Here is a 56,123-nt window from a genome sequence, read left to right as displayed (position 1 = left end):
TCGGCGAAAAGCCTGGCGCCGCGCCGCTCAGCCGCCTCGGCAAAGCCGATGGCATAGGCCAGCGGATGCAGCCCGCCGCCGCCCTCGACGTGGAAGCCGCCGAACTGCTCGGTGCCGCCGTGACCGATCTCGGTGAACGCCTCGCGCGAATAGATCTGCGTGCGGATGCCGACGCGGGCGTAGGCTTCGGCGTCCTCGGCGAAGCCGCGCGCCGTGCGCGGATGGTGGGCGGCGTCGAGCGTGCCGTCGCCCTGAAAGCGGATGTCGAAGCCCTCTTCCCGGGCGAGTGCCTGGGGAAAATCCGCGGCCTCGCGCAAGTCGCGGAAGAAACGCCGCGTCTCGTCCAGCCCATAGCGCCCGATCAGGTCGCCGATGCCCATCTTGGTCGGCGGATAGGTGACGAAGCCGCCATTGCGGCTGGAAGCGCCCCAGGCGATCGGGCCGGCTTCCAGGACCACGGCGTCGATGCCGTGGTCGCGGGCGAGGTGATAGGCGGCCGACAGGCCGGTATAGCCGCCGCCGATGATGGCGACGTCGCAGGCGGTGTCGGCCGAAAGCCTGGGAAAATGCCGACGCTCGACACTCGCCTCCCAATAGGAAGGCTGCAGCCTGCCGGCGTCGTAGAGCGATCGGTCGAAGACGGGCGTGAACACCCTAGTCCGCCTTGCCGGTGCCGATGCCCTGGAGCACGGTGTCGAGCACCTTGTCCATGAAAGCCGCGTCGGGCGCATCGGCCCGCATGGCGAAACGGTGGAAGATCGGCGAGAAGACCATGTCGACCACCAGGTCGGGGTCGACGTCGGCACGGATCTGCTTCTTGCGGATGGCGGCGACGACCAGGCCGCGCGCCACCTCGCAGCGTCGCCGCATCACCACCTCGTCGACGCGCCGGCGGAACTCCGGATCGAGCTGGGCTTCGGCGATCAGAGCGCGGTAGGCGCCCTGCAAGCCGCGGCTCGGCAGGAGCGCCACGATCTGATGCAGGTAGCGGCGCAGGTCGTCGATCGCGTCGCTGCTCAGCATGAGCGGCGAGAAGGTCTCGCTCGAACGGGCGAGATAGGCGTCGAGGATCAGATCGGCCTTGCTGTCGTACCAGCGATAGATGGTCTGCTTGCCGACCCCGGCTAACGCCGCGATGCGTTCCACCGCGATGTCACGGTAGGGCACGGTTTCCAGAAGATCGGCGGCAGCCGCGAGAATGGCCTTGTGCGTTTCCATGCAACGGGGCCGCCCGACGGGCCTCGTTGCTTGTGCCGCGACTGCCATGACGCTCTCCTCAACACCGGAATACCGCACTGCGATGGTGGGATTTTTCCACTGATAAGACAAGGAAAATGACTATCACGGACTTGTGGCCAATTCACGCTCCGCCGCCTTTCGGGCGACGGCGGCGAGGCTTGCGGGAGGGTGCCGTGCCCCGGCCCGACCTGATCGACGCCGGTTCCGGGAATCGGCAGGACCGACCCTGAAGCGGGGGCGGAACAACCGCCGCGCGACACCTCCGAGCGGCCGCTCAGCCGTCGGCGCCGGGAGCCCGCGCCTGCTGCGCCACGCGGTCGGGCGCCCGGCCGACGGCGTCGGCCTTGCGCACCGCGCGGTTGTCGGATGTCTGGCAGTCCAGCGTGTCCGCGACCGGGCCTGTCGGGACGGTCGGCGCGAAGTCGATGGAGGCGACCACGTCGCCCTGCTCGTCCTGTCCGACAGGGGTGCCGGCGACCGAGAAGAACTTCACCTCGCCCGGCGCCAGGCGCTCGAGCGGGAAGGAGCCGAGCGGCTTCCCGTTGCGGCTGACGGTGAGGGCGACGCGGCCGGGTGCGGCGAAGAAAGCACGGTTGCCGACATTCTGCACCACCACGAAGATCGCCAGCGCCGGACCGTCGGCCGTGGTCACCCGGCGAATGTTCATGCCGTTGACCGCAGGCGCCGGGCAGTTGGGAAAGTCGGCCAGTCCGGTCGGCAGCACGGGCACCCGCGGCAACGTCCGCGCCTTCGGCACCGCAGGCGCGGACGCGGCGTTCGGCAGGGTGGAGCCGAGGGACGCCAGCAGGGCCACGGCGGCAAGGATCGCGGGAATGAACGGGCGCATCGGCATGTCTCCCGCCGGCGCGGATTAACCGCTTGGTAACCATCGCCGACGAGACAATGTAGCGCCGCGCCGCCCGCGCCCGTGTGCCGCCCAGCACATGGGACGCAGCGGCGCGGACCGATGTTTCCCCGAGGGAGGACTTTCGGCCGGAGTCGCGGGGAGAGTACAGTGCGATGATTCGGGGCTCGCGAGAGGCTGAAGGCGGAGTTGGTCCGCCGCGGTGCCCCAAGAAGGGATCGATGATGCCGGGACGCTGGGGGTTCCGTCGCTGGCCATGCGCAGGTGCCGGCCGCCGTGCGCGGCGGCAGCTCGGGCGCATCCGGCGGTGGGCTCGCGCGAACCGGATCGCCGCGCTGCTCCTGGCCGCATCCGCCGGGGCGTCCCCCGCCGTCGCGGCCGAAGCCGCCGGGCAGGACACGACGCTGCACCGGATGATCTCCGCCTTCGTCGCCTTCAAGCACCAGGATCTGTTCGGTCTCGCCTTCTTCATCGGCCTGATGGTGTTCACCATCACCGTCGCCATCCTGCATATCCGCGCGCGCACCGCCTGGGGCAAAGCGGACGACAAGCGGCGGGCCGAGCTCGAAGCCCTCGGGGGACGCCTGGACCGGGCCGAGGCGCTGCTCCAGTCCGAGCCCCAGGTCATCGCGGTCTGGACCGGCGCCGCCGAAGCCCCGACCATCACCGGCGGCCTGCCCGGCATCGACATTCCCGCCCGGCCCGGCCCCTTCTCGGCCGCGGGCTGGTTCGGTCCGGACGACGGCCGCGCCCTGGAGCAGAACGTCGAGGCCTTGCGTACGCGCGGCGAGACCTTCCGGCAGGTGGCGCGGGCCCGGACCGGCGCCTTCATCGAGGCCGAGGGCCGCGCCATCGGCGGGCGGGCGGTGCTGCGCCTGCGCGACGTGACCGGCGACCGGCTGGAGCTGGCCCGCCTGGCCGAAACCCACCGGCGGACGGTGGAGGAGGCCGGCGTGATGCGCGCCCTGGTCGACGACGCGCCGCTGCCGCTGTGGCTGCGCGACCAGCATGGCCGGCTGAGCTGGGTCAACAAGGCCTATGCCCGGGCGGTCGACGCGGCGGACGAGGCCGAGGCGCTGGCGCGCGAGGTGGAACTGCTCGACCGGCCGGCGCGGGAGGATGCGCAGCGCAGCCGCAACGCCGGCAAGCCCTATCTCAAGCGCGTCCCGGCGGTGGTCGGCGGCGCCCGCCGCATCCTCGACGTCATCGACGTCCCCTCCCCGCGCGGCTCGGCCGGGCTGGCGATCGACGTCTCCGAGCTGGAGGAGGTGCGCGCCCGCCTGGAGCGGCAGATGCAGGCCTATGCCGGCACCTTCGACCAGATCGCCACGGCGGTGGCGATCTTCGACGCCGACCGGCGGCTGACCTTCTACAACACCGCCTATCGCAGTCTCTGGCAGCTCGACGCCGCCTATCTCGACGAGAAGCCGCGCGACGGCGAGATCCTGGACCGGCTGCGTGCCCATCACCGGCTGGAGGAGCATGCCGACTTCCGCACCTGGAAAACCAAGCTGCACGAAGCCTACCGGTCGCTCGAACCGGTCTCGCATCTGTGGCACCTGCCCGGCAGCAAGACCCTGCGCGTCGTCACCACGCCCAACCCGGCCGGCGGGGTGATCTACCTGTTCGAGGACGTGACCGAGCGCTACGACCTGGAGGCGCGGGTCAACGCCATGGCGCGGGTGCAGGGCGAGACGCTCGACAATCTGAAGGAGGGCGTGGCCGCCTTCGGCTCCGACGGCCGGCTGCGCCTGTCCAACCCGGCCTTCGCCGCGATGTGGAAGCTCTCGCCGCAGGACCTGGGCGAGCGGCCGCATATCGACGCCGTCGCCGCCAGCTGCGCGCCCCTGTTCGACGATGCCGAGATCTGGAGCGCGCTCAAGGCCGCCGTCACCAGCTTCGGCGACCGCAACCCGCGGAGCCACCGCATGGCGCGGGTCGACGGCAGCGTCATCGACGTCGTCACCGCGCCGCTGCCCGACGGCGGCACGCTGCTGACCTTCACCAATGTCACCGACACGGTGAACTTCGAGACCGCCCTGGTCGACAAGAACGAGGCGCTGGTCGAGGCCTCCCGCCTCAAGAACGCCTTCGTCCACCACGTCTCCTACGAGCTGCGCTCGCCGCTGACCAACATCATCGGCTTCGTGCAGCTCCTGGCCGACGGCGCGGCCGGCCCACTCAGCGACAAGCAGCGCCAATATGCCGGCTACATCATGACCTCGTCGGATTCGCTGCTGGCGATCATCAACAACATCCTCGACCTCGCCACCATCGACGCCGGCGCCATGACGCTGGAGGTCGGCGAGATCGACATCCGCACCACCATGCAGGCCGCCGCCGAGGCGGTGCAGCCGCGCCTGACCGAGACGGGCGTGACGCTGACCATGGCGGCGGCGGGCTCGATCGGCGCGTTCGAGGCGGACGGCAAGCGCGTGCGCCAGGTCCTGTTCAACCTCCTGTCCAACGCCATCGGCTTCTCCGACCGCGGCGGCACGGTGTCGCTGACCGCCGAGCGGCGTGCCGACGCGGTGGTGTTCCGGGTCGAGGACCGCGGCCGCGGCATCCCGCAGAAGGTGATCGACCGCGTTTTCGACCGCTTCGAATCCTATGCCGGCGGCACCGACCACCGCGGCGTCGGCCTCGGCCTGTCGATCGTGCGCTCCTTCGTCGAACTGCATCACGGCACGGTGGAGCTGACCTCGAGGGAGGGGCATGGCACCATCGTCACCTGCAGCTTTCCCGACGTGACGGCGATCCGCCGCGCCGCGGCCGAATGACCCGGCCCAACCACACGAGCCTCGCCATGACTGGTTCCATCCCCCCGTCGACGCCGCTTCAGGCCCCCGCGGACCGCTGCCCGGTTCCGACCCGCCGGCCCCGGCTCGGCCTCCGATGCGCCCGACCGCGATGACGGCGCCGCTGACCACCTGGACGCTCGACCTGCCGACCGAAACCGACACGGTCGGCTTGGCGCGCGACATCGCCGCCGCGGTCAAGGCCGGCGACCTGGTGACGCTGTCGGGCGACCTCGGCGCGGGCAAGACCGCCTTCGCACGCGCCCTGATCCGCGAGCTGGCCGCAGACCCGGCTCTGGAGGTGCCGAGCCCGACCTTCACGCTGATGCAGGTCTACGACACGCCGGCCTTCCCGATCGTCCATGCCGACCTCTACCGCATCGCCGGCCCCGACGACCTGGCCGAGCTCGGCTGGGACGAGGCGGCCGAGGGCGCGCTGGTGCTGGTGGAATGGCCGGACCGCGTCGGCGACGCCCTGCCGGCCGACCGCCTCGACATCGCCCTCACCGTCGCCCCCGGCGGGGCCGCTCGGCACGCGGTGGTCACCGCCCATGGCGCCCTCGCCCGGACACTCGCCCGGGTGGCCGCCGTCGGCGCCTTCCTGCGCGAGACCGGCTGGCAGGCGGCGCAGCGCGCCCATGTCCAGGGCGATGCCTCGACCCGCAGCTATGAGCGGCTGACGCGCGGCGAGGAGACCGCCATCCTGATGAACGCGCCGGCGCGCACCGACACCGCGCCCGTGCGCTATGGCCGGCCCTACAGCGCCATCGCCCACATCTCGCAGGACGTGAAGCCCTTCCTCGCCATGGCGCGAGGCCTGGCGGACCGCGGCTTCTCGACCCCGGAGATCCTGGCCGAGAACCTCGAGACCGGGCTGGTGCTCCTGGAGGATTTCGGCACCGAGGGCGTGGTCGATGCCGACGGCCCGATGCCCGAGCGCTACGGCGTCACCATCGATCTGCTGGCGACGCTGCACGGCCTCCCGCTGCCCGACACCCTGCCGGTGGCGCCGGGCATCACCCACGAGATCCCGCCCTTCGACCTCGGCGCGCTGGAGATCGAAGCCGAGCTGATGCTCGAATGGTACCTGCCGCTGCTCGGCGCGCGCCAGCTCTCCCAGCGCGACCGCGACAGCTTCACCGGGCTGTGGCGGGCGCTGTTCGCGCCGATCCTGCAGGGGCCGAAGACCTGGCTCTTGCGCGACGTCCACTCGCCCAACCTGCTCTGGCTGCCCGGGCGCAAGGGCATCGAGCGCATCGGGCTCCTGGATTTCCAGGACGCGATGATCGGCTCGCCGGCCTACGACGTGGCGGCGCTGTGCCTGGATGCCCGCGTCACCGTGCCGGAGGAGCTGGAGCTGCAGCTCGTCACCCGCTACGTCCGCGCGCGCCTCAAGGCCGACCCCGCCTTCGACGCGGCGGCCTTCGCGCGCGACTACGCCATCATGGGCGCACAGCGCACCACCAAGATCCTCGGCATCTTCGCCCGCCTCGACAAGCGCGACGGCAAGCCGGGCTATCTCAAGCACATCCCGCGGGTGCGCACCTATCTGGACCGGACGCTGGCCCATCCGGCCCTGGCTGAGCTCAGGGCCTGGTACGAGGCCTTCGTGTTCTCGGCCGAAGCCGGGACCGGGCAACCATGACCGGGCGCCCCTTCGACCATGCCATGCTGCTGGCGGCCGGGCTCGGCAAGCGCATGCGCCCGCTCACCGATGTCAGGCCGAAGCCGCTGGTCGAGGTGGCCGGCCGCACCCTGCTCGACCATGTGCTCGACCGGCTGGAAGCGGCGGGCGTCGGCACGGTGGTGGTCAACGTGCACTATCTCGCCGACCAGATGGAGCAGCACCTGGCGCGGCGGACCTCGCCGCGCCTCCTGATTTCGGACGAGCGCGACGTCCTGCTCGACTCCGGCGGCGGGGTGAGGAAGGCCCTGCCGCTGCTGGGCGACAGGCCCTTCGTCGTCTGCAACTCCGACAGCTTCTGGATCGAGGGTCCGACCTCGAACATCCGGCGGCTCGTCGCCGCATGGGATCCGGCCGCGATGGACGTCCTGATGCTGGTCGCGGCCACGGCCACCAGCGTCGGCTTCGACGGCGCCGGCGACTATTTCCTCGACACGGCCGGGCGGCTGACGCGGCGGCGCGAGCGGGCGGTGGCGCCCTTCGCCTATGCCGGCGTGCTCCTGATCAAGCCGGAGCTGTTCACGGGCATGCCCGAGATCTTCTCGCTCAACCGGCTGTTCGACGCGGCCGAAGCCAAGGGACGGCTGTTCGGCCGCCGGCTCGACGGCGTCTGGCTGCATGTCGGCACGCCGGCCGCCATCGGCGAGGCCGAGGCCAGGATCGCCCACTCGACCACCGCCTGAGCCGGACAGGCGCGCCGGCACGCAATGGTTGACGGATCCTTCATCGGACCCTGCGAAAGTCATGGCACCGCTGCATGGCAGCCCGTGCAATTTCACACAGCTGTCGCGCTCGCAAACGATTAGCACGGTGCCCACATGACGAATCTCTCGTAGGACGTACTTCCATGCTGATCGCAGCTTCCATCTCCGCCCTGGTGACCCGGGTGAAGGCCTATCTGGCCTATCGCCGGACGCACCGGGAGCTCACGCGCCTTGACGACCGTGCGCTTACCGATCTCGGCATCCACGCCGGCGCCATCGGCAATCTGTTTCGCAACGACATGCGCTGAGGCGCCGTCCGGCGCCGGTCCCGGACCGGCCCGCGACAAGACCCTCCGCATCCCGGCGGCGCCGTGACCGTCGCCGCCGGGATGTGCTAGAAGAGCGCTCCCGCCCCGGAGCGCCGCCATGCCCGACATCACCGCCATCCTGGTCTTCGCCGGCGCCCTGTTCGTCGCGGCGGCTTCCCCCGGGCCGGGCATCGCCGCAATCGTCGCCCGCGTGCTCGGGCGCGGCACCGATGGCGCCATCGCCTTCACCGCCGGCGTCGCCCTCGGCGACGTGGTGTGGCTGACCTTCGCGGTGGCCGGCCTGGCGATGCTGGCCCAGACCTTCCAGGCGGTGTTTCTCGTCGTCAAATATGCCGGCGCCGCCTACCTGCTCTATCTCGCCTGGAAATTGTGGACCGCTCCCACGCTGGCCCACGACATCGTCGCGGCCGCGCGCGAGAATCCGGCCAGGCTGTTTCTGGGCGGGCTGGCCGTGACCATGGGCAATCCCAAGGTGATGGTGTTCTACCTGGCGCTGCTGCCCAATCTCCTCGATCTCAACACGATCGGCGCCATCGGCTATGCCGAGCTCGTCGGCGTCGTGCTGGCCGTGCTGGCCGTGGTGTTCTCCAGCTACATCCTGCTCGCGGCCCGGGCCCGGCGCATGTTCACCTCCACCCGCGCCATGCGGGCGATCAACCGCGCCACCGGCACGGTGATGGCCGGCGCCGCCGTCGCGATCGCGACGCGCTGAGGGGCGCCCCGATCCGAGCGGCGGCGGAGAACGCCGACCGCAGATGGAGGCCGATGCCTTCCACGCGATCGACTTCACGCCTGCCGCCCGCCCGCCGTGCAATCGACCGAATGGCTGGCCCGGCCTTTGATCCGCGCCCGTCGCGCCATCGCGCGACGGCCTGTCTGAAAAAGCCCGTAATCGATTGAAAATAAAAGCAAAACGAGGGCCGATTTCACATGAAATCGGGGGCGGGAACGCTTATATTGAGGGTCGAATCATCAACGAGAGTCGAGCGACCGCGCATGGCCGAAGCCGCACGTTCCGAAGAATCCGAAAACACCTATGGCGCGGACAGCATCAAGGTCCTCAAGGGCCTGGATGCCGTGCGCAAGCGCCCGGGCATGTATATCGGCGACACGGATGACGGCTCCGGCCTGCACCACATGGTCTACGAGGTCGTCGACAACGCCATCGACGAGGCGCTGGCCGGCCACGCCACGCTGGTCACGGTCACGCTCAATCCCGACGGCTCCTGCACCGTCACCGACAATGGCCGCGGCATCCCCACCGACATCCATCCGGACGAAGGCGTGTCGGCAGCCGAAGTGATCATGACGCAGCTGCATGCCGGGGGCAAGTTCGACCAGAACTCCTACAAGGTCTCGGGCGGCCTGCACGGCGTCGGCGTGTCGGTGGTCAACGCGCTGTCCTCCAAGCTGACCCTGCGCGTCTGGCGCGGCGGCCACGAGCACGCGATGAGCTTCACCCACGGCGACGCCGATGCGCCGCTCGCCGTGGTCGGGCCGGCCGGCGACATGCGCGGCACCGAGGTCACCTTCCTGCCCTCGCCCGCCACCTTCACCAAGGTCGACTTCGACTATGCCACGCTGGAGCATCGCCTGCGCGAGCTCGCCTTCCTCAATTCCGGCGTACGCATCGTCCTGACCGATCGCCGCCATGGCGGCGAGAAGAGCGAGGAAATGATGTACGAGGGCGGCCTGGAAGCCTTCGTGCGCTATCTCGACCGCTCCAAGACGGCGCAGATGCCCGCGCCGATCTACATGCGGACCGAGCGCGACGGCATCACGGTCGAGGCCTCGCTGTGGTGGAACGACAGCTACCACGAGACGGTGCTGTGCTTCACCAACAACATCCCGCAGCGCGACGGCGGCACCCATCTGGCCGGGCTGCGGGCCGCGCTCACCCGCCAGGTGACGGGCTATGCCACCGGCTCCGGCATCTCCAAGAAGGAGAAGGTCGACATTACCGGCGACGACTGCCGCGAGGGCCTGACCTGCGTGCTGTCGGTCAAGGTGCCCGATCCGAAATTCTCCTCGCAGACCAAGGACAAGCTGGTCTCCTCCGAGGTGCGCCCCGTGGTCGAGGGGGCCCTCAACGAAGCGCTCGGCATCTGGTTCGAGGAGCATCCGGCCGAGGCCAAGGCCATCGTCGGCAAGGTGGCGGAAGCCGCCGCCGCGCGCGAGGCCGCCCGCAAGGCGCGCGAGCTCACCCGGCGCAAAGGCGTGCTCGACGTGGCCTCACTGCCGGGCAAGCTGGCCGACTGCCAGGAGAAGGACCCGGCCAAGTCGGAGCTGTTCATCGTCGAGGGCGACTCGGCCGGCGGCTCGGCCAAGCAGGGGCGCGCGCGCGAATACCAGGCCGTGCTGCCGCTGCGCGGCAAGATCCTGAACGTGGAGCGGGCCCGCTTCGACAAGATGCTGTCGTCCGAGCAGGTCGGCACGCTGATCACGGCGCTCGGCACCGGCATCGGCTCGGAGGAGTTCAATCCCGACAAGCTGCGCTACCACAAGATCATCATCATGACCGACGCGGACGTGGACGGCAGCCACATCCGCACCCTGCTGCTGACCTTCTTCTTCCGCCAGATGAAGGAGATCATCGACCGGGGCCACGTCTACATCGCCCAGCCGCCGCTCTACAAGGTGACGCGCGGCAAGTCCGAGCAGTACCTCAAGGACGAGCGGGCGCTCGAGGACTATCTGATCGACACCGGCGTCGAGGGCGCGACCCTCAGGCTCGGCAGCGGCGAGGTGCGGGCCGGGCAGGATTTGCGGGTCATCCTGGAGGAGGCCCGCAACGTGCGCACCATCCTGGCGGCGCTGCACACGCGCTACGATCGCGGCGTGGTCGAGCAGGCGGCGATCGCCGGCGCCCTCAACATCGGCGTGGTCGCGGACCACGCGCAGGCCGAGGCCGCCGCGGCCGAGGTGGCACGGCGCCTGGATGCGATCTCCGAGGAGTTCGAGCGCGGCTGGGTCGGCATCGTCGACCGCGGCGGCTACGTCTTCGAGCGCACGGTGCGCGGCGTCAAGGAAAGCCACGCCATCGACGCCCAGCTGCTCGCCACCGCCGACGCCCGCAAGCTCGACGAGCGGGCGGCGGGCCTGCGCGAGATCTACGGCGAGCCGGCCATGCTGACCCGGCGCGGCGAGGAGACGGCCGTGCACGGCCCCTCCGCCCTCTCCGACGCGATCGCCACCGTCGCCCGCAAGGGTATCTCGCTGCAGCGCTACAAGGGCCTGGGCGAGATGAACCCGGATCAGCTGTGGGAGACCACCCTCGACCGCAATGTCCGCTCGCTGCTCAAGGTGCAGGTGAAGGAGATCGTCGAGGCCGAGGACATCTTCACCAAGCTGATGGGCGACATCGTCGAGCCGCGCCGCGAGTTCATCCAGGACAACGCCCTCAGCGTGGCGAACCTCGACGTCTGAGGCTCTCAGGCCGGGTCGGCCGCAAGACCGAGCCGGTCGGCCATGCGGATCAGGTCGGCGAGCGAGGCCGCCTGCATCTTGCGCATGACGTGGCCGCGATGGACCTTCACGGTGATCTCGCTGAGGCCGAGATCGGCGGCGATCCGCTTGTTGAGGCGGCCGGTGACGACCAGGGCCATCACCTCGCGCTCGCGCACCGAAAGCGTGCCGAAGCGCGCCTTGAGATCGGCGGCCGCGGCCTCGTCCCGGCGCCGGGCGCGGTCGCGGGCGACGCCGGTCCGGATCGCATCGAGCAGATCCTGCTCCCGGAACGGCTTGAGCAGGAACTCCACCGCCCCGGCCTTGATGGCGCGGACCGACATGGGCACGTCGCCGTGCCCGGTCAGGAAGACGATCGGGATGCGGTCACCGATCGCGGCCAGCTCCTCCTGGAAATCCAGGCCGCTCGCTCCGGGCATGCGCACGTCGAGCACCAGGCAGGCCGGGCCGTCGGGCCGGCGATCCAGCGCGAAGTCCCGCGTCGAAGCGAAGCTGCGGACGGCGTAGCCCACCGAACGCAGCAGGCTATCGAGCCCGTCGCGGACCGAGGGGTCGTCGTCGACGACATAGATGGTCGGAACCTGCTCCACGCCTAGGCCTCCGCTGCGGCGCCGGCCGGAGCAGCATCCGGCCCCAGAGCCAGCCCGCCGGCGCGGCCAGGCGCTTGAGCAGGCGGGTGCGCCGGACCAGCGCATAGACCCAGGAGCGCGGCCGCTCCTGGCCGGCGGTCTGCTCGAAGCGGAACTTGTCGGCCCAGGCCACCACCGGCCGGAACAGCAGCTGATCATAGAGCAGGATGACCACGGCCATGGCCAGCACCGCCCAGCCCACGGCGGTGAAGTCCTGCCGGTCGATGGCGAGCGCCAGCCAGGAGCCGAGGCCCGGCAGCTGCACCGTCGTGTCGCCGACGGTGATCGCCTCGGAGGCGACGACGAAGAACCAGCCGCCCGACATCGACATCATCGTGTTCCAGATCAGCCCGGGCGCGGCGAAAGGCGCCTCCAGCCGCCAGAACCGCGGCCAGGCCGAGAGGCCGAAGCCACGGCTGACCTCGTCGAGATCGCGCGGCACGGTGCGCAGCGACTGATAGAAGGAAAAGGCCATGTTCCAGGCCTGGCTGGTGAAGATCGCGAAGATCGAGGCGCATTCGGCGCCGAGCTGGCTGCCCGGGAACAGGCCCATGAGGAAGGTGAGGGTGAAGGTCAGGAAGCCGAGCACCGGGACCGACTGCAGGATGTCGAGCGCCGGGATGATCACCATCTCGGCCCGGCGGCTCTTGGCGGCCAGGGTCGCGACCGCGAAGGTGAAGATCAGGGATGCGATGATGGCCGCGAACATGCGCAGCGTCGTGCGCAGCGCATGTTCGGGCAGCAGCGCCGGGTCGAGCACGACCGGCGCGCTGGCGAGGCCGGCGAGCGGGGCGCGCATGGCCGCGGCCCCGTGGACCAGCAGCACGGCAAGCGCCACGACGAGCGCCAGGCCGACCAGGTCGTAGGCGTTGGGCAGGATGCGGGCCCGCGACAGCGCGGCGACGGCGCTGTGCCCCCGGCGGTCGTTGGACAGGAACACCATGGCGGAGCTCTCTGGGATCAGGAGGGCGCCGGGCAGCCCGGCAGGCAGGCCGGACGGCATGGTCCTCGTTCGGCGAATGACGGGCGGCGCGATCAGGCGGCGAGGCCGGGGCGGCGACTGGCGCCCTCATCGAGGCTGGTTTCGTCCTCGACGATCCAGTTCGACGGGATGCCCGTCCGGCGGCGGTCCGAAGCCGCGACCGGACAGCGACTTGGGTGGCTGTCCATTGACCTTGATGAAGCCGTTGTTTCGACGTGCTGCCGCCGCGCCGAACGCAGCGACAACATGGCCGTTCTGTCAGGGGGGCCATGCGGGCGTCAATTGCACCTTGGGATGCGGGACCTATACGATCGTATCGTCGCGGACGGACCGCCCGGGCTGCTCCGGCTCCGCCCCGGTGAGCGGCGGGCTCAGAGCCAGTTCTTCCAGCGGAAGAGCACGTAGGGGGCGACGGCGACGAAGACCATCAGCACGAGCGCCATGGGATAGCCGTATGCCCATTTGAGCTCGACCATGTGCTCGAAGTTCATGCCGTAGACCGAGGCGACCAGCGTCGGCGGCATGAAGATCACCGCCATGACCGAGAACAGCTTGATGATGTTGTTCTGTTCCAGGTTGACCAGGCCGAGGGTGGCATCCAGCAGGAACTGGATCTTGCCCGACTGGAAGCTGGCATGCTCCTCCAGCGACTCCAGATCCTGCAGGGTGGTGCGCACCTCCTCGCGCAGATCCGCGGCCGCGGCGCTGGCCTCGAAGCTCGTCGACAGGAACAGCAGCATCCGCTCGATCGACACCAGGCTCTCGCGCGCCTTGGAAACGATGTCGCCGTGATGGCCGAGCGCATGCAGCGTGCGCTGCAGGGCGGCGTTGCGGTCGCCCGCCTTGCCCGGCTGCCGGAACACGTCCCGCGAGGTGGCGTCGATGGCGGTGCCGACTTCCTGGAGCACGTCGGCGGCCCGGTCGATGATCGCATCCGTGAGGCCGGACAGGATCGCCTCCGCACTCCTGCCGCAACCGCCCGGCCGGCTGGCCCGGCTGACGAACATGTTGAAGGACTTCGGCTCGCTGTAGCGCACGGTGACCAGGGTGCTGCCCTTGAGGATGAAGGTCACCGCCGTCATCTCCGGCTCTTCGCCCTCGGCCCGCACCAGGAGCCGGGCCGTCATGTAGCGGGCGCCGTTCTCCGTCCACAACAGCTCGGATGGCTCCAGGTCGTTCATGTCGTCGCGGGTGGGAACGGCGATGCCGAGCAGTCCCTCGACCTGCCGATCCTCCTCGCGCGTCGGCTCGTACAGGTCGATCCACTGCACGTCGGCGGTCAGGGCCTCGCCCGGCCGCAGGGCATGGCGTTCGAGCTTGTCGCCGTTCCGCGGGCAAAGGCGATGGGCGATGATCATGCGGGGCAGGCTCCGTCGCGGACGGCGCCGGCGGCGCCATGCCGGCGATGTGGCCGCCACATATCACAGGGCGGCGGCGTGTCCAGCCGCCGCGGCTGCGTCGCGATCGGGGGGCCGGGATACGGCCCCCCGGGGCGGGCCCTATTTCGACTTGGCGGAGAGCAGAACCATGCCGGTATAGCCGCTCTTCACCTCTTCCTCGACGAGTCCGACCGGGGTCGTGGCGATGTCCGTCGCCACGGCGGAAAAGGTCTGACGCAGCGACTCCTCCGACAGGGTCATCACGTCGTAGCGACGCTCGCCGATGGTGTAGGATTGCGACTTGACGAGGAAGGCGGCGACCAGGGTGCCCCCGGGCTTGACGCAGCGCGCGAAGCAGGCGCAGGCGCGGTCGAATTCCTCCTGGACGTTGGTGACGGCTTCGGCGCAGAAGAACATCGTCGCCGCGTCCCACTGGCGTTCCGGCAGGTCGTAGATCGAGCCCTGGCGCACCGTCATCTTGTGGCGGAGCTCGGCGACCGGGTCGGCCGGCAGCGGCACGCCGGCGCCGTAGGCCTGACGGACCACGTTCCAGAAATGCACCCATTGCGGCCGCATCGTCTCCTTGGCGATCTCGGCCCGCAGCCAGGCGATGTTGCTGGCGGAGAACTCCCAGGCCGTCAGCGAGGCGGCGCGCGGCAGCGCCGCAAACATCGGATAGAGGTTCGGTCCGGTGCCGACGTCGACGGTGTTCAGAGCTCCGCCCGCAGGCGCCGCAGCGGCCAGCGCCTCGCAGGTCAGCTTGACGACGTGGTCGTCGTCGGGATGGGGATCTTCGTAATAGTGGGTGAAATAGGTCTCGGAATCGAATTGCGCCCAAGCCGGATCGTTCGGATCGTTGGCTGTCAAAGTCTTTGCTCCAGGATGGACAGGTCACTCGCGCGGGGGCGCCGGCCAAGGGGCGGGTCTTGCGTCCGCTCGAGCCGAGGCAGGGCGGACGGTAACCAAAAGCCGCGGCTATCGCGAGGACTTTGTGAGGGTGAGATTGGTCAGGGTCGCGACCTGGGTGGGGATGCGGTGCCGGGCCAGCCGCGCCACCGTCTCCTCGATCCGGTCGATCGGAATCGGCTCGGCGAAGTAATAGCCCTGCAGCTCGGTGCAGCCGAGGAAGCGCATGACCGTGGCGTCCGCTTCGGTCTCGACGCCCTCCGCCACCACATGCATGCCGAGGTGCCGGCCGAGCTGGACGGCGGACTGGGCGATGGCGAAGGTGTTGCCGGCCTGGTGGATGCCGGTGACGAAGGTGCGGTCGATCTTCAGCCGATCGAACTTGAAGTCGACGAGATAGCGCAGGCTGGAATAGCCGGTGCCGAAATCGTCCAGCGCGATCTCGAAGCCGAGGCCGCGGATGAAGGCCATGGTCCGGGCAGTCGAGGCCGAGGAGTTCAGGATCACGGTCTCGGTGATCTCGAAGATGACGCGCTTGGGGTCGACGCCATGGCGCTCGATCAGGCCGGTCAGCTCCTCCTCGAGGCCGGCGCTCTTGAGCTGGGCCGGCGACAGGTTGATGGACAGCTCCAAGTTGGGCAGCCTGGCGAGGTCGGAGAAGGCCCGCTCCAGCACCCAGCTTCCCAGGGCCGGCATCAGGCCGGCATCCTCGGCGATCGGAATGAACTCGGACGGGGCGACGACACCTTCCAGCGGATGGCTCCAGCGCAGCAGCGCCTCGACGCCGGTCGCCTCGTTGGCGGCGCAGGAGAAGATCGGCTGGTAGAGCAGCTCCAGGCCGTCGCCGCTCTTGATGGCGGCCTGCAGGTCGAGCTCGACGGCGCGCCGCCTCTGGACGACGCGCTCCATCTCGTCTGAGAAGAACTTCGCCTGGTCGCGCCCGGCCTCCTTGGCGGCATAGAGCGCGATGTCCGCCCGCTGCATCAGCCCGTCGACCGTGCGGCCATGATCCGGCGCAAAGGCAAAGCCGATGGAGGCGGTAACGGCGACGTTCTGGCTGACGATGGCGAAAGGCGTGGCGAAGGCGCCGCTCAGGCGCTCGGCGAGATCCGCGGCAGAATCGGCGTTCTCGCCGGTGCGCATGATGGCGAACTCGTCGCCGCCGAACCGGGCGAGGATGTCGCCCCCGACGAGGCCGTTCCTGAGCCGGGTCGCCGCCGCGCGAATCAAGGCGTCGCCGGCCTGATGTCCGAGCGTATCGTTGATGTCCTTGAACCGGTCGATGTCGAGATAGGCGACGATCACCATGCCGGCCTTGCCCGTCGTCAGGTTCTGCAGCGCCTGCTCCACCTGCTCGGCGAAGCAGTGCCGGTTCGGCAGGCCGGACAGGGTATCGTGGCGAGCGGTGTACTGGGCTTCCGACTCGCGGCGCGCAAGCTCCAGCGAGGCCGCCCAGAGACGGCGCAGCATGATCAGCGTGAGCGCGCCGGCCCCGACGATGCCCAGCAGCACCATGGGCAGGATCATGGTCAGCAGCACGGTGCCCGGGCGTCGCGGCTTCCAACTGAGAAAGCCGGCCGGCACGCCGTCGTCGGCGGTCAGCGGCTCGGACACGGCGCCGCTGGCGGTGCCGGGCTGCGGCGTCAGGGCCAGATCCGGCAGCAGCAGCGATCGACCGACCTTGCGGATGAACGCCTCGTCGATGAAGACGATGCTGAGCAGGACGAAGCTGCGGCTGGTCAGCAGCGAGAGGTCGATGTTGGGCGATACGGTGATGGCCGTGACGATGGCCGGGCGGCCGTCGACAACCAGCACATGGCCGCGCCATTTGGCATAGTCGAGCACGCCGCGCAGCGCCTGGTAATTGTTCTGGCCCTCGCCGAAGGCGTCAGGGCGTTCGTAGAGCGTCGCCGCCTTGCCCGTGCGAAGCTCGCCCAGGAGCGTGGAGATCGCCGGATTGCGCATGATCCGGTCGAGGTTCTCGAGCCGCCCGTTGCGCTGGTAGCCGTAGACGGGCTTGCCCTCGGGCGAGATCACATAGAGCTCGTCCTGGCCGTAGGTCTCGGTGAGGAACAGGCCGATGTTCTGGTCGATCCATTCAGGGTTTAACGCTACCTCGATATTCTTGACGGAATCGTCCCACCACGACACGCTCTTCTGCTCGTTGAGCACGCGGGCGATGCTCTGGTTGATCGCGTTGTCGACCAGCTTGGCTTCGGTTTCGAGGGCGGATTTGTTGGACGACCATCCTGAATAGAGGATGATTCCGATCAGGGTCAGGCCGAAGAAGCCGATGGCGATGCCGATGGCGGCCGTGAGGCGCCGCAAATCGCCCGCCGGTTCCCTGATGTTTATCCACTGCCTCATTCGACCGCCTCGGACTCGGACCATGGCATCGCCGCGCCGGTCGGCAGCCGCATGCCGAGAAGCCCGAAACCGCACCGATCCATGGTTGCGCACTCCACCCTAACTTCGAATGCTGAACAACATGTTGCCCGTCCGGCATCGGGAAACATCTTGTCATGCTTACCATCCATGGCCGGCGGTGGCGAAGCGCCCGTCCGGCTCCGGCCGCGGCCGGTATAGCCGGCCCTGCCTTCCCGCGCCCGATCGCCCGCGCTTACAGATCCCCGTTGCAATAGTATGGTTAATATTATATTACAGTTTCGGTATTATGCAGCCTCTTCGTAGTCACCTGATAAACCGTGATTGGAAACCCGATGACAAATCTAGTCATTCGCTCGAGAGGCGATAGCCCAGACCTGAAACGTGCCGCAATAGCCTTGGAGCACGCGACCTGGGGTCCAATCGGTTTTCTGAATTACACAGAAGCCCATCATAGTTACTATGATGATTTGTTGGACGAGTTCGCCGATTATCAACTCTGTCTCGTCGACACCGAAACCGATTACCCCGTCGCGGCCGCGTGCTGCGTTCCGGTTGCTTGTTCCGGTCCGGACGAGCTGCCGTCGGAGGGGTGGGACTGGCTGGTCAAGCGCGCGGCTTCGCGCGAAGGCGGCAAGCCGAACATGCTCGGAGCGCTCGCGATTTCGGTGCCGCGCGTACATCGCGGCAAGGGTTATGCGCGGACGATGATTCGGGCGCTGCGCGAGCTGACCGTCCGACTCGGCTTCAACGGCCTGATCGCCCCCGTCCGGCCGACGCTCAAGGACGTCCACCCGCTGGTTTCCATCCAGGACTATATGGGCTGGGTCGACGAGAAAGGCCGCATCTACGATCCCTGGCTGCGCGCGCACTTGTCCGAGGGCGGGCGGATGATCCGCCCCTGCGAGCGCTCCATGGTGGTGGAGGAGCCGCTCGGCTTCTGGGAAACCTGGGCCGGACGCAGCCTGGACGGCGAAGAGACCTTCATTCTCGACGGCGCGCTGGTTCCGGTCTCGGTGGACCGGAAGCGCCAGGTCGGCGTCTACGAGGAGCCCAACGTCTGGGTCGCCTACGGCGCCGGCGGCAGGCTGCATTGACGGGGGTCCGGCCTCCTCCCCGTCGATGATGGCCGACCGCCGGCCTTGCGTCGGCGGGCGGCCCGCTTGAAGTCCATGTCCGGTCGCGGCGGCATCGACGGCCAAGACGCGACCGGTGTGCCCGGGCCTCTGCCCGGCCGCGAGCGACCCAGGCTCGTCGGCACAGCGCCTGCGTGATGTTGTCCCGAACGGGCTCGGCAAGACCGGCCATGACAAATCGGCCCGCGGCGCTTAAAGCTGCGGTTCCCGCCGCCCGCGTCCCCTCCTTCCCATGTCCTCCTCCCGTCTCTCCGCCACCAGCGCGGGCATCGCGCTCTATCTCACGGGCGTCTTCTTCTTCGCGGTCAACGATGCCCTGGGAAAATGGCTGATGGCGGATTACAGCGTCGGCCAGCTGCTGCTCCTGCGCACCACCGGCGCCGCCTTCGTGCTGGCGCTGCTGGGCTGGCGGGAGCGCGCCACCCTCTTCCGCACCGATCAGGTCGGCCTGAACCTGCTGCGCGTCGCCTGCATGGCCGGCGACACCTTCGCCTTCTACTACGCCACCAAGGCCCTGCCGCTGGTCGACGTCATGACCTTCTACATGGCGGCGCCGTTGATCGTGACCGCCCTCTCCGGCCCGTTGCTCGGCGAGCGCGTCGATGCCGCACGCTGGGGCGCGGTGCTGGTCGGCTTCGCCGGCGTGCTGATCGCGCTGCAGCCGACCTCCGCCGCCTTCTCCGCCTCCGCCCTGATTGCCCTGTTCGGCGGCACCATGTTCGCCTTGGGCGTCGCCACCACCCGCAAGCTCAGGGGAACGAGCTGGCTGTCGCTGGTGACCTGGCAGTTCACCGGCGCCGGCCTGGTCGGCGCGGCGACCAGCCCCTTCGGCTGGGTGCAGCCGGGTTCGTTCGACCTCGGCCTGATGTTCCTGGTCGGCATCGTCGCCATGCTCTGCTTCATGTGCGTGACGCGGGCGCTCGCCCTGGCTCCCGCCTCGCTGCTGGCGCCGTTCCAGTATTCGGGCCTCGTGTGGGCGGCGATCCTCGGCTGGATCGTCTGGGGCGACGTGCCGACGCCGGCCATCGCGCTCGGCAACGCCATCATCGTCGCCAGCGGCCTGTTCGTGCTCTATCGCGAGCAGAACCGCGAAGAGATCGCCCTGCCCGCCGACGCCAAGTAGGGCCCACCCGGCGGAGGCGACGGCTCAGGCCGCCCGGCGCCGGATCTCCGGCAACCGGGCGACGTCTGCCGGCCTCGAGGCTCGGATCGCAACCATGGGCGCCGCGTCAGGCCGGCACCGGCGCGGCCTTGTCCAGCAGGCCTTCCGACTTCAGGTCGCTCCACAGCGCCGCCGGCGCCGGCTTGGCGAAGGCGTCGCGGTTGCGGGCGATCTCGGTCGGCTGGACCGCGCCGAGCACCAGGGAGGCGACCGCCGGGTGGCCGAGCCCGAACTGCATGGCGGCATGGGCGAGCGGCACGCCGTGGGCGCGGCACACCGCCTCGATCTTCGCCACCTTGTCCATGATGTGCGGCGGCGCCGGCACATAGTTGTAGACCGCGCCGGGCACGGCGCCGGTGGCCAGGATGCCGGAGTTGAACACGCCGCCGAGCATGATGCCGATGCCCTTCTCCAGGGCGAGCGGCATGAAGCTCTCGAGCGCCGGCTGCTCCAACAGCGAGTAGCGGCCCGCCAGCAGCATGGTGTCGAAGTCGCCGGCGCGGGCGAAGCGCTCGCACATGTCGGCTTCGTTGAGGCCGACGCCGATCGCCTTGACCGCGCCCTGCTCGCGCAGGCTGTGCAGGGCCTTGTAGGCGCCGTTCATCGCCTCGGCGAAACGGGCCTCGACGCCGTCCGGCCCATGAGTCCACACATCCGCGTCGTGGATCAGCAGCACGTCGATGCGATCGGTGCCGAGTCGCAGCAGCGACTGCTCGAAGGAGCGCATGGCGCCGTCATAGGAATAGTCGAAGGAGGCCTTGTGCGGCAGGCCGCCGGCAAAGCCCGGCGAGGTCGCCGCCGGGCCGCGGCCGGCCACGGCGGTCTCCGGCCGCGGCGCCATTACGCGGCCGACCTTGGTCGACAGCACGACGCTGTCGCGCGGCACCCGACGCACCGCGGTGCCGATGCGGTGCTCGGCCAGGCCGTTGCCGTAATGCGGCGAGGTGTCGAGCAGGGTCATGCCTTCGGCGATCGCCGCCTCCACCGTGGCGATCGCGGTGGCGTCGTCCAGCTTGACGAACAGGTCGCCGAGGGGCGCCGAGCCGAAGCCGACGACCGAGACGGGAATGCCGGTGCGCCCGAGCGGACGAGTTGCGAAAGCCATGACCGTTTCCTTGCGTTTTTGCCGACGAGATTTGCGCCTGTGGCGGGCCGCGTTGCATCGGCCTAACTGGTAAGCACTTAAGTCTGACAAGACAAGCCGGGTCCCACGACCCGCACGGAGGCACACATGCAGCTGGAAGGCATCCATCATCTGACCGCCATCACGGCGCAGGCCGGGGCGAACCACCGCTTCTACACCGAGACGCTCGGCATGCGGCTGGTGAAGAAGACCGTGAACCAGGACGACACGTCGGCCTATCACCTGTTCTACGCCGATGGCGAGGCGACCCCGGGCTCGGATCTCACCTTCTTCGACTGGCCGGTGCAGCGCGAGCGGCGCGGCACGCATGCGATCATCCGCACGGGCCTGCGCGTCGCAGGCCGGGCCAGCCTCGAATGGTGGGCACGGCGGCTGGCGGACCGGGGCGTCGCCCATGGCGGCGTCATCGACCGGGACGGCCGGGCCACTCTCGACTTCGAGGATCCCGAGGGCCAGCGGCTCAGCCTGATCGACGACGGCGGCGCCGGCCCGGCCCATCCCTGGGCACGCAGCCCGGTACCGGCCGAGCACCAGATCCGCGGCCTCGGCCCGATCACGATCAGCGTGCCGGACCTGACCAACACCGCGCTGGTGCTGACGCGGGTGCTGGACATGCGCGAGGCCCGGCAATACAGCCTCGAGGGTTCGCCGGTGCACGTCTTCGAGATGGGGCCGGGCGGGCCGGGGGCGGAGCTGCATGTCGCGGTCGAGCCGCACCTGCCGCCGGCGCAGCAGGGCGCCGGCGCGGTGCACCATGTCGCGTTCCACATTCCGGACGCGGACTACCAAGCCTGGGCCGAGCGGCTGCGTGAGTTGCGCCTGCCGTCCAGCGGGCCGGTCGACCGCTTCTACTTCCGCAGCCTGTATTTTCGCGAGCCGAACGGCATCCTGTTCGAGATCGCCACGCACGGTCCCGGCTTCACCGCCGACGAACCGCTGGAGACGCTGGGCGAGAAACTGTCGCTGCCGCCCTTCCTCGAGGGCCGACGCGCTTCGATCGAACGCGGCCTGAAGCCGCTCGACTGAACGAGGTTTCCCTGGATCGGCACGGTTCCGATCCAGGGAGCAGCGCCAGGGCAATCGGAAGTCGGCCGGGCCTGCCTCGCGGGGCAGGCTCGGCTTGCCGTGACGGCCGCTGCGACGGACTTGCATTGTCTCGTCGTCCCGATTAATGACTGTCTGGTCAGTCATTAGCTGTGAAGATGGGACTGGCCATGCCGGACAAGCCGACTCCGCGCCGTGTCGCCCCTCGCGCCCGCAGCGACGACGAGCGTCAGGCCAAGATGCAGGCGATCCTCGACGCGGCGCTGGACGTCTTCGTCGAGGACGGCTTCACCCAGGCCCGGCTCGACGAGGTGGCTCGGCGCGCCGGCGTGGCCAAGGGCACGCTCTACCTCTACTTTCCCTCCAAGCAGGCGATGTTCGAAGCCCTGATCCGGTCCGGCATCGCCGCGCCGGTGGAGACCATGCGCGAGCGCATCCTCGCCGCCGACGGCTCGGCGGAGACGCTGCTCAGGATGCTGTTCGCCTTCTTCGCCACGGAAGTGCTGGGGACGCGCCGCAAGGATATCCTGCGGTTGATCGTCACCGAAGCGCATCGCTTCCCGGACATTGCCGAGCTCTATCACCGCGAGGTGATCGGCCGGGGACTGGCGGTGCTGCGCCACATCGCCGGGCGCGCGGTCGAGCGCGGCGAGTTCCACCATGACGAGATCGCCCGTTTCCCGCATCTCGTCGTCGCGCCGGCGCTGGTCGCCGTCATCTGGAAGAGCCTGTTCGAGCGGCTGGAGCCGCTGGACGCACAGGCCCTGCTCGATGCCCATGCCGCGGTGCTGCTGCGGGCGATGAAGGCGCCGGGGCCATGAGGTGGCTGCGCCTTCTCCTGGTCCTGCTGCTCGCCGCAGCCGGCATCGCCTGGTGGTCCTGGCCGGGACCGGACGGGCAGGCCGATGCGTTCCAGGGCTATGTCGAGGGCAATCTCGTCTATGTCGCCGCCGAGGACGGCGGACGCATCGCCACGCTCGTCCCGGCCGAAGGCGACGCCGTCGCCGCGGGCCAGGTGGTCGCGACCCTCGACGACAGCCTCCAGGCCGGCCAGCGCGACGAGGACGCCGCCAAGCTCGAGCAGGCCCGCGCCACCCTCGCCAACCTCGAGGCGGCGCTGCAGCGCCCCGAGCAGATCGCCGTGCTCAGGGCGCAGCGCGACCGGGCCCAGGCCAGCCTCGACTATTCCACGCGCGACTATGAGCGCCAGAAGAGCCTCTCCGCCCGCGGCTTCGCCACCACGGCGGCGCTCGACCAGGCCCGCTCCGCCTTCGACCGCGACACCGCGGCGCTCGCCGAGGCGACACGGCAGATCGACGCGGCTGGCATCGCCGGCCGGACCGGCGAGATCGAGGCGGCCGAGGCGGCGGTACGGGCGGCCGAGGCGGCGCTTGCCCAGGCGCAGACCCGGCTCGACAAGCGCCGGCTGACGGCGCCGGCTGCCGCCACCGTGCAGGAGATCTTCTTTCGTCCGGGCGAGGTGGTGAATGCCGGCCAGCCCGTGCTGTCGCTGCTGCCGCCGGCCAATCTGCGCGTGCGCTTCTACGTGCCCGAGCAGCGGCTGGCGCGGCTCGCCCTCGGCCAGGCTGTCGAGGTCAGCTGCGACGATTGCGGTCCGCCACGGCCGGCGCGGCTCGTCTTCCTGTCCAGCCAGGTCGAGTTCACGCCGCCGGTGATCTTCAGCGAGGAGGAGCGGGCCAAGCTGGTGTTCCGTGCCGAAGCCCGGCTGGAGGGCGATCGTCTGCTGCCGGTCGGCCTGCCCGTCCGTGTCCGGCCGCGGGAGGAAGGATCATGACCGCCGCACCCGCCTCCGACGTGGTCATCGACGTGGAAGGGCTGACCAAGTCCTTCAACGGCCGCGTCGTGGTCAAGGACCTGACCATGCAGGTCCGGCGCGGGCTGATCTACGGCTTCCTCGGACCGAACGGCAGCGGCAAGACCACGACGATCCGCATGCTCTGCGGGCTGCTGACGCCCGATTCCGGCCGCGGTACCTGCCTGGGCTACGACATCCTGACGCAGTCGGCCCGGATCAAGCGGCATGTCGGCTACATGACCCAGCGCTTCTCGCTCTATGCCGACCTGTCGATCCGCGAAAACCTGGAATTCGTCGCCCGGGTCTATGGCCTGCCGCAGCCGCGCCGGGCGGCCGAGGCGGCCATCGAGCGGCTCGGCCTGGCCAATCGCGCCGGTCAGCTCGCCGGCGACCTGTCGGGCGGCTGGAAGCAGCGCCTGGCGCTCGGCGCCTGCATCCTGCCCGGCCCGCGGCTGCTGCTGCTCGACGAGCCGACCGCGGGCGTCGACCCCAAGGCGCGCCGCGACTTCTGGGACGAAATCCACGCGCTCGCCCATGACGGCCTGACCGTGCTGGTCTCGACCCACTACATGGACGAGGCCGAGCGCTGCCACGAGATCGCCTACATCGCCTATGGCGAGCTGATGACCCATGGCACGGTCGAGCAGGTGGTCGCCAACGCCCATCTTGCCACCTGGACCGTGACCGGCAGGGATCTCGGCGAGCTGGCCGAGCGCCTGCGCCGCACCGAGGGCGTCGACATGGTCGCCCCCTTCGGCGCGGTGCTGCATGTCAGCGGCCGCGACGGGGAGCGGCTCGACGCGGCGACCCAAGCCTTGCGCGAGGCCGGGCCGCAGAGCTGGCGGCGCGGCGAACCCAGCCTCGAGGACGTGTTCATCGACCTGATGTCGCGCGCCCGGGACAACTACCAATGAGCGTCGTCGACCAGGACAATGGCTGGTCGCTGCGAGCCTCGCTGGAGCGCTGCTACGCCACCTTCCTGAAGGAGTTCATCCAGCTCCGCCGCGACCGCATCACCTTCGCCACGATGATCTTCATCCCGCTGGTCCAACTTCTGCTGTTCGGCTACGCCATCAATGCCGACCCCCGGCACCTGCCGACGGCGGTGCTGAGCCAGGACGACGGCGCCTTCTCCCGCTCCTTCCTCTCGGCGATGCGGGTGAGCGACTATTTCGACTTCCGCATCCAAGCGCGCAGCGAGGAGGAGCTCGACCGGCTCATCCTCTCGGGCGCCGTGCAGTTCGGCGTCGAGATCCCGGCGAATTTCGGCCGCTCACTCATCCGCGGCGAGAAGCCGGCCATCCTGGTGGTGGCGGATGCGACCGATCCCATCGCGACCGGCGGGGCGGTGGCGGCGCTGCAGGGCCTGTCGGCCCAGGCCTTCCAGATCGACCTCAAGGGACCGACCGGCTCGCTGGCCCAGCCGCCCGCCCCGTTCGAGCTTCGCATCCAGCAGCGCTACAACCCGTCGGGCCAGACCCAGCTCAACATCGTGCCCGGCCTGATGGGCACCATCCTGACCCTGACCATGCTGATCTTCACCGCGCTCTCGGTCACCCGCGAGATCGAGCGCGGCACCATGGAGAGCCTCCTGGCCATGCCGATCCGCCCGGTCGAGATCATGCTGGGCAAGATCGCGCCCTATCTGGTGGTCGGCGGCGTGCAGATGACGCTGATCCTGGTGGCGGCCAGGCTGCTGTTCGGCGTGCCGATCATCGGCAGCCTGCCGCTGCTGCTCGGCCTGACGCTCCTGTTCATCCTCGCCAACCTGTCGGTCGGCTACACCTTCTCCACCGTCGCCAAGAGCCAGCTCCAGGCGATGCAGATGTCGTTCTTCTTCTTCCTGCCGAACATCCTGCTGTCGGGCTTCATGTTCCCGTTCCGCGGCATGCCGCCATGGGCGCAGGCGATCGGCGAGGTGCTGCCGCTCACCCACTACCTGCGCATCGTGCGCGGCATCATGCTGAAGGGGGCGGGCCTCGTCGACCTGCAGGTCGACGTCGCCGCCATGGCGGTCTTCACCCTGGCGGCGATGGGGCTTGCCGTGGCGCGCTTCCGCCAGACGCTCGACTGACGCCGGCGAAGTCAGCTCTTCAGCACGAAGCAGGCCCCGCCCGCCGCCCGGATACGGTCGCACAGCGCCGTGGCTTCCTGGCGCGAAGCCGCCGGCGCCCGCACACGATAGAAGGCGCGGGTGCCGCGGCTGCGCAGGCGGGTACCGATCACCATCGGCCGGACGCCGCCCAGGATGGCGGCGAAGCGCTTCTGGCTGCGGCCGTAGGTGGCGAGGGCCTGGGCCTTGGAGAAGTTGCCGGCGAGCTGCACGCCCCAGGGCGCGAAGGGCGTCAGCGCGATCGTCGCCTCGGGCACTCCGATGCGCAGGCCGGCCGTGAGCTGCAGGCAGGTCTTCGCCGGCCGCCGGTCGGGCGGCGGCGGGCGCACGAGGTCGATCTCCGATTCGCCCAGGAACTCGTCGGCCGGGCGTCCGGTGATGAACAGGACATAGTCCTGCGTCTCCAGCGGCAGGGTGCGCCGGCCCGTCAGCCAGCCGGCCACCCGGTTCGGGCCGGCATTGTAGGCGGCGGCGGCGAGGCCGAGGCTGCCGAAGCGCCGGTTGAGATCGGACAGGAGATGGGCGGAAGCGGGGATCGCCTCCTGCGGGTCGAAAGGATCGCTGAGGCCGCGCTCGGCCGCCGTGCCCGGCATGAACTGGGCGATGCCCTGTGCCCCGGCGCTGGAGACCACGCCGGGCCGGAAGCTCGACTCGCGCCAGATCAGCCGGGTGAGGAACTCGACGGGCAAGCCGCGCCGCACCGCAGACGTCTCGATCAGCCGGCACAGCGCCTGCTCCGGGCTTTCGGTGGCGGACGGCTGCGGCTCGGCGCGGGCGGCGCAGCCGAGGCAGAGCAGAATCAGGCCGACGAGCCATCGCGATCGCATGCGCCGATCGACGATGATTCCCCGTGCAAATCAAGCTCCCAGATCTCGCTGACCAGGTCGCGGCCGATGCCGTGATAGGGTTCGTGGTGCACCATGCGCAGGCCGGCGGCGGCATAGATGTGGCGGGCGGCGTCGAGGTTGCGCTGCGTCCACAGGGTGAGACGGGCATAGCCGGCCTGGCGGGCGAAGGCGATGCACTCGGCGACCAGCCGGCGGCCGAGGCCGAGGCCGCGTGCCGCCGGGTCGACCAGCAGCAGGCGCAGCTTGGCCACCGCGTCGCTCTCGCGCACCAGGAACACCGAGCCGACCCGCCGGCCGCCACGCTCGGCGATCCAGCAGCGCTCGCGCGCCGGGTCGAACGTCCGGATGAAGGCAGCGGCGATCTCGGCCACCAGGGCCTCGAAGCGTTCGTCCCAGCCATATTCCTGCGCATAGATCGCGCCGTGCCGCTCGATCACCCAGCCCATGTCGCCGGGCCGGTGCGGCCGCAGCACGAAGGGCTGCTCGCCCGGGGCCCGGCCGAGCAGGGCCTCGATCTCCGCCATAGCCCCGGCGAGCCGGTCGCGGTCGCCCGGCGCCAGCGGCGCGATCAGGCTCGCGATCTCGGCCTCGGACCGGGCGTCGAGCGCGGCGAAGGCCGTCCGCCCGGCCTCGGCCAGGCCGAGCTCGCTGGCGCGGCGATCGGCCGGAGAGGGCGTGCGGACGAGGAAGCCGCGCCGCTCGAAGTCCTTGAGGATGCGGCTGAGATAGCCGGCATCGAGACCGAGATCCTGGCGCAGGGCCGTGGCGGTGGTGCCCTCGCGCTGCGCCAATTCGTAGAGCACGCGGCCGGCGGCGAGGGAGAAGCCGGGTGTGAGGTAGGTGTCGTCGAGAATGCCGAGGGCGCGGGTGTAGAAGCGGTTGAAGCGGCGCACGGCGCCGATGTGGCTGGCGGGACGGTCGAGCATGGCGAGGTGTCCAGACGCTGATGTTTGACTTTGTCAAATAAATCGGCGTCTGGAAAGAGGCTCCGCCCGGGCCTCGCGGATCGGACCCTCAGGCCGGCTCGGTGCCGTTGAAGGCCAGGACCTCGCCGGCCAGGTAGAGCGAGCCGGTGATGACCACGCGCGGCGCCACCGGGAAGCTCTCGCCGGCGATGGCGGCCAGGGCCTCGGCCAGGCTGTCATGGGCGCGGGCGGCCAGACCGGCATGGCGGGCGGCCTCGGCGACCTCGAGCGCGGTGCGCGAGGTGCTGTTGCTGGCGATCGGCACGGTGTGGACCTCGCGGGCGAGCCCGGCGAAGTTCACCAGGAACCCGTCGGAGTCCTTGGTCGACAGCATGCCGGCGACGAGCACGAGCGGCCGCGGGTTGCGGTCCTCGAACTCGGCCAGTGCCTCGGCCAGCACGCGGCCGCCGTCGACATTGTGGCCGCCGTCGAGCCAGACCTCGCAGCCCGGCGGCAAGATCGCCGGAATGCGGCCGGTCGGCAGGCGCTGCAGGCGGGCCGGCCAGTCGACCGACTGCAGGCCGCGCTCGACATGCCGATCGGAGACCTGGAGCCGGTCCTGGGCGCGCAGGGTGGCGATGGCGACGCCGGCATTGCGATGCTGGTGCCGCCCGGCCAGGCGCGGCAGCGGCAGGTCGAGCAGCCCGCCCTCGTCCTGGTAGACCAGGCGGCCGTTCTCCTCATGGGTGTCGAAGTCCTGGCCGCCGATGATCAGCGGCGCCCCCACCCTGGCGGCGACGCGCTCGACGGAGGCACGCACCTCGTCCGTCTGGGGATGGAGGATGCCGGGCACGTCGCGCTTGAGGATGCCCGCCTTCTCGACGGCGACCTGGGCGATATCGGTGCCGAGGAAGTCGGCGTGGTCGAGCGAAATCGAGGTGATGGCCGTGGCGAGCGGCTTGTCGATCACGTTGGTGGCGTCCATGCGCCCGCCGAGGCCGACCTCGAGCAGCAGCACGTCGGCCGGGTTCTCGGCGAACAGCTTGAAGGCGGCGGCGGTGGTGATCTCGAACACGGTGATCGGGTCGCCGGCATTCTGGCGCTCGCATTCCTCCAAGGCCGCGACCAGCATCGGCTCGGGCACGAGGCGGCCGCCGCCCGGAGCGGCGAGGCGGATGCGCTCGTGGAAATGGACGAGGTGCGGCGAGGTGTAGACATGCACGCCATAGCCCGCGGCCTCGAGCATGGCGCGCAGGAAGGCGACCGTCGAGCCCTTGCCGTTGGTGCCGGCGACATGGATCACCGGCGGCAGGCCGAGCTGGGGATCGCCCAGGCGCGCCAGCATGGTCTGCATGCGCCCGAGCGAAAGGTCGATCTTCTTGGGGTGCAGCGCCATGAAGCGCGCGATGATGGCGTCGGAATCCGTCATGGCGACCGGTCATGCAAACGGGCCGGACGACGGACGGGCCTGTGCTCCGCTCCCGCCTCCGGCCGGGCCTCGTGGATTTCGGCGAGACGGCCGGGCCGCCTGCCGGCGGCCGCGGACATCCCGCGATCGGGTTGTTATGCCGCCGCCTTTTCCGGAGCCTTGGTCAGAAGGCGACAGAGTCTGGCGAGCGTCTCTTTCAGCTTGTGGCGATGCACCACCATGTCGACCATGCCGTGCTCCCGCAGATATTCGGAGCGCTGGAAGCCGTCCGGCAGCTTCTCGCGGATGGTCTGCTCGATGACGCGTGGCCCGGCAAAGCCGATCAGCGCGCCCGGCTCGGCCAGCTGCACGTCGCCGAGCATGGCATAGGAGGCGGTGACGCCGCCGGTGGTCGGATTGGTCAGCACCACGATATAGGGCTTCCTGGCCTCGCGCAGGCGCTGGATCGCCACCGTGGTGCGCGGCATCTGCATCAGCGACAGGATGCCCTCCTGCATGCGGGCGCCGCCGGAGGCCGCGAACATGATGAAGGGCGTGCCGCGCTCGGCGGCGGTCAGCAGGCCCTTCACCACGGCCTCGCCCGCCGCCATGCCGAGCGAGCCGCCCATGAAGTCGAAATCCTGCACGGCGACGACCACCGGCAGGCCGTCCATCAGGCCATGGGCGACCTTGATGGCATCCTGCATGCCGGTCTTGCTGCGCGCATCCTTGAGACGGTCGGCATAGCGCTTCTCGTCGCGGAACTTCAGCGGATCGACCGGCACCTCCGGCGCGGTGATGTCCTCCCAGGCGCCGTTGTCGAAGATCGAGGCGAGGCGTTGCGCCGCCGTCATCCGCATGTGGTAGTTGGAGCCGGGAATGACATAGCCGTTCTGCTCCAGATCCTTGTGGAAGACCATCTGCCCGGTCTCCGGGCATTTGATCCACAGGTTCTCCGGCGTGTCGCGACGCGAGAAGAAATCCTTGATCCGCGGCGGAACGACGTTCGCGATCCAGTTCATCGAACATCCTCGAGGGGCATGACGCCCCGATCGGCCACTATCTAGTCGGTCGCGGCCGATTTGTCAGCGGGGATGGGCGGAGGCGCGTCAGGCTGCCCGCTGCAGCGCCTCGTCGGCGGTCAGCGCCGTCTCGGGCGTGCCCGAGACGATCAGCTCCAGCACCTCCTTCTCGGTGGTGTGCTTGATGTAGCGGTCGCCGACGTTCTGGCCGCGCTTGAGCACCATGATGCGGTCGCCGACCTCGAAGATGTCGGTCATGCGATGGGAGATGATGATCTGGGCGACGCCCTGGCGCTTGAGTTCGGCCATGGTCTCGAGCAGGCGCTCGGTGGCCATCACCGAGAGGTTCGCCGTCGGCTCGTCCAGGATGACCACGCGCGGATCGAAGGAGATGGCGCGGGCGATGGCCACCGACTGCTGGCGACCGCCCGAGAGGCTCTCGACCTTCTGGTAGACCGAGTTGACGTCGACCTTGAGCCGCTTCAGCACGCCGCCGGCATCGGCATACATCCGCTCGCGGTCGACGAAGACGCCGAAGCGGCGCGGCCAGCGGCCGAGGAAGATGTTCTGGCCGATGTCCATGTTCCCGCACAGGGCGAAGTCCTGGTAGATCATCTCCAGGCCGAGGCGGCGGCTGTCCTGCGGGCTCTTGAAGTGGGTCTCGCGGCCATCGACCAGCACGCCGCCGGAATCGCGCTGATAGGCGCCGGTCAGCACCTTCATCAGCGTCGACTTGCCGGCGGAATTGTCGCCGACCAGGCCGATGATCTCGCCCGGCATCAGGTGCAGGCTGACATCCTTCAACGCCTGCACGGCGCCGAAGGCCTTGTTGATATGGCGCATCTCGATGATGGGCGTGGCCATGGCCGTCAATCCTGTGCGGGTTTGGGCTTGCGCAGGCGGTCCAGCCAGAGCGCCAGGATGCCCTGCTGGCGGAACCAGATGTCGCCGAGCACCGCGGCGATGAGGATGAGCCCGATCCAGACATTGACCCAGTGCTGCGGCATGACGAAGGACGAGCCGTCGGGCAGGAAGACCTGCAGCGACAGCAGCGCCCGGATTAGCGTGATCACCGCGGCGCCGGCGAGCGAGCCGATCACGGTGCCGTAGCCGCCGAACACCGAGCCGCCGCCGATGATCACCGAGGCGATGCCGTCGAGCTCGCGCAACTGGCCGGCGGACGGGTTGAAGCTGCGGAGATAGGCGACGTAGATGATGCCGGCGAGCGCGGCGCACATGGCCGAGAACACCAGGCTGAGGAAGCGCACCCGGTCGACGTTGACGCCGGAATATTGCGCCGCCCGGGCATTGCCGCCGGTGGCGTAGACCATCTGGCCGAACGTCGTGCTGCCGAGCACCACGCCGGCGACGACGGCGATCAGGCCCATGATCACGGTCTGGATCGAGACGGCGCTGGCCAGGTTGAACAGGAGGCCGGGCTCGGGCGCGATTCCCCAATGTTTCAGGATCTCGATCACCTTGCGGCCGAGCAGGTTGTAGGTCTCGGGAAAGCCGGAGAGCTGGCGCCCGGCCGAGAGCCAGGCGCCGATGCCGCGGGCGATGTAGAACATGCCGAGCGTGGCGACGAAGGCCGGCAGGCCGAAGCGCACGGTGAGCGCGCCGTTCAGGACGCCGGCCAGGGTGCCGACGACGAAGGCGGCCAGCACCGCATAGAGCGGATCGGCGCCGTACTCGCTCATCAGGAAGGCCGCGGTGGAGGCCGACAGCGCCAGCACCGAGCCGACCGAGAGGTCGATGTCGCCATTGGCGATGACGAAGGTCAGGCCGATGGCGAGCAGGGCGATCTCGGTGAAGGCCAACGCCAGGTTGAAGGTGTTGTCGAGCGAGCCCCAGAAATCCGGCCTGAGATAGAGGCCGGCCAGCCAGAGCGCCACGGCGAGCATGATCGCGGCCGCGTCGCGCCGGTGGAAGAAGGCGCGCCAGCCCCTGGCCCCGACGCCGCGCGACTGCGAGCGGGTGCCCTTGGTCGGCGGCTGTGCGATGGCGACGCCGCCGTCGAAGGACGGCGGCAGCGGCCGGCCCGTCAGCCGGGCGAACAGCCGCGCCAGCACGCGCCGCTGCACGACATAGGGCTCGATCAGCACGGCGATCAGCAGGATCAGGCCGAGGAAGGCCGGCACCGCGCCCGGAGGCAGCTGGGCCATCTGCTCCACCGACATCTCGATGTCGCCGACCTTGACGATGCGGGTGATCGGGATGCCCTCGCGCAGCACCTTGTCGACCAGCAGCACCAGCGCCGCGCCGAGGCAGGCGCCGAGCACGCGGCCGCGGCCGCCGGCGATCGAGGCGCCGCCGACGATCACCGCGGCGATGACGATCAGCTCGGCGCCCTGGCCGTAGGTGGAATCGATGCCCTTGTTCTGGGCGATGTTCATCAGGCCGGCCAGGGTGGCGGCGAGCGCGGCGAAGACATAGGCGCGGATGCGCACCCAGCGGGTGCGGATGCCGGCATAGGCCGCCGCCATCTCGTTGCCGCCCACCGCATAGGTCTCGTAGCCGATGCGGGTCTTGGCCAGCACAACCATGCCGACGGCGGCGACCAGGAACAGCACCAGGATCTGGTTGTTGAAGCCCAGGGCATTGGTCTCGCCGACACGGAAGAACCAGCCGTCGGCCACCGCCTTCTCCGAATAGCCGATGGTCTTGCCGCCGGTGAGGCCGAGCACGAGGCCGCGCCCGATGAACAGCATGGTCAGGGTGGCGATGAAGGAGGGCACCTGCATCACCGTGACCAGCCAGCCGTTGACGAGGCCGATGACGAGGCCCGTGAACACGGCGCAGGCGATCGCCGTGCCGATGCCGGCATCGACATGCGACCTGGCGTAGGTGATCGAGAAGACGGTGGCCACCAGCCCCAGGGTGGAGCCGACCGACAGGTCGAGATCCTTGTTGACGATGACGAAGGTCATGCCGACCGCCATCACGCCGAAGCGGGCGGTGTCGCGCAGGATCGAGGAGATCGCGGTGCCCGACCCGAAGAAGCCCGGATTGATCCAGACGCCGACGAGGTAGAGCGCCGCCATGAACAGCAGCAGCCCCAGCTCCCAGCCGCCGGCGATCTGGGCCGGGGGGCGTCCGGCGCGATGCACGTCCCCGGCCGGCAGCCCGGTCGCAGCCTGGCTCATGAGGTCCCCCGCGGGTGATCCTGTGGCGCCGACCGGCGGGCAGTGCCGGCCGGTCGGCTCGTCACGACAGGGCGGTCAGTTCTCGAAGCGCTTGCCGACCTTGTCGACCGTGTCCTTGGTCACCAGCTGGGCGCGGGTGTCGAGGTTGGCGGCGGCAATGCCGCGGTCGATCTGCAGGTAGAGCTGCATCACCGGCCAGAAGCCCTGCAGGAAGGGCTGCTGACCGAGCGAGCCGGTGAGGGCGCCGGTGCGGATCTGCTCCTGCTGCTTGGGCCCGAGGTCGAAGCCGAAGGCGCAGATCTTGTTCTCCAGCTTGAGCTGGCCGATGGCGTCGCCCAGGGCCGGCGTCACGAAGCCGTTGGCGGCGAAGGCGCCGACCACGTCCTTACGGCTCTCGAACAGCGACACGATCGAGCCGACGATGTTGTCCTTGTCGACGTCGATGCCGATGTTCTTCGGCCCGGCGTCGACCTTGAAGTTCTTGAGCACGCCGGCGGCGTTCAGCGCCTTCACCGTGGCCTCGAAGGCGGCGGTGACGCGGCGGTTGACCTCCTCGTTGCCCAGCGTGGTGGTGGAGGGGAAGACGATCGAGCCGCCCTCCACCTTCTTGTCGATCAGGCACTTGGCCAGGGCCTCGCCGCCGATGGCGGCCGCGCCGGACTCCTGGCCGGTGTGGGAGATGTTGGAACGGTCGTAGAGGTTGGGGTCGAAGGAGTTGGTGGTGGCGACCGGGATGCCCTTGGCCTCCAGCTTCTTGATCAGGTCGTCATAGGCCCCGGACTGGGGCGTGGTCAGGATCAGGCCGTCGATGGTCGGGTCCTGCGCCACCTGGTTCAGGATCTCCAGCTCGCGCGGGATGTCGTCGACCGGCGCCTCCGAGCCGAGCTTGACCAGATTGATGCCGAAGGCGTTGGCCGCCACCTGGGCACCGACATAGGTCGGATCGAAGAAGCCGTTGCCGGCGGTGTGGGTGACGATGGCGAAGGTCAGCTTGCCGTCCTTGGAGTTGAAGTCCTTGGTCGTGGGCGCTTCCTTGGCCGCTTCCTCGAAGGTGTAGCCGCCGACCGCCTTCGACAGCACCCCGCCGGTGTCGGCAGCGGTCGCCGTGCCGAGCGCCGCGAAGGAAATCCCGGCCGCCAATGCGACCAGGCGCAACGTCGTCTTCATGATGTTCCTCCCGTGGAACGTGGGTCGTCCTTGGCCGACTTGTTCTACCAGGCTGGCCTGTCCAGCCGCCTCGCGAGCGGAGCCTAGACGAGACGATTGTCCTCCGCAATAAGTATGACCATTCCCCGCCCCGGGGGGCCGCTTCGGCGCCGGGACGGGGATGGCGGCCCGCACGCCGAAGGGTTAAGGAGACCGCGGGCCAGAGCGTTTTGCGATTTGACGGAATCGCAAAGACGCGTCGAAACAAGGAGCTGGAGCAAAGCGCGTTTCCACCAAAACGCGCTTTGCTCCAGGCAAGAACAGGCAATAGAGAGGGAGCCATGTCCGGAGCAGTCTATCCCAGCCTCAAGGGCCGCACGGTGCTGATCACCGGCGGCGGTCAGGGCATCGGCGCCGCCACGGTGCGCCTGTTCGCCGCCCAGGGCTCGAAGGTCGGCTTCATCGACCTGGCGGCCGAGCCTTCCAGGGCCCTGGCCGCCGAGCTGGCCGCGGCCGGCGCCAGCGTGCATTTCGAGCACGCCGACATCACCGACACCGCGGCGCTGCGGGCGGCGATCGGCCGGATCCGCGACGCCCTCGGCCCGATCACCGTGCTGGTCAACAATGCTGCCCACGACCAGCGCCACAAGTTCTTCGAGGTGACGCCGGACTATTTCGACAACCGCGTCGCCGTGAACTTCAAGCATGCCTTCTTCGCCGCGCAGACCGTGATTCCCGACATGATCGCCGCCGGCGGCGGCGCCATCGTCAATTACGGCTCCTGCTCCTGGATGATCGGCTCCGCCGACCTGTCGGTCTATGGCAGCATGAAGGCGGCCGAGCACGGCTTCACCAAGATGCTGGCGCGCGAGTTCGGCAAGGACAACATCCGCGTCAACTGCGTCATTCCCGGCTGGATCATGACCCAGCGCCAGATCGATCTCTGGCTCGACAAGGACGGCGAGGAGACGCTGATGCGCAACCAGTGCCTGAAGCGCAAGCTGGTTCCCGACGACCTTGCCAAGGCCGTGCTGTTCCTGGCCTCGGACGAGGCCTCCGGCATGACCAGCCAGACCATGGTCGTCGACGGCGGCTGGGTGTGAGGCCGCCGGCCCCGCCGGACCGGCCTTCGCCGGCGATTCGGCGCTGCGTCTGCTTCGATCTTCGGAGGGCGGTGACGCCGCTTTCCGCACTCTGCTCGGGGACCCGCTCATGACCGAGACCCATCTGATCGCCGTCGACTGGGGCACCAGCCGCTTCCGCGCCTATCGGCTCGACGGCGGCGGCGCGGTTCTCGACCGCGTCGCCGCCGAGGACGGCATGGCGAGCGTGGCCGCCGGCGGCTTCGCCGCCGTGCTGGAGCGCCATTGCGGCGCCTGGATGCGACAGGCCCCGGACGCACCGGTGCTGATGGCCGGCATGGTCGGCTCGCGCAACGGCTGGGCCGAAGCGGCCTACGCTCCCTGCCCGGCCTCTCCCGGCGGCGTCGCTGCCGCCCTGCTGGCGGTGACCGACCGCGTGTCGATCGTGCCGGGCGTCATTGCGCGCGGCCCCGGCGGCCCGGACGTGATGCGCGGCGAGGAAACGCTGGCGTTCGGCGCCGACACCGCGGACGGCCTCGTCTGCATGCCCGGCACCCATTCGAAATGGGTCTCGGTCAGCCGCGGCGTCATCACCGATTTCGCCACCTTCCTGACCGGCGAGAGCTATGGGCTCTACCATGACCACAGCCTGCTCGGCCGCCTGGCCGCCGAGCCGGAGGACCTCGCCGGCTTCGACGACGGCCTGGAGGCGGCACGGGCGCCGGGCGGCCTGCTCAACCGGCTGTTCCAGGCCCGGGCCCGCGTGCTCGACGGGGTGATGGGCGGCACGGCCGTCGGACCCTACCTCTCGGGACTGCTGATCGGCACGGAGATCGCCGGTGCATTGCAGCGCTTCGGCGCCGCGGATACGGTCACCCTGGTGGCGGACGGCGTACTGGCGCAACGCTATGTCGCAGCGCTGAGAGCGTTCGGCATCGGCATCGAGATCATCACGCCGGAGAGGGCTTTCCTGGCCGGGCTCGCCGCCCTCGCCGCCGCCCGGTCGGAGCAGGACAGAGCATGACCCTGGACGAAACCCTTGCCGCCATGCCGCTCGTCGCCATCCTGCGCGGCCTGCAGCCCACAGAGGCTGTGGCGATCGGCGAGGCGATCGCCGCCGCCGGCATCGGCATCCTGGAAGTGCCGCTCAACTCGCCGGACCCCTTCACCAGCATCGCCCTGCTCGCCTCCGCCCTGAAGGGCCGCGCGCTGGTCGGCGCCGGAACCGTGCTCACGCCGGCGGATGCCGACCGCGTCGCCGAGGCCGGCGGCGCGCTGGTGGTCTCGCCCAACACCGACGCGGCGGTGATCCGCCGGACCAAGGCCAACGGCATGCTGTCGCTGCCCGGTTGCCTCACCCCGACCGAAGCCTTCGCCGCCCTCGACGCCGGAGCCGACGCGCTCAAGCTGTTCCCGGCCGAGATGGCGCCCCCGGCCGTGGTGCGCGCCCTGCGGGCCGTGCTGCCGAAGGGCACCAGGCTCCTGGTGGTCGGCGGCGTCTCGCCCCAGACGATCCCGCCCTATCTTGCCGCCGGCGTCGACGGTTTCGGCGTCGGCTCCGATCTCTACAAGCCCGGCCGCGACGCCGACGACGTCGGCCTGCGCGCCGCCGCGCTCGTGGCAGCCATCATCTCCACAAGGGAAGCCACCGCATGATCATCGTGTTCGGCTCGATCGGCGTCGACCTCGTCACCAAGGTCGATCATATCCCCCATCCCGGCGAGACCGTGCTGTGCGAGGGCTACATCGTCGTGCCCGGTTCCAAAGGCGGCAACCAGGCGGTGGCCGCGGCCAGGGCCGGCTCGAAGGTGATCCATGTCGGCTCCTGCGGCGACGACGGCTTCGCCGAGCAGGCCGTGTCGATCATGAAGGAGGCGGGCGTCGACCTCTCGCATGTCGCCACCGTCGCCCGGCCGACCGCCGTGGCGCTGATCACCGTCGACGCCAAGGCCGAGAACGCCATCGTCGTCGCCTCGGGCGCCAACCGCGCCACCGGCGTCGCCCAACTCGAGCGCTGCACCTTCGGCGCCGGCGACACGGTGGTGCTGCAGCGCGAGATTCCCGATGGCGAGACCTTCGCCGCCGTGCGCCTGGCCAAGTCGCGCGGGGCCCGGGTGGTGCTCAACGTCGCGCCGGCCGCCCCGATCCCGGCCGAGACGCTGAAGGCGCTCGACGTGCTGATCGTCAACGAGCACGAGGCCCTGGTGGTCGCCCGGGCTGTGGGCATCGCGACCGAGGATCCGGAAGAGGCGGTGCGCCGGATCAATGCCGGCTTCGGCTGCGCCACCATCGTCACGCTCGGGGCGCAGGGCGCCGTCGGCTGGGTCGACGGCGTGCGCCGCGCCGTCGCCGCCCTGCCGATCACCCCTGTCGACACCACGGCGGCAGGCGACGCCTTCACCGGCGCCTTCGCCGCGGCCCTGGATCAGGGCATGGGCTTCACCATGGCGCTGGCGCGGGGCGCGGCCGGGGGCTCGCTCGCCTGCACCAAGCTGGGCGCACAGCCGAGCATCCCGACCAAGGCGGAGATCGACGAGGCCACGGCCGGCTTCGCCGCATAGCGGCCGGCTCGCGTACGCTCGCCGCAGGCGCGGCGCCGGCCGCCCCTTCCGCCGGGCCGGGCAACGCTTCGTTCATCCTGAAGGCGGATTTCGGCCGGAGGCTTAGGCCGCTCTTCACCGGGCCGTGGCATGCTCGGCGCGTTGCAGGGATTTTGCGATGCGCCTCTCCACCTCGCTCCTGGTCGTGGCCGCTCCCGTGGTCGCGGTCGCCTATGCGTTCCCGCAGCTGTTCACGGCGCGGACCGACGCACCGGCCGAGCAGGTCGCGACGGCGCCCAAGGTCAGGCCCGCCACCACGCCGGCCCTCTCCTCCTCCGGAACGCTGAAGGTCACCGGCGATCCCGACGGGCATTTCCGGGTGGAAGCCCGGATCGGCGCCCGGCGCGTGCCCTTCCTCGTCGACACCGGCGCGACCACCGTCGCCCTGTCCTGGGAGACCGGTCGGGATCTCGGCCTTGTGCACCCGAGCGACACGATGGACGTCGCCGTTTCCACTGCCAACGGCGTGGTGCGCGGCAAGTCGGTGACGATCGACCGGCTGGAACTCGGCGATATCGGCGTCAGCGGCGTACGCGCCATCGTCCTGCCGCCCGGCGCCCTTGCCGGGAACCTGCTCGGCATGACCTTCCTCAACCGCCTCAAGCATTTCGAGGTCGCGCGCAATACGCTGGTGCTCGAACGCTGAGCCCGCGCGGCATATGGCGGGCAGGCCGCTCTTGTCGGCGCGATGCCGCCGTGGTACCCGCGCCGCAGGGCAGGGCCAGAGGACTCGCGATCACGCATCGGATCCGGCGTCCCCGCCTTGATTGACAGCTCCGGCGGCGACCCGTCGCGACAACAAGGATCTTGGAAAATGGCGACCGGTCCCCAACCCGCAAACGGCAATGACGAGCCCCGCAAGGAAACGCAGCAGTCGATCAGCGTCCTGGCGCAGTACATCAAGGACTTCTCCTTCGAGAATCCGAATGCGCCGCGCTCGCTCGGCGCCCAGCAGAACGCCCCGCAGATCACCCTGACCGTGAACGTCAACGGCAAGCCGCTCGGCCCCTCCGACTATGAGGTGGAGCTGACGGTCGAAGGCGGCGCCGGCGAGGGTGCCGGCACGATGTTCAAGTTCGAGCTGGTCTACGGCGCGGTGCTGCGCCTCACCGGCATCTCGGCCGACGACGCCCATGCCGTCGTGATGATCGAAGGGCCGCGGCTGATGTTCCCCTTCGCTCGTCAGATCATCGCCGACGCCACCCGCAACGGCGGCTTCCCGCCGCTGATGATCGACCCGATCGATTTCGTGGCGCTCTACCGCAACCGCCTGGCGCAGATGCAGCAGACCTCCGGCCAGGCCTGATCGAACCGCGGCACCGGGCGGGTTGCGCATTGCGCAGGCCGCCCGTTCGCCATCGGCCGGAGCGGCGCGGCCGGGCAATTCCAGAGACGATCGTCTCCCGGGAGCCGGGAATGCCGCTTGCGGGACATGGCGGCCGTCACCCCGCCGGCTTCGGCTCCTCCAGATAGCGCTTCCAGATCACATCGCCGCCGAGCCCGGCGATGAAGGCTTCGTGCGCCTCGATCTCGGCTGCCGTCAGCCGCGGGGGGAGGGGCTCGGGCCGCTTGCGCAGCAGGTTGGCCGTGGCGGCGCTGTCGGCGGCGCCGTCGAGGATGGTGGACAGCCCGAGCGCGGTCTGCCGGCCCCCCGTCAGCTCGATATAGACCTCGGCCAGGATCTCGGCGTCGAGCAAGGCGCCGTGCTTGACGCGCTTGGAATTGTCGATGCCGTAGCGCTGGCAGAGCTCGTCCAGGGAGACGCGAGCGCCGGGGTGCTTGCGCCGGGCCATGGCCAGCGTGTCGACGACCCGATCCATCGGCAGGATCGGCTTCTTCACCCGCGCCAGCTCGGCGTTCAAGAAGCGCATGTCGAAGCCGGCATTGTGGATCACCAGCCTGGCATCGCCGACGAAGCGGACGAATTCCTCCGCCAGGTCCTGGAACAGCGGCTTGTCCTTCAGGAACTCTTCCGAGAGCCCGTGCACCGCGAAGGCCTCCTGCGGCATGTCGCGCTCGGGATTGAAGTAATGGTGCCAGGTCTCGCCCGTCGGCACCCGGTCGACCATCTCGACGCAGCCGATCTCGACGAGGCGATGGCCTTCGTTCGGGTCGAGGCCGGTGGTTTCGGTGTCGAGGATGATCTCACGCATTCAGCCTGCCTCCATGCGGCGTCCGGGCCCATCATCCGTTGGTAGGGGAGGAGGCGTGCATCCGGCAAGAGCCCGGATGAGGTCGTCCACCTGCGCCTGCGCCGCGAGAAAGCCGCGGGAGGTGTCGATCACGGCATGGCCGCGACGGCGTTTCTCGGCATCGGGGAGCTGGCGGGCGAGCAGCGCCTCGAAGCGCTCCGCCGTCATGCCGGACCGGGCGAGCACGCGCTCGCGCTGCACCTCGGCCGGGGCGGAGACCACGACGACGGCATGGCAGCGCGCCGCGCCGCCGCTCTCGAACAGCAGCGGCACGTCCAGCACCACGAGCGGCTGCCCCTGCCGCCGCGCCGCCGCCACGAACCCGGCCTCGGCGGCGCGCACCAGCGGATGCACGATCGCCTCGAGCCGCCGCATGGCCAGGGCATCGCCGACCACCCGCCCGGCCAGCTTCGCGCGATCGATCCGGCCGCCGGCGGTCACGCCGGGAAAGGCGGCCTCGACCGGCGGGACCGCGGCACCGGCATAGAGCTCGTGCACCACGGCATCGGCGTCGTGCACCGGCACGCCGCGCCGGCGAAACATCACGGCCGTGGCGCTCTTGCCCATGCCGATCGACCCGGTCAGACCGAGGATGAAGGTCATTCGCCACCCCTTCGACAGGGCGTGCGGCCGTCAGCCGGCCGTCTTCGCCACGATATCAGCGACCACGAGGGCGCGCAGCTCGGGCGTCACCGTCGGCCGCACGCCGAACCAGCGCTGGAACCCCGGCACGGCCTGGTGCAACAGCATGCCGAGCCCGTCGACGACCGGGTGGCCGCGCCGCCGTGCCGCCGCCAGCAGCGGCGTCTCCAGCGGCACATAGACGATGTCGGTGACCAGGGCCTGCCGGGGCAGGGCGCCGAGGTCGAGGTCGAGAGGCGGCTGGCCGGCCATGCCGAGCGAGGTGGTATTGACCAAGCAGGAGACGCCTTCCAGCGCCGGTGCCGCCTCGTCCCAGGCCAGCGGCTCGACCTTCGGACCGAAGCGGCCCGCCAGGTCCTCGGCCCGCGCCCGGGTCCGGTTGACGAGCAGCACGCGCCCGGCCCCGCGCTGCAGCAGCGCATGCACCACGGCGCGTGCCGCGCCGCCGGCGCCGAGCACCATCGTGCGGGCGAGGTTTCCGTCCCAGCCCGCCGCGCTCTGGTCGAGATTGGCCAGAAAGCCCTCCGCATCGGTGTTGGCGCCCCTCAGGCGCCCATCCTCGACCCAGAGCGTGTTGACTGCCTCCAGGGCGCGTGCGACGGGATCCTCGACCTCGGCAAGGCGGAAGGCGGCCTCCTTGTGGGGCACGGTGACGTTGCCGCCGACATAGCCGGCTGCGGCGAAGCCGGCGAGGAAGGCGGGAAAATCCGCCGGCGCGACCTCCTCCCGGATGTAGGAGCCGTCGATGCCGTGTTGCTTCAGCCAAAAGCCATGGATCATCGGCGACCGGGAATGCTTGATGGGGAACCCGATGACGCAGGCACGCTTCATGGCTAGCTTTCGATCACGCCGTGCTGGCGCAGCGCCGCCAGCAGCGGCAGGAGCGGCAAGCCGAGAATGGTAAAATAGTCACCCTCGATCGCCGAGAACAGGGTGATGCCGAGGCTCTCCAGCTGGTAGCAGCCGACGCTCGACAACACGGCCTCGCCCGCGCGGGCCAGATAGTCGTCAAGGAACGCCTCGGAGAACATGCGCATGGTCAGGGTTGCGCTGGCGACACCCGCCCGCAGCACCGTCCCGTCCCGGGCGAGGGCGAAGCCGGAATGCAGCGCATGCGCCCGGCCCCGCAGCCGCAGCAGGCGCTCGCGAGCCTCTTCCACCGAGGCCGCCTTGGAAAAGCGCTCGGCGCCGAGCGCCATGGTCTGGTCCGCGCCGATGACGATGCGGCCGGCATGATGGCGCGAAACCGCCTGGGCCTTCGCCTCGGCGAGGCCGCGCGCCACCAGGTCGGGCGCGCGGGCGCCCCAGGCGGCTTCCAGCCCGCGCTCGTCGACATCGGCCGGCACGGTCTCGATGCTCAGGCCGGCGCCGCGCAGCATCTCGGCACGGATCGCCGATTTCGAGGCAAGGATCAGGCTGGGCTCGGGCATGGCGGAATCAGGTCTCGACGATCTTGGCGCGGCGATGCTCGCGCAGCAGCCCCGAGATCGCCGCGGCCGTCTCCTCGATCGAGCGGCGGGTGACGTCGATCGCCGGCCAGCCCTTGCGGACGAACAGGCGCCGCGATTCCGCCAGCTCCTCGGAGACCGCCACGCGGTCGGTATAGGCGGTCTGGTCCTGCTTGGCGTTGAGGCTCAGCACCCGGTTCTCGCGGATCTGCACGATCCGTTCGGGCGAGGCGATCAGGCCCACCACCAGGGGCTTGCGCAACAGGTCGACCTCGACCGGCAGGGGAATGCCCGGCACCATCGGCACATTGGCGGTCTTGATGCCGCGATTGGCCAGGTAGATCGAGGTCGGCGTCTTGGAGGTGCGCGACACGCCGATCAGCACCACGTCGGCCTCGTCGAGATCGACGGCCTGCTGCCCGTCGTCATGGGCCATGGTGTAGTTGAGCGCGTCGATGCGCCGAAAATAATCGGCATTGAGCACGTGCTGCGCGCCGGGCCGCACCAGGACCTCGACGCCGAGATAGGAGTGGAACAGGTTGGTGATCGGCGCCAGCACCGGCATGGAGGGGCAGCCGGCCTCGCCGCAGGCCCTCTCCAGCCGCGCGGCGAGATCTTCCTCCACCAGCGTGTGCAGCACGATCCCCGGGGCCGTCTCGATCTCGGCGATGATCTGGTCGACCTGCCGTTCCGTGCGCACCATGGGATAGACGTGCTCGAGCGCGGAGACGCCGGGATAGAGCGCGGCGACGGCGCGAGCGACGGTGATCAGCGTCTCGCCGGTCGAGTCGGAAACCAGGTGCAGATGGAAGAAGCTGCGCGTTGCCATGACACCGCGTAGCGTGGGACGGCGCTGTGGACAAGTGGGGACGACTCCGGGCCTTTCGGCCCCTGCGGCGCCGGCTGTGGACGAGTCCGCAATATCGTCCACAGGCCCTGCGCTGTGGGGCCGGATTCGGCGCTCCCTGGTAACAAGACTCGCAAGCGCCTGAACCGACTCTCGAACCTCGGATCGGCCGCGCCGGGCAAGCCTCTGACTCCGCGCATTGAATCGGATCCGTACCGACCGCCTGGCGCCGGGCTCGAATCCACACTTAGCCGAACCGGCTGCCGGGCCAGGCTGTGGATGGCCTGTGGACGGCGAAGTACGAAAGTTAACAGATGGTTAAGAAGAAAGAGAATGAGAGTCATCTCTCTATTGTTTTGATTTGAGGCAGGCCACAGCCTAGGACATGGACAAGAAGCCCTGCTCTCCCGGCGGGCGGGGATAGCGCGGCGTGCCGCCTCTCGCGCAGGCGCTCGACGAAGGAAGCTGTTGGGATGGACAAGCCGGTTCTACGCGTACTCGGTGGCGAGACGCTCGCCACGCCGCCGATCTGGATGATGCGCCAGGCCGGCCGCTATCTGCCGGAGTACCGTGAGCTTCGCGCCAAGGCGGGCAGCTTCCTGACGCTGTGCTACACGCCCGAGCTGGCGGCCGAGGTGACGCTGCAGCCGATCCGCCGTTTCGGCCTGGATGCGGCGATCCTGTTTTCCGACATCCTCGTCGTGCCGGATGCGCTCGGCCAGACCGTGCGCTTCGAGGAGGGCGAGGGGCCGCGGCTCGATCCGATCCCGGACGCATCCGGCCTGTCGCGCCTGCGCGAGAGCATCGACCTCGACCACCTCGCCCCGGTGTTCGAGGCGATCGGCCGGGTGAAGCGCGAGCTGCCGCCCGCCGTGACGCTGCTCGGCTTTTGCGGTGCGCCCTGGACGGTCGCCACCTACATGGTGGCGGGACGGGGCACGCCCGATCAGGCGCCGGCCCGATCCTGGGCCTACCGCGACCCGGACGGATTCGAGGATCTGATCGACCGGCTGGTGGATGCATCGACCGCCTATCTCTGCGCGCAGATCGAGGCGGGGGTCGATGCCGTGCAGATCTTCGACAGCTGGGCGGGCATCCTGCCGCCGGACGAATTCCGGCGCTGGGCGATGGACCCTGTGGCCCGGATCGTCGCGGCCGTGCGCAGCCGCCATCCCCAGGCCCGGATCATCGGCTTTCCGCGCGGCGCCGGCACGCTCTACGAGGCCTATGCGCAGCATGTGCCGGTGGATGCGGTCGGGCTGGACTGGTCGGTCGACCCGGTCTGGGCCGCCCGCGTGCTGCAGCCGCTGAAGCCGGTCCAGGGCAATCTCGATCCCCTGGCGCTGGTCGCCGGCGGTGCGGCGCTCGACCGGGCGGTCGACGGCATCCTGGCCGGGCTCGGCAGGGGGCCGTTGATTTTCAACCTCGGCCACGGCATCACCCCGGACACGCCGATCGCGCATGTCGAGCGGATGCTGGCGCGGGTGAAGATGGCACGATAGGAGCAGGCGATGGAGTATGGCAGCCACGGCTACGACTGGCTCAAGGCCGCGCATATCATCGCGGTGATCGCCTGGATGGCGGGAATGCTCTACCTGCCGCGCCTGTTCGTCTATCACACGGACACGGTGCCCGGCTCGGTGCAGAGCGAGACCTTCAAGGTGATGGAGCGCCGGCTGCTCAAGGCGATCATCAACCCCGCCATGATCGCCACCTGGATTTTCGGCCTGCTGCTGGTGTGGAAGTCGGGCTTCTATGCCGCGCCCTGGTTCCATGCCAAGTTCGCGCTGGTGCTGGTCCTCTCCGGCGTGCACGGCTTCTTCGTCGGGGCGGTCAAGGACTTTGCCGCCGACCGCAACCGGCGCTCGGCGCGATTCTACCGGATCATCAACGAGGTTCCGACGCTGTTGATGATCCTGATCGTCATTCTCGTGGTGGTGAAGCCGTTCTGAGGCGTCGCCGACCAGCGACGAGGCGACGCGCTGCATTGCGAAAAGTTTAACTTTGGAGCGCTTGCGGCGCTGTCGCCGCGAGCGTATACAGGCTCAATCCTACCATTGCAGGCAGGTGCTTTCGGGTGCAGGTCACTGATCCGCCTGGGCGCCGGCGCAAGGCGATCGCAGCCCAGCGCAAATGCTCTGCTTTCTCCCCTCCGTAGTCAGCCGCAGCCCATCCCAGGGCCCCCGCGGTGAGATTTCATATCCTACCAAGGACCCCCGATGCGGGACATCAAACTACAGGACCTCAAGTCCAAGACGCCGATCGAGATGCTTGCCTTTGCCGAGGAGCTCGAGGTCGAGAACGCCTCCTCCATGCGCAAGCAGGAGTTGATGTTCGCGGTGCTCAAGCAACTGGCGAGCCGCGAGGTCGAGATCGTTGGCGAGGGCGTGGTCGAAGTTCTGCAGGACGGCTTCGCCTTCCTGCGATCCCCGGACGCCAACTACCTGCCCGGTCCTGACGACATCTATGTATCGCCCTCCCAGATCCGCAAATTCGGCCTGCGCACCGGCGACACGGTCGAGGGCATCATCCGAAGCCCTAAGGACGGCGAGCGCTATTTCGCCCTGCTCAAGGTCAACACGATCAATTTCGAGGACCCTGAGAAGACCAAGCACAAGGTCAATTTCGACAACCTGACGCCGCTCTACCCCAACCGCCGGCTGAAGCTGGAGATCGGCGACCAGACCAAGAAGGATTATTCGGCGCGTGTCATCGACGTGGTCTCGCCGATCGGCAAGGGCCAGCGCGCCCTGATCGTGGCGCCGCCGCGCACCGGCAAGACGGTGCTCCTGCAGAACATCGCCCAGTCGATCACCGCCAACCATCCCGAATGCTACCTGATCGTGCTGCTGATCGACGAGCGGCCGGAGGAAGTCACGGACATGCAGCGCTCGGTGAAGGGCGAGGTCGTGTCCTCCACCTTCGACGAGCCGGCAGGCCGCCACGTGCAGGTCTCGGAAATGGTGATCGAGAAGGCCAAGCGCCTGGTCGAGCACGGCCGCGACGTCGTCATCCTGCTCGACTCGATCACCCGTCTCGGACGCGCCTACAACACGGTCGTGCCGTCCTCCGGCAAGGTCCTGACCGGCGGCGTCGACGCCAATGCCCTGCAGCGGCCGAAGCGCTTCTTTGGCGCGGCCCGCAACATCGAGGAAGGCGGTTCGCTCACCATCATCGCCACGGCGCTGATCGACACCGGCTCGCGCATGGACGAGGTGATCTTCGAGGAGTTCAAGGGCACCGGCAACTCCGAGATCATCCTGGACCGCAAGGTCTCCGACAAGCGCGTCTTCCCGGCGATCGACATCACCCGGTCCGGAACGCGCAAGGAAGAACTCCTGGTGGCGCCGGACATCCTCAAGAAGATGTATGTGCTGCGCCGCATCCTCAACCCGATGGGCACGGTCGACGCCATCGAGTTCCTGCTCGACAAGCTGCGCCAGACCAAGGTCAACGCCGACTTCTTCGATTCCATGAACACCTGACATGCTGCGCGGCGACGCCGCGCTCTCTCGCACTGCGGCGGCGATCGGCTCCTCGGCCGGTCGCCGTTTTCGTTCGAGGAGAACCCCGGGCTGCGCAGGCCTTGATGTTCGCGCGGTGCTCGGCCATGACCCAGGCGATGGCCTGGCAGGGATGGCTGGCGAGCGCCGGATGTTTCACGGGAAACATCCCCCATCGCCTCTCGCCCAAACCTGGCCGTTCGGATGCTTCTCCCCAACCCTCGTATTGGAGGCGCGGCCATGACGGATACGATCGTCGCGCTGTCGTCCGGCGTCGGCAAGGCCGGGGTCGCGGTGGTGCGCATGTCCGGCCCGGCGACCCGATTCGCGTTCGAAACGATTGCCGGCCCCGTGCCGGAGCCTCGCCGTGCGGCGCTTCGTCGGCTGAGGACCTCCGGCGGCGAGGAGATCGACCGGGCGATCGTGCTCTTCCTACCCGGCCCGGCCAGTTTTACCGGCGAGGACATGGCGGAGTTCCATGTCCACGGCGGGCGCGCGGTGGTGACGGCGCTGCTGGATGCGCTGACCGCCGTGCCCGATGTCCGGCCGGCCCGCCCCGGCGATTTCACCCGGCGGGCCGTGGAAAGCGGCAAGCTCGACCTCACCGCCGCCGAGGGCATCGCCGACCTGATCGATGCGGAGACGGCCGGACAGCGTCGGCAGGCCCTGCGCCAGGCCGGCGGGGCGCTGGAGAAGGCCGCCGCCGAATGGCGCGCGGCGCTGACCAGGGTCCTGGCGCTGGTCGAGGCGGAGATCGACTTTCCGGACGAGGGGGACGTGCCGACGTTGCTGGCGACGGTGACGAGCGAGGCGAGGAGCCTGCTCGTGCGGATCGAAGCGGCGCTCGCCGGCGCGGCCCGGGGAGAACGCCTGCGCGACGGGGCGCACATCGTCATCGCCGGCCCGCCCAATGCCGGAAAATCCACCTTGCTCAATGCGCTGGCGAGACGGGAGGTTGCGATCGTCTCCGCAATCCCCGGCACCACGCGCGATGCGATCGAGGTACATCTCGACCTCGATGGCTATCCCGCGACCCTGATCGACACGGCCGGCTTGCGCGAGACGGCCGACCCCGTCGAGGCGATCGGCATCCGCCGCGCCTTGGAACGGGCCGGCGCCGCCGACCTCGTGGTCTGGCTCTCGCCGGCCGATGAGCCCGCCGAGCCGCCGGCGATCGAGGCGCCGCTGCTCAATGTCGCGACGAAGTCGGACATGGCCGATTCGCCGGCGCAACGATGCGATCTCGCCATCTCCGCCGTGACCGGGCTCGGCCTCGCGGAACTGACGACGCGGCTGGCCACAGCGGCCCGGGCGGCGCTCGAGGGGGGAGAGTCGGCGCTGGTGACGCGGGCGCGCCACCGCGTGGAGCTGGAGGCTGTTGCGAGCCATCTGCGGCGAGCTGCGACGGCGGGGCCGGAGACGCCGGTCGAATTCATCGCCGAGGACCTCCGCCTCGCCGTCCGGGCGATCGGCCGTCTGACCGGCCGGGTCGATATCGACGAAGTGTATGATGTGATCTTCCGCGAATTCTGCATCGGCAAGTAAGGCGAGCCCCCGCTGCTTTGACGGGATCGGCGGCTTTCTATAGAAGAGCCGCCATCAGCGAAGGGTGCGGGAAAGACAATGCGGAGCTTCGACGTCATCGTCGTCGGGGGCGGACATGCCGGCTGCGAGGCCGCTGCCGCCGCGGCTCGGCTGGGTGCTCGCACGGCCCTGATCACGCATCGCTTCGACACGGTCGGTGCCATGTCCTGCAACCCCGCCATCGGCGGTCTGGGCAAGGGGCATCTCGTGCGCGAAATCGATGCGCTCGATGGCCTGATGGGCCGCACGGCCGATGCCGGCGGCATCCAGTTCCGGGTGCTGAACCGGCGCAAGGGGCCCGCCGTCCGCGGCCCGCGGGCGCAGGCGGATCGCAAGCTCTATGCCGCTGCCGTGCAGGCGGCCGTCCGCGAGCAGGCCGACCTCGAGGTGATCGAGGCTGAAGTGCACGATATCGAGGTTGCTGCGGGCCGCGTCCGTGCCGTGACGACGCGCGACGGCGATCGATTCGGCTGCGGTTCGGTCGTGCTGACCACCGGCACCTTCCTGCGCGGCGTTATTCACGTGGGCGAGGTGACCACGCCGGCCGGTCGCGTCGGCGAAGCGCCGGCTCTCGGCCTCTCCGCTACGCTGGAACGCCTCGGCTTCACCCTTGGCCGCCTGAAGACCGGCACGCCGGCTCGCCTCGACGGACGCAGCATCGACTGGGCCGCGCTGGAGATGCAGCCCGGCGATGAGCCGCCGGAGCCGTTCTCGAGCCTGACGACCGTCTTGCCCAACCCGCAGGTCTCGTGTGGCATCACCCGCACGACGAGTGCGACCCATGCGGTGATCCGACAGAACATCCACCGCGCTCCGATCTATTCCGGCCAGATCGAGAGCCGCGGTCCGCGGTATTGTCCGTCGATCGAGGACAAGGTCGTGCGCTTCGGCGATCGCGAAGGCCACCAGATCTTTCTCGAGCCCGAGGGTCTCGACGACGACACGGTCTATCCGAACGGCATCTCCACCTCGCTGCCGGCCGAGGTGCAGCAGGCGATGATCGCCACGATCCCCGGCCTGGAGCATGCACGGATCATCCGGCCGGGCTATGCGGTCGAATATGATCATGTCGATCCGCAGGAATTGTTCGCGACGCTGGAGACCAAGCGTGTCGCCGGCCTGTTCCTGGCCGGGCAGATCAACGGCACCACGGGGTACGAGGAAGCGGCGGGGCAGGGACTGATCGCCGGACTGAACGCGGCCCGGCGGGCCGGCGGCGCCGAGGGCGTCATGTTCGGGCGGGACAGGTCCTATCTCGGCGTGATGGTCGATGACCTGGTGACGCGCGGCGTCAGCGAGCCCTACCGCATGTTCACGTCGCGGGCGGAATACCGGCTGACGCTGCGGGCGGACAATGCCGACCGGCGTTTGACCGATCTGGGCTCCGAACTCGGCCTCGTCGGCCCGGCGCGCCGTCGGGCCTGGGCCGACAAGCGCGATGCGCTGGAGCGGGCCACAGCCCTGGCACGGTCGGTCAGCCTGACGCCGAACGAGGCGGAACGCCACGGCGTGCATGTCAATCGTGACGGCGTCCGCCGTTCGGCCTTCGACCTGCTGGCCTATCCGACCGTGACCGCCGCCGACTTTGTCCGCATCTGGCCGGAGGTCTCGGCCTATCCGGCAGCCGTGCTCGAGCAGGTCGAGATCGATGCCAAATACGCGGTCTATATGGACCGGCAGCGGTCGGACATCGCGGCCTTCCGCCGGGACGAGGACATGGTCCTGCCGGCCGATTTCGATTTCGGATCCGTGACGGGACTGTCCAACGAGAGCCGCGAGAAGCTGAATTCGATTCGGCCCCGAACCATTGGCCAGGCCGGTCGTATCGACGGGATCACCCCGGCCGCCGTGACCCTGCTGCTGGCGACCCTGCGCAAGCGCAATCTTGCTGTCGCGTAGGGCTGAAAGTCGTACCGGTGCTCCCTTTGGACGCGGGCGTCGCCAGTCCGGGGCAGGCGCCATTGCGGCTCATCCCCTGGCCTGTCTCCCCGGGAGCGCTCGGAGAGGACCGGGCTTTCCATCGCGGATAGCAGCTTCAGGCGCGACGTCGGCGGATTCCCCTTCTCCGAGCAAATCGGATCTATCCGTCTTAGGCGGCGTCCGGGACTAAGTGCTTCACCTCTATTTTGTGAAGCCACCCTGTGGGCGAGATGGGCTCCATGCCGTACTTGCCGCGACGCCCGCGTCTTCCCTCCCCCGGCAAGTCGGATGTTTCCGACTTGCCTTCCTTGTCTGCCCATCTCGGGAACACCCGAGATGGGTGGGGAGGGATACAGGGTGGGGGTCGTGCAGGATAGGATGAACCCTACGTCGACGACCCCCACCCTTTATCCCTCCCCGCAAGGGGGAGGGAAGACCCGCGCGTGGCGGCGAGGCCTGAACCGTGGCGTCTCGCGCAGCTGAAGGCGAAGCGGACCGGTGCGGCGCCCAATCGCGTCATTTGCTCGTGGACGAACCCATCTCCCGATCAGCTTGGCCGGGTCGAGAATGTAGAGGTAGCGGACGGGTCAGCGTAGGGCGGGCTTGTTCAGCCGGAGACCGAGCGATGCGCCGGCCAGGGCGAGAGGGCTGCGACATCCAGGGTCATAATCCACAGCCTGGCGATCGATTCTAAGGCGGAACAAGGGCGCGTCGTTCGGTAGCGGTTGCACGAATCCTGCGCCTGACTCATGGTCGCGGCATGTCAGCGACCTCCGATCAGATGCCGCCCGCAACCGATGGAGAGCGTCAAGCCGTCATCGAACGGCTTGGTGTTTCACGTGAAACAGCGGGGCGCCTCGACGCCTATGTCGATCTGCTGCGGCGTTGGCAGGCGGTGAAGAACCTGGTGGCGCCGTCCACCCTCGGTCGGATCTGGGACCGCCACATCCTCGACAGCGGCCAGCTCGTCGGCCATTGCGGCGAGGCGCGCACCATCGTCGATCTCGGCAGCGGCGCCGGCTTTCCCGGCCTGGTTCTGGCCGTGCTGATGGCGGAGCGACCGGGCATGCAGGTGCATCTGGTGGAAAGCAACGGCCGCAAATCCGCGTTTCTGCGCGAGGCCATTCGCGTCACCGGTGCACCGGCGACGGTTCATGCCGTGCGGATCGAGGACTTCATGCTCCGCCCACCGCCCGCCGTCGACCTGGTCACGGCCCGGGCTCTGGCGCCGCTGTCGGATCTCCTCAGCTTCAGCGAAGGCCTGTTGAAAAGGGGCGCCCAGGCCCTCTTCCTCAAGGGCCAAGATGTTGAGCAGGAATTGACCGTGACCGCTAGATCTTGGAGAATCAATGCAATGCTGATCCCCAGCCTCACCGACCCGTCGGGCCGCATCGTGCATGTGACCTCGGCGGAGCGGCTTTCGGCCCGGGATCGATGACCTGGATGGATCCCATGAGCCAGCCCCGCGTTCTCGCGCTTGCCAACCAGAAGGGTGGCGTCGGCAAGACCACGACTGCCATCAATCTGGGGACGGCGCTCGCCGCGATCGGCGAGGATGTGCTGGTGATCGATCTCGACCCGCAGGGCAATGCCTCGACCGGGTTCGGCATCGGCCACAAGCAGCGCCTGCATTCGACCTATGAGGTCATGGTGGGGGATTGCGACCTGCGCGCCACCGTGGTCGAGACCGCGGTCCCGCGGCTGCACATCGCACCCTCGACGCTGGATCTGCTCGGCGTGGAGCTCGAGATCGCCCAGGACCGTGACCGCACCTTCAAGCTGAAGAAGGCGATCCAGGCCCTGTCCGCCTCCGAAGAGCGGCCCTACTCCTATGTGCTGGTCGATTGCCCGCCATCGCTCAACCTGCTGACGATCAACGCCATGGCGGCGGCCGACGCGATCCTGGTGCCGCTGCAATGCGAGTTCTTCGCGCTCGAAGGCCTGTCGCAGCTGCTCAAGACGGTCGAGCAGGTGCGTGTCACCCTCAACCCGCGCCTCAGCATCCACGGCATCGTGCTGACCATGTATGATGCACGCAACAATCTGTCGGGGCAGGTGGTGGCGGACGTGCGCCAGTTCATGGGCGACAAGGTCTACCAGACCATCATCCCGCGCAATGTCCGCGTGTCGGAGGCGCCGTCCTACGGCAAGCCGGCCCTGCTCTATGACCTGAAATGTCCGGGCAGCCAGGCCTATGTCCGTCTCGCCTCCGAAATCATTCAGCGCGAAAAGACCTTGCGTGCAGCCTGAGGAACCGAGCCCATGATGATGGAAGAGAAGATCCGCCCGCGGCTCGGACGGGGCCTGGCGGCTCTCATCGGCGACGCCGGAGACGAGGGAGCGGCGATCGAGCGGGCGCGGGGCCAGCGCCGGGTGCCGGTGTCGTTCCTGCGGCCGAACCCCAAGAACCCCCGGCTGCGCTTCTCGGAGGAGGATCTGTCCGATCTCGCCGCCTCGATCCGCGAGAAGGGCGTGATCCAGCCGATCATCGTGCGCACCGTGCAGGGCGCGATGGATGCCTACGAGATCATCGCCGGCGAGCGGCGCTGGCGCGCCGCCCAGCGCGCAGGGTTGCATGATGTGCCGGTGACGCTGGTCGAGGCCACGGACCGCGAGGCCCTCGAGCTTGCGATCATCGAGAACGTCCAGCGCGAGGACCTCAACGCCATCGAGGAAGCGGCCGGCTATGATCGGCTGATCGAGGAGTTCTCCTATTCTCAGAACGACCTTGCGAAGGTGATCGGCAAGAGCCGCAGCCACGTCGCCAACACGCTGCGCCTGCTCAAGCTGCCCGACACGGTCAAGGCATCGGTGGTCAGCGGCGAGCTGACGGCCGGCCACGCCCGCGCCCTGCTCTCGGTCGCGGAACCCGAGCGGGTCGCGGCCGAAATCGCCGCCCGCGGCCTCACCGTCCGGGATGCCGAAGCCATCGTCCAGGCCGAAGCCGCCGATGCAGGCCGCCCGACCAAGGCGCGGCCGCGGACCGAGAAGGATACCGATACGCTGGCGCTGGAGCGGGCCCTCTCGGACGCCCTCGGCCTCAAGGTGACGCTCGACCACCGCGGCGACGGCGGAGAGCTGCGCATCCGCTACAGGACCCTGGAGCAGCTCGACGACCTCGCGCGTCGCCTGAAGGGCTGAGGGTCCTCCCCGAACGTCCGCGGGTCGGCGCGCCGGAACCCCCACCATCCGCGTGCCTTTCTCCTTGCCGACATCCGGCTGTCGGCAGTGATCGGCGGCCGGCGTCGTCGCCGGCTTTCCGGGTCTCCCTCGGGGCTCTCCCGGACGGCGGGTCCGAGCCGCCACGTCCCTCACGTCATTGGATCGCCATGCGTCTCAAGCTGACCACCTGGAACATCAACTCGGTGCGGCTGCGCATGGGTCTGGTGGAAAAATTCGTCGCCGCGCACCAGCCCGACGTGCTTTGCCTGCAGGAGACCAAGGTCGAGGACGGCAAGTTTCCGCTCTCGGACGTGCGGGCGATGGGTTTCACCCACATCGCCTTCAACGGCCAGAAGGGCTATCACGGCGTTGCCATCTTCTCGAAGCTGCCCTTCGACATGGTCGAGAAGAAGGAGTTCTGCGCCAAGGGCGACGCCCGGCACATCTCCATTCGATTCGGACCCGAAACCGGAGAGCTGGCGGGGACGACGGTGCACAATCTCTATATTCCCGCCGGCGGTGATATTCCGGACCCGGAACTGAACGACAAGTTCGCCCATAAGCTTGCGTTCCTGGAGGAGATGAACAGCTGGTTCCTCGACGGTTATCCCGGCGAAGAGCGGGCTATCCTGGTCGGGGACCTCAACATTGCGCCGCTGGAGCAGGACGTCTGGAGCCACAAGCAGCTCCTTGACGTGGTCTCGCATACGCCGGTCGAGACCGAAGCGATGAAGCGGTTGATGGCGACGGGTGAATGGACCGACGTCATGCGCCGTTTCGTCCCCGATACGGAGAAGCTCTACACTTGGTGGAGCTACCGGGCAGCGGACTGGGTCGCGGCCAATCGTGGCCGACGCCTGGATCATATCTGGGCCAGCCGGGCGATTGCCGATACGGCCCGGTCGATGGAGGTGCTGACCGAGGCGCGCGGTTGGGAGCGCCCGTCCGACCATGCCCCGGTCACCGCCGTCTTCGATCTGGCATGACGCCAGATCTCCGGGAATGCCGGCAGGGATTCGTTCCTGAAATCTGCCCACGCCGGCGATGACGTAGCCCGGTTGGAGCAGGTCTGCGGCAGCCGATGTCCGGTTGTCGTTAAGCCGTCGACCGTTTCGGGAACGAAGCACAGACGAATCGGTGAAGGCGACGAGTTCGCGGTTCGGTCCCGCCGAGGAGGCGTGGCATTTTCGGGAAAAGCCGCCCGAGATCGGCGAGAGACCGGGCTGCGCGTCGGTCCAGCCCCGGGAGCACTCTGCTTCAGATCCTAACGGCAGTCCAATTCCGGGATGCCCTGCGGGGCGACGCGGCGTCCGGGAGTTCGCATGGCCCGGGCGTCCGGCTTGCCTTGATCTCAGGCGAGGTGCGGCGCACTGCGTGCCGCGATGGACGGTCAGGCGGGCAGCCGCCCGAGCGGATGAGGGACTCGCCGACGTCGCGGTCGGAGGAGAGCATCGCAACGTCCCACGGATGCATCGTCGGGGCCGAAGCTTCCGCCGCATTCAGATTTCGACCGGAGCGGGAACGGAGCAGCGACGAATCGCTGACCGGGCAGAGTTCGCGACTTGTCCGGCCGGATTGCACCCGTCATGACCCGGCAAGACGGGTGTTGGAACCGGCACAGTTCCTCTGCCGGCGGCACCATGCCGGTGCCTTCGATGAATGCGGGTCCCGATCCGGGACGCGTGCGATCAGTTCGCCTTGGCTTCCGTGGGCGGGCTCGCGCCGCCCTGGCTGAAGCGCGTGGCGGCGATCACCAGGCGGCCGAGCTGGGTGCCGACGATGATACGGGCGGGAGCAAGCACGCGCGTGCCGGCAACCGGCGCGAGCCAGACCTCCATGTCGCGGTTGGCGACCATGAACTTGGTCTGGTCGCGATCGGGGCGATGGCCGGCGATGGGCGTGTAGCGGGCGGAGCAGACAATGGCGGGGCCGGAATAGCCCTTCGACTGCACCTCCTCCATGCGGGAATAGGCGAGCTTGACATCGAAGCGCTGGGCGCCGTCGAAGACGGCCAGGGTGCGGTCGCAGGCGCCGGCGGCCAGCATGTTGCCATTGCCGGCGACCGGCATCAGCATGGCGGAGATCGGATCGATGACGCCGCGCTTGTCGGCATCGGTGACCGGCACGCGGTCGGCCCGGAAGCGAAGCGGTGGGCTGATGGCGACATCGGTGATCGTGCTCCCGGCCAGCGCCATCTGCACGGTCTGCTGCTTGCCGGAGGAGACGCTGTTGAGCGCATAGCCGACCGGCTTGGGCAGGCTTGCGCCCATGGTGCCGGAGGCCGTGGCCGCGCCCTTGCCGTCGCTGACCAGGCTGAGGACGCCGCCGATCCGGCCGGAGACCCTGACGGCATAGGCGCCCCCGGCCTCGAGGGTCGCATCGAGCGCGGCCGTGCCGATCGGCAGGCCGGCGAGGGTGACGGCATAGCGCGCCGTCACGGCGCCGGATCCGGCCAGAGCACTTCCCGTCACACAGATCAGCGCTGCTGCCGCGGCCAGGCAGCGGGAAAGGCGAGATGGCACGCTTGGTCTCCGAGAAGTCGCGACTCACGGCCGCGCCGGCCAGAATCACGCCACGCGGCAAAGGTGCCAACAGATTTGCGCAGCGAATGCGCCGAAACTGCGACGCGGGCCTTCGGGCCGGGGGTCGTCAGGCCGCCGCCAGCGGCGTGCCGGCGAGCGCCTTGCCGTCGTGTCCGCCCAGCACCACGGGGAAGAGCGTGCCCGGCGCGATCGGCCGGAGCGGACGCACCGGTGCGAAATGCTCGGTCCGGGCAAGGCCGCCGCGCTCCATCAGGGCGTTGCGGGTGCGGCCGGCCTCGCCGTCGAGGAAGGCGCGGAAGGCCGCGTCCCCGGCCTGGCGCAGCCTGGCGGCACGGCTGCGGACCT

At 69.2% G+C, this 56,123-nt stretch carries 50 protein-coding genes and 1 pseudogene (2 of these 51 running past the window's edge); 28 read left to right on the top strand and 23 right to left on the bottom strand.

Annotated features, from left to right (window positions below):
- From AC27L4_RS15580 to AC27L4_RS15570, 3 genes are all read right to left on the bottom strand, one after another.
- Window positions 1-653: the 5' portion of an NAD(P)/FAD-dependent oxidoreductase gene (locus AC27L4_RS15580; protein ID WP_487143143.1), read on the bottom strand. It extends 706 nt beyond the left edge of the window; the window shows 653 of its 1,359 coding nt (coding positions 1-653); the start codon lies at window positions 651-653; the stop codon falls past the left edge of the window.
- Between the two features lies 1 nt (window position 654).
- Window positions 655-1,218 carry a TetR/AcrR family transcriptional regulator gene (locus AC27L4_RS15575; protein WP_487143142.1) on the bottom strand — a complete coding sequence of 188 codons (564 nt, stop codon included), beginning with the start codon at window positions 1,216-1,218 and terminating at the stop codon, window positions 655-657.
- A 295-nt stretch (window positions 1,219-1,513) separates the two neighbouring features.
- Entirely contained in the window at window positions 1,514-2,086 is a 573-nt protein-coding gene (locus tag AC27L4_RS15570; RefSeq protein ID WP_487143141.1) for a hypothetical protein, read from the bottom strand.
- 239 nt (window positions 2,087-2,325) lie between these two features.
- Here AC27L4_RS15570 and AC27L4_RS15565 point away from each other — a divergent pair, with 239 nt between their 5' ends.
- The 6 genes from AC27L4_RS15565 to gyrB all read left to right on the top strand — a co-directional run bounded on the left by AC27L4_RS15565 (window position 2,326) and on the right by gyrB (window position 11,045).
- Window positions 2,326-4,884 carry a PAS domain-containing sensor histidine kinase gene (locus AC27L4_RS15565; protein ID WP_487143140.1) on the top strand — a complete coding sequence of 853 codons (2,559 nt, stop codon included), beginning with the start codon at window positions 2,326-2,328 and terminating at the stop codon, window positions 4,882-4,884.
- 115 nt (window positions 4,885-4,999) lie between these two features.
- Window positions 5,000-6,547 (top strand): tRNA (adenosine(37)-N6)-threonylcarbamoyltransferase complex ATPase subunit type 1 TsaE, encoded by a 1,548-nt coding sequence (tsaE, locus tag AC27L4_RS15560; protein WP_487143139.1) that lies wholly within the window; start codon window positions 5,000-5,002, stop codon window positions 6,545-6,547.
- On the top strand, window positions 6,544-7,269 hold the full coding sequence (locus AC27L4_RS15555; RefSeq protein ID WP_487143138.1) for a nucleotidyltransferase family protein: 726 nt from the start codon (window positions 6,544-6,546) through the stop codon (window positions 7,267-7,269). The genes tsaE and AC27L4_RS15555 overlap by 4 nt, the downstream gene beginning before the upstream one ends.
- Window positions 7,270-7,433: 164 nt before the next feature.
- Entirely contained in the window at window positions 7,434-7,598 is a 165-nt protein-coding gene (locus tag AC27L4_RS15550; protein WP_487143137.1) for a DUF1127 domain-containing protein, read from the top strand.
- 118 nt (window positions 7,599-7,716) lie between these two features.
- Complete coding sequence (locus AC27L4_RS15545) at window positions 7,717-8,331, top strand: LysE family translocator (RefSeq protein ID WP_487143136.1); 615 nt, start codon at window positions 7,717-7,719, stop codon at window positions 8,329-8,331.
- 284 nt (window positions 8,332-8,615) lie between these two features.
- Entirely contained in the window at window positions 8,616-11,045 is a 2,430-nt protein-coding gene (gene gyrB, locus AC27L4_RS15540; RefSeq protein WP_487143135.1) for a DNA topoisomerase (ATP-hydrolyzing) subunit B, read from the top strand.
- A gap of 5 nt (window positions 11,046-11,050) precedes the next feature.
- Here gyrB and AC27L4_RS15535 read toward each other — a convergent pair whose 3' ends face one another.
- The 5 genes and pseudogenes from AC27L4_RS15535 to AC27L4_RS15515 form a co-directional block, all read right to left on the bottom strand.
- The gene (locus tag AC27L4_RS15535; protein WP_487143134.1) at window positions 11,051-11,674 is read right to left on the bottom strand and encodes a response regulator transcription factor; all 624 of its coding nucleotides are present in this window, start codon (window positions 11,672-11,674) and stop codon (window positions 11,051-11,053) included.
- A gap of 13 nt (window positions 11,675-11,687) precedes the next feature.
- Window positions 11,688-12,656 (bottom strand): annotated as a pseudogene (locus AC27L4_RS15530) (ABC transporter permease subunit); the annotation flags it as partial.
- A gap of 410 nt (window positions 12,657-13,066) precedes the next feature.
- The gene (locus tag AC27L4_RS15525; protein ID WP_487143133.1) at window positions 13,067-14,053 is read right to left on the bottom strand and encodes a magnesium transporter CorA family protein; all 987 of its coding nucleotides are present in this window, start codon (window positions 14,051-14,053) and stop codon (window positions 13,067-13,069) included.
- Window positions 14,054-14,194: 141 nt separating this feature from the next.
- Window positions 14,195-14,941 carry a methyltransferase domain-containing protein gene (locus AC27L4_RS15520; protein WP_487143132.1) on the bottom strand — a complete coding sequence of 249 codons (747 nt, stop codon included), beginning with the start codon at window positions 14,939-14,941 and terminating at the stop codon, window positions 14,195-14,197.
- 108 nt (window positions 14,942-15,049) lie between these two features.
- Window positions 15,050-17,308 carry a bifunctional diguanylate cyclase/phosphodiesterase gene (locus AC27L4_RS15515; RefSeq protein ID WP_487143131.1) on the bottom strand — a complete coding sequence of 753 codons (2,259 nt, stop codon included), beginning with the start codon at window positions 17,306-17,308 and terminating at the stop codon, window positions 15,050-15,052.
- A 530-nt stretch (window positions 17,309-17,838) separates the two neighbouring features.
- Here AC27L4_RS15515 and AC27L4_RS15510 point away from each other — a divergent pair.
- Together AC27L4_RS15510 and AC27L4_RS15505 are read left to right on the top strand one after the other, a co-directional pair.
- Complete coding sequence (locus AC27L4_RS15510; RefSeq protein WP_487143130.1) at window positions 17,839-18,462, top strand: transferase; 624 nt, start codon at window positions 17,839-17,841, stop codon at window positions 18,460-18,462.
- 271 nt (window positions 18,463-18,733) lie between these two features.
- The gene (locus AC27L4_RS15505) at window positions 18,734-19,624 is read left to right on the top strand and encodes a DMT family transporter (protein WP_487143129.1); all 891 of its coding nucleotides are present in this window, start codon (window positions 18,734-18,736) and stop codon (window positions 19,622-19,624) included.
- 106 nt (window positions 19,625-19,730) lie between these two features.
- On the opposite strand, the gene AC27L4_RS15500 is transcribed toward AC27L4_RS15505, so the two are convergent.
- Window positions 19,731-20,768 (bottom strand): aldo/keto reductase, encoded by a 1,038-nt coding sequence (locus AC27L4_RS15500; RefSeq protein ID WP_487143128.1) that lies wholly within the window; start codon window positions 20,766-20,768, stop codon window positions 19,731-19,733.
- Window positions 20,769-20,894: 126 nt separating this feature from the next.
- On the opposite strand from AC27L4_RS15500, the gene AC27L4_RS15495 reads away from it, so the two are divergent.
- The 5 genes from AC27L4_RS15495 to AC27L4_RS15475 all read left to right on the top strand — a co-directional run bounded on the left by AC27L4_RS15495 (window position 20,895) and on the right by AC27L4_RS15475 (window position 25,741).
- Entirely contained in the window at window positions 20,895-21,833 is a 939-nt protein-coding gene (locus AC27L4_RS15495; protein WP_487143127.1) for a ring-cleaving dioxygenase, read from the top strand.
- A gap of 188 nt (window positions 21,834-22,021) precedes the next feature.
- The gene (locus AC27L4_RS15490; protein WP_487143126.1) at window positions 22,022-22,672 is read left to right on the top strand and encodes a TetR/AcrR family transcriptional regulator; all 651 of its coding nucleotides are present in this window, start codon (window positions 22,022-22,024) and stop codon (window positions 22,670-22,672) included.
- Window positions 22,669-23,646 (top strand): HlyD family secretion protein, encoded by a 978-nt coding sequence (locus AC27L4_RS15485; RefSeq protein ID WP_487143125.1) that lies wholly within the window; start codon window positions 22,669-22,671, stop codon window positions 23,644-23,646. Before AC27L4_RS15490 ends, AC27L4_RS15485 begins: the two co-directional genes overlap by 4 nt.
- On the top strand, window positions 23,643-24,581 hold the full coding sequence (locus AC27L4_RS15480; RefSeq protein ID WP_487143124.1) for an ABC transporter ATP-binding protein: 939 nt from the start codon (window positions 23,643-23,645) through the stop codon (window positions 24,579-24,581). Before AC27L4_RS15485 ends, AC27L4_RS15480 begins: the two co-directional genes overlap by 4 nt.
- A complete protein-coding gene (locus AC27L4_RS15475; RefSeq protein ID WP_487143123.1) occupies window positions 24,578-25,741 on the top strand; it encodes an ABC transporter permease in 1,164 nt (387 codons plus the stop codon). The genes AC27L4_RS15480 and AC27L4_RS15475 overlap by 4 nt, the downstream gene beginning before the upstream one ends.
- 11 nt (window positions 25,742-25,752) lie before the next feature.
- Here AC27L4_RS15475 and AC27L4_RS15470 read toward each other — a convergent pair whose 3' ends face one another.
- The 7 genes from AC27L4_RS15470 to AC27L4_RS15440 form a co-directional block, all read right to left on the bottom strand.
- Entirely contained in the window at window positions 25,753-26,607 is an 855-nt protein-coding gene (locus AC27L4_RS15470) for a transglycosylase SLT domain-containing protein (protein ID WP_487143122.1), read from the bottom strand.
- Window positions 26,580-27,554, bottom strand: coding sequence for a bifunctional helix-turn-helix transcriptional regulator/GNAT family N-acetyltransferase (locus tag AC27L4_RS15465; RefSeq protein ID WP_487143121.1), 975 nt, complete (start codon window positions 27,552-27,554; stop codon window positions 26,580-26,582). Before AC27L4_RS15465 ends, AC27L4_RS15470 begins: the two co-directional genes overlap by 28 nt.
- Before the next feature lie 88 nt (window positions 27,555-27,642).
- Complete coding sequence (locus tag AC27L4_RS15460; protein ID WP_487143120.1) at window positions 27,643-28,962, bottom strand: bifunctional folylpolyglutamate synthase/dihydrofolate synthase; 1,320 nt, start codon at window positions 28,960-28,962, stop codon at window positions 27,643-27,645.
- A gap of 134 nt (window positions 28,963-29,096) precedes the next feature.
- On the bottom strand, window positions 29,097-29,963 hold the full coding sequence (gene accD / locus AC27L4_RS15455; protein ID WP_487143119.1) for an acetyl-CoA carboxylase, carboxyltransferase subunit beta: 867 nt from the start codon (window positions 29,961-29,963) through the stop codon (window positions 29,097-29,099).
- An 87-nt stretch (window positions 29,964-30,050) separates the two neighbouring features.
- Window positions 30,051-30,827: an ATP-binding cassette domain-containing protein gene (locus AC27L4_RS15450; RefSeq protein ID WP_487143118.1), complete on the bottom strand. Its 777-nt coding sequence runs from the start codon at window positions 30,825-30,827 to the stop codon at window positions 30,051-30,053.
- A gap of 5 nt (window positions 30,828-30,832) precedes the next feature.
- Entirely contained in the window at window positions 30,833-33,109 is a 2,277-nt protein-coding gene (locus AC27L4_RS15445; RefSeq protein ID WP_487143117.1) for an ABC transporter permease, read from the bottom strand.
- Window positions 33,110-33,184: 75 nt separating this feature from the next.
- On the bottom strand, window positions 33,185-34,276 hold the full coding sequence (locus AC27L4_RS15440; protein ID WP_487143116.1) for a substrate-binding domain-containing protein: 1,092 nt from the start codon (window positions 34,274-34,276) through the stop codon (window positions 33,185-33,187).
- Window positions 34,277-34,596: 320 nt separating this feature from the next.
- On the opposite strand from AC27L4_RS15440, the gene AC27L4_RS15435 reads away from it, so the two are divergent.
- The 6 genes from AC27L4_RS15435 (at window position 34,597) to secB (ending at window position 39,243) form a co-directional block, all read left to right on the top strand.
- Entirely contained in the window at window positions 34,597-35,358 is a 762-nt protein-coding gene (locus AC27L4_RS15435; RefSeq protein WP_487143115.1) for an SDR family NAD(P)-dependent oxidoreductase, read from the top strand.
- 109 nt (window positions 35,359-35,467) lie between these two features.
- Window positions 35,468-36,361 (top strand): 2-dehydro-3-deoxygalactonokinase, encoded by an 894-nt coding sequence (locus AC27L4_RS15430; RefSeq protein ID WP_487143114.1) that lies wholly within the window; start codon window positions 35,468-35,470, stop codon window positions 36,359-36,361.
- Window positions 36,358-36,993, top strand: coding sequence for a 2-dehydro-3-deoxy-6-phosphogalactonate aldolase (locus AC27L4_RS15425; RefSeq protein ID WP_487143113.1), 636 nt, complete (start codon window positions 36,358-36,360; stop codon window positions 36,991-36,993). The genes AC27L4_RS15430 and AC27L4_RS15425 overlap by 4 nt, the downstream gene beginning before the upstream one ends.
- A complete protein-coding gene (locus tag AC27L4_RS15420) occupies window positions 36,990-37,898 on the top strand; it encodes a ribokinase (protein ID WP_487143112.1) in 909 nt (302 codons plus the stop codon). The genes AC27L4_RS15425 and AC27L4_RS15420 overlap by 4 nt, the downstream gene beginning before the upstream one ends.
- 157 nt (window positions 37,899-38,055) lie before the next feature.
- Window positions 38,056-38,583, top strand: a complete 528-nt coding sequence (locus AC27L4_RS15415) for a retropepsin-like aspartic protease family protein (protein ID WP_487143111.1) — start codon at window positions 38,056-38,058, stop codon at window positions 38,581-38,583.
- A 168-nt stretch (window positions 38,584-38,751) separates the two neighbouring features.
- Window positions 38,752-39,243, top strand: coding sequence for a protein-export chaperone SecB (gene secB, locus AC27L4_RS15410; protein WP_487143110.1), 492 nt, complete (start codon window positions 38,752-38,754; stop codon window positions 39,241-39,243).
- A 136-nt stretch (window positions 39,244-39,379) separates the two neighbouring features.
- Here secB and dnaQ read toward each other — a convergent pair whose 3' ends face one another.
- The 5 genes from dnaQ to AC27L4_RS15385 are packed head-to-tail and all read right to left on the bottom strand — an operon-like array spanning window position 39,380 to window position 43,048.
- Complete coding sequence (gene dnaQ, locus AC27L4_RS15405; protein ID WP_487143109.1) at window positions 39,380-40,090, bottom strand: DNA polymerase III subunit epsilon; 711 nt, start codon at window positions 40,088-40,090, stop codon at window positions 39,380-39,382.
- The gene (gene coaE, locus AC27L4_RS15400) at window positions 40,091-40,732 is read right to left on the bottom strand and encodes a dephospho-CoA kinase (protein ID WP_487143108.1); all 642 of its coding nucleotides are present in this window, start codon (window positions 40,730-40,732) and stop codon (window positions 40,091-40,093) included.
- Window positions 40,733-40,762: 30 nt separating this feature from the next.
- Window positions 40,763-41,602 carry a shikimate dehydrogenase gene (locus AC27L4_RS15395; RefSeq protein WP_487143107.1) on the bottom strand — a complete coding sequence of 280 codons (840 nt, stop codon included), beginning with the start codon at window positions 41,600-41,602 and terminating at the stop codon, window positions 40,763-40,765.
- 2 nt (window positions 41,603-41,604) lie between these two features.
- The gene (locus AC27L4_RS15390) at window positions 41,605-42,201 is read right to left on the bottom strand and encodes a Maf family protein (RefSeq protein ID WP_487143106.1); all 597 of its coding nucleotides are present in this window, start codon (window positions 42,199-42,201) and stop codon (window positions 41,605-41,607) included.
- A gap of 7 nt (window positions 42,202-42,208) precedes the next feature.
- Window positions 42,209-43,048 (bottom strand): pyruvate, water dikinase regulatory protein, encoded by an 840-nt coding sequence (locus tag AC27L4_RS15385; RefSeq protein ID WP_487143105.1) that lies wholly within the window; start codon window positions 43,046-43,048, stop codon window positions 42,209-42,211.
- Between the two features lie 491 nt (window positions 43,049-43,539).
- Here AC27L4_RS15385 and hemE point away from each other — a divergent pair, with 491 nt between their 5' ends.
- The 9 genes from hemE (at window position 43,540) to xth (ending at window position 54,221) form a co-directional block, all read left to right on the top strand.
- Window positions 43,540-44,568 carry a uroporphyrinogen decarboxylase gene (gene hemE / locus AC27L4_RS15380; RefSeq protein WP_487143104.1) on the top strand — a complete coding sequence of 343 codons (1,029 nt, stop codon included), beginning with the start codon at window positions 43,540-43,542 and terminating at the stop codon, window positions 44,566-44,568.
- A 9-nt stretch (window positions 44,569-44,577) separates the two neighbouring features.
- Window positions 44,578-45,018: a protoporphyrinogen oxidase HemJ gene (gene hemJ, locus AC27L4_RS15375; protein WP_487143103.1), complete on the top strand. Its 441-nt coding sequence runs from the start codon at window positions 44,578-44,580 to the stop codon at window positions 45,016-45,018.
- A gap of 267 nt (window positions 45,019-45,285) precedes the next feature.
- Window positions 45,286-46,551, top strand: a complete 1,266-nt coding sequence (gene rho / locus AC27L4_RS15370; protein WP_487143102.1) for a transcription termination factor Rho — start codon at window positions 45,286-45,288, stop codon at window positions 46,549-46,551.
- A gap of 258 nt (window positions 46,552-46,809) precedes the next feature.
- Window positions 46,810-48,114 carry a tRNA uridine-5-carboxymethylaminomethyl(34) synthesis GTPase MnmE gene (gene mnmE, locus AC27L4_RS15365; RefSeq protein ID WP_487143101.1) on the top strand — a complete coding sequence of 435 codons (1,305 nt, stop codon included), beginning with the start codon at window positions 46,810-46,812 and terminating at the stop codon, window positions 48,112-48,114.
- Window positions 48,115-48,192: 78 nt separating this feature from the next.
- The gene (gene mnmG, locus AC27L4_RS15360; protein ID WP_487143100.1) at window positions 48,193-50,052 is read left to right on the top strand and encodes a tRNA uridine-5-carboxymethylaminomethyl(34) synthesis enzyme MnmG; all 1,860 of its coding nucleotides are present in this window, start codon (window positions 48,193-48,195) and stop codon (window positions 50,050-50,052) included.
- Between the two features lie 781 nt (window positions 50,053-50,833).
- Window positions 50,834-51,511, top strand: a complete 678-nt coding sequence (gene rsmG, locus AC27L4_RS15355) for a 16S rRNA (guanine(527)-N(7))-methyltransferase RsmG (protein WP_487143099.1) — start codon at window positions 50,834-50,836, stop codon at window positions 51,509-51,511.
- A gap of 5 nt (window positions 51,512-51,516) precedes the next feature.
- Window positions 51,517-52,323, top strand: a complete 807-nt coding sequence (locus AC27L4_RS15350; protein WP_487143098.1) for a ParA family protein — start codon at window positions 51,517-51,519, stop codon at window positions 52,321-52,323.
- A gap of 15 nt (window positions 52,324-52,338) precedes the next feature.
- Window positions 52,339-53,214, top strand: a complete 876-nt coding sequence (locus AC27L4_RS15345) for a ParB/RepB/Spo0J family partition protein (RefSeq protein ID WP_487143813.1) — start codon at window positions 52,339-52,341, stop codon at window positions 53,212-53,214.
- 188 nt (window positions 53,215-53,402) lie between these two features.
- On the top strand, window positions 53,403-54,221 hold the full coding sequence (xth, locus tag AC27L4_RS15340; RefSeq protein ID WP_487143097.1) for an exodeoxyribonuclease III: 819 nt from the start codon (window positions 53,403-53,405) through the stop codon (window positions 54,219-54,221).
- Window positions 54,222-54,923: 702 nt separating this feature from the next.
- Here the strand turns inward: xth and AC27L4_RS15335 are convergent.
- Window positions 54,924-55,673, bottom strand: coding sequence for a DUF3108 domain-containing protein (locus tag AC27L4_RS15335; protein ID WP_487143096.1), 750 nt, complete (start codon window positions 55,671-55,673; stop codon window positions 54,924-54,926).
- A 211-nt stretch (window positions 55,674-55,884) separates the two neighbouring features.
- Window positions 55,885-56,123: the 3' end of a tRNA (N(6)-L-threonylcarbamoyladenosine(37)-C(2))-methylthiotransferase MtaB gene (gene mtaB, locus AC27L4_RS15330; protein ID WP_487143095.1), read on the bottom strand. 1,018 nt of this gene lie beyond the right edge of the window; 239 of the gene's 1,257 nt are visible here — the last part of the coding sequence; its start codon lies beyond the right edge, outside the window — the gene reads right to left on this strand; its stop codon occupies window positions 55,885-55,887.

It is taken from the genome of Labrys sp. Lb11 (assembly GCF_057554225.1).
Note: the sequence above shows the minus strand (reverse complement) of the source record. Positions and strands in the feature narration are given on the sequence as shown.

Excerpts from the sequence above, each read along its gene's own strand:
- AC27L4_RS15575 (WP_487143142.1), bottom strand. The coding sequence starts at position 1,218 with ATGGAAACGCACAAGGCCATTCTCGCGGCTGCCGCCGATCTTCTGGAA.
- AC27L4_RS15570 (WP_487143141.1), bottom strand. The coding sequence starts at position 2,086 with ATGCGCCCGTTCATTCCCGCGATCCTTGCCGCCGTGGCCCTGCTGGCG.
- AC27L4_RS15565 (WP_487143140.1), top strand. The coding sequence starts at position 2,326 with ATGATGCCGGGACGCTGGGGGTTCCGTCGCTGGCCATGCGCAGGTGCC.
- tsaE (WP_487143139.1), top strand. The coding sequence starts at position 5,000 with ATGCGCCCGACCGCGATGACGGCGCCGCTGACCACCTGGACGCTCGAC.
- AC27L4_RS15555 (WP_487143138.1), top strand. The coding sequence starts at position 6,544 with ATGACCGGGCGCCCCTTCGACCATGCCATGCTGCTGGCGGCCGGGCTC.
- AC27L4_RS15550 (WP_487143137.1), top strand. The coding sequence starts at position 7,434 with ATGCTGATCGCAGCTTCCATCTCCGCCCTGGTGACCCGGGTGAAGGCC.
- AC27L4_RS15545 (WP_487143136.1), top strand. The coding sequence starts at position 7,717 with ATGCCCGACATCACCGCCATCCTGGTCTTCGCCGGCGCCCTGTTCGTC.
- gyrB (WP_487143135.1), top strand. The coding sequence starts at position 8,616 with ATGGCCGAAGCCGCACGTTCCGAAGAATCCGAAAACACCTATGGCGCG.
- AC27L4_RS15525 (WP_487143133.1), bottom strand. The coding sequence starts at position 14,053 with ATGATCATCGCCCATCGCCTTTGCCCGCGGAACGGCGACAAGCTCGAA.
- AC27L4_RS15505 (WP_487143129.1), top strand. The coding sequence starts at position 18,734 with ATGTCCTCCTCCCGTCTCTCCGCCACCAGCGCGGGCATCGCGCTCTAT.
- AC27L4_RS15500 (WP_487143128.1), bottom strand. The coding sequence starts at position 20,768 with ATGGCTTTCGCAACTCGTCCGCTCGGGCGCACCGGCATTCCCGTCTCG.
- AC27L4_RS15495 (WP_487143127.1), top strand. The coding sequence starts at position 20,895 with ATGCAGCTGGAAGGCATCCATCATCTGACCGCCATCACGGCGCAGGCC.
- AC27L4_RS15490 (WP_487143126.1), top strand. The coding sequence starts at position 22,022 with ATGCCGGACAAGCCGACTCCGCGCCGTGTCGCCCCTCGCGCCCGCAGC.
- AC27L4_RS15485 (WP_487143125.1), top strand. The coding sequence starts at position 22,669 with ATGAGGTGGCTGCGCCTTCTCCTGGTCCTGCTGCTCGCCGCAGCCGGC.
- AC27L4_RS15480 (WP_487143124.1), top strand. The coding sequence starts at position 23,643 with ATGACCGCCGCACCCGCCTCCGACGTGGTCATCGACGTGGAAGGGCTG.
- AC27L4_RS15475 (WP_487143123.1), top strand. The coding sequence starts at position 24,578 with ATGAGCGTCGTCGACCAGGACAATGGCTGGTCGCTGCGAGCCTCGCTG.
- AC27L4_RS15470 (WP_487143122.1), bottom strand. The coding sequence starts at position 26,607 with ATGCGATCGCGATGGCTCGTCGGCCTGATTCTGCTCTGCCTCGGCTGC.
- AC27L4_RS15465 (WP_487143121.1), bottom strand. The coding sequence starts at position 27,554 with ATGCTCGACCGTCCCGCCAGCCACATCGGCGCCGTGCGCCGCTTCAAC.
- AC27L4_RS15460 (WP_487143120.1), bottom strand. The coding sequence starts at position 28,962 with ATGACGGATTCCGACGCCATCATCGCGCGCTTCATGGCGCTGCACCCC.
- accD (WP_487143119.1), bottom strand. The coding sequence starts at position 29,963 with ATGAACTGGATCGCGAACGTCGTTCCGCCGCGGATCAAGGATTTCTTC.
- AC27L4_RS15450 (WP_487143118.1), bottom strand. The coding sequence starts at position 30,827 with ATGGCCACGCCCATCATCGAGATGCGCCATATCAACAAGGCCTTCGGC.
- AC27L4_RS15445 (WP_487143117.1), bottom strand. The coding sequence starts at position 33,109 with ATGAGCCAGGCTGCGACCGGGCTGCCGGCCGGGGACGTGCATCGCGCC.
- AC27L4_RS15440 (WP_487143116.1), bottom strand. The coding sequence starts at position 34,276 with ATGAAGACGACGTTGCGCCTGGTCGCATTGGCGGCCGGGATTTCCTTC.
- AC27L4_RS15435 (WP_487143115.1), top strand. The coding sequence starts at position 34,597 with ATGTCCGGAGCAGTCTATCCCAGCCTCAAGGGCCGCACGGTGCTGATC.
- AC27L4_RS15430 (WP_487143114.1), top strand. The coding sequence starts at position 35,468 with ATGACCGAGACCCATCTGATCGCCGTCGACTGGGGCACCAGCCGCTTC.
- AC27L4_RS15425 (WP_487143113.1), top strand. The coding sequence starts at position 36,358 with ATGACCCTGGACGAAACCCTTGCCGCCATGCCGCTCGTCGCCATCCTG.
- AC27L4_RS15420 (WP_487143112.1), top strand. The coding sequence starts at position 36,990 with ATGATCATCGTGTTCGGCTCGATCGGCGTCGACCTCGTCACCAAGGTC.
- AC27L4_RS15415 (WP_487143111.1), top strand. The coding sequence starts at position 38,056 with ATGCGCCTCTCCACCTCGCTCCTGGTCGTGGCCGCTCCCGTGGTCGCG.
- secB (WP_487143110.1), top strand. The coding sequence starts at position 38,752 with ATGGCGACCGGTCCCCAACCCGCAAACGGCAATGACGAGCCCCGCAAG.
- dnaQ (WP_487143109.1), bottom strand. The coding sequence starts at position 40,090 with ATGCGTGAGATCATCCTCGACACCGAAACCACCGGCCTCGACCCGAAC.
- coaE (WP_487143108.1), bottom strand. The coding sequence starts at position 40,732 with ATGACCTTCATCCTCGGTCTGACCGGGTCGATCGGCATGGGCAAGAGC.
- AC27L4_RS15395 (WP_487143107.1), bottom strand. The coding sequence starts at position 41,602 with ATGAAGCGTGCCTGCGTCATCGGGTTCCCCATCAAGCATTCCCGGTCG.
- AC27L4_RS15390 (WP_487143106.1), bottom strand. The coding sequence starts at position 42,201 with ATGCCCGAGCCCAGCCTGATCCTTGCCTCGAAATCGGCGATCCGTGCC.
- AC27L4_RS15385 (WP_487143105.1), bottom strand. The coding sequence starts at position 43,048 with ATGGCAACGCGCAGCTTCTTCCATCTGCACCTGGTTTCCGACTCGACC.
- hemE (WP_487143104.1), top strand. The coding sequence starts at position 43,540 with ATGGACAAGCCGGTTCTACGCGTACTCGGTGGCGAGACGCTCGCCACG.
- hemJ (WP_487143103.1), top strand. The coding sequence starts at position 44,578 with ATGGAGTATGGCAGCCACGGCTACGACTGGCTCAAGGCCGCGCATATC.
- rho (WP_487143102.1), top strand. The coding sequence starts at position 45,286 with ATGCGGGACATCAAACTACAGGACCTCAAGTCCAAGACGCCGATCGAG.
- mnmE (WP_487143101.1), top strand. The coding sequence starts at position 46,810 with ATGACGGATACGATCGTCGCGCTGTCGTCCGGCGTCGGCAAGGCCGGG.
- mnmG (WP_487143100.1), top strand. The coding sequence starts at position 48,193 with ATGCGGAGCTTCGACGTCATCGTCGTCGGGGGCGGACATGCCGGCTGC.
- rsmG (WP_487143099.1), top strand. The coding sequence starts at position 50,834 with ATGTCAGCGACCTCCGATCAGATGCCGCCCGCAACCGATGGAGAGCGT.
- AC27L4_RS15350 (WP_487143098.1), top strand. The coding sequence starts at position 51,517 with ATGGATCCCATGAGCCAGCCCCGCGTTCTCGCGCTTGCCAACCAGAAG.
- AC27L4_RS15345 (WP_487143813.1), top strand. The coding sequence starts at position 52,339 with ATGATGGAAGAGAAGATCCGCCCGCGGCTCGGACGGGGCCTGGCGGCT.
- xth (WP_487143097.1), top strand. The coding sequence starts at position 53,403 with ATGCGTCTCAAGCTGACCACCTGGAACATCAACTCGGTGCGGCTGCGC.